The following is a 57671-nucleotide window of genomic DNA, read 5'->3' as shown; positions in this document are numbered from 1 at the left end:
CGCATAACTTGGGTACTAATGTCTGCCTGAATACCTGCTGCATCAGACACTTTCTGCATATATTCAGCATCACTAGGACTTAACTCTGCTAGCAGCTGAACTTCAACGGCTATCTTACCTTGTAAGATTTTTCTTTGATTTGAATATCGAGTCACGATATCTGATAGCGTACTTTGAGCTTCTTCAGATAAACTTAATTTACGCGTTAAAAAATAGACAACATGGTCATTTGGCATATCAATTGTTGTTCGCGCTACAACCGCTTTGGGGAAGATCACCTGAGGCATATCAGATGGTTTTCTATATCTTGGGTTATGAACGATATGTGGGGGAGGTTGAGATTGGCGAAGCTTTTTAAGGTCTTCTAGAATTTCACGCTTTAAACTTTCTGATTTCCACTCCAAAAAAACATAAGGTGACACAAAAAGCGCCAACAAAATGAGCGCTATCAAAAAGCACCATGTTTTAGTTAGTGAGATCACCATTCAACAAACTCCTTTTCAGGCAAATAATAGCCATACTTTAATTATGACTATTAACCCGTCAAGATGTGTCAATCTGAAGTAATCTTGCGGTAAAATTATTTAAAATAAAGCATAAAAAACCCTCTATTTAACAAATTTTGCATTGTAAAAGTGATCACTTATCATGAAACACATTTTTCACAAGAACTTGCTAATATAGAGGGCTCTAGATTAATTCAAAAAGTGCTTTTATAGAAGCCTAGTTGATCTCTTCTTGTAACAAATACACCTCACTTCCCAAATCTTTAAACTGAGCTGACATATCATCCATTCCTTTACGCACCTCATCTGCTTGGACATTATGCACTTCTATCTTAGAGCTTCGCTCAAGATCCGCAGCATAATCCCTTACTTCTTGGGTAATTTTCATGGAGCAGAATTTTGGTCCACACATAGAGCAGAAATGAGCAACTTTGCCTGATGCTTGTGGCAGAGTTTCATCATGGTAAGCTCTCGCTGTTTCAGGGTCTAATGCCAAGTTAAATTGATCCTGCCAACGAAATTCAAAACGCGCTTTAGATAATGCATTATCACGAATTTGCGCCCCGGGATGCCCTTTAGCAAGGTCTGCCGCATGAGCTGCAATTTTATAGGTAATTAAGCCCTGCTTTACATCCTCTTTATTTGGTAAGCCTAAATGCTCTTTAGGCGTTACATAACAGAGCATTGCGCAGCCATACCAGCCTATTTGAGCGGCTCCTATACCGGATGTAAAATGATCATAGCCAGGTGCAATATCTTGAGTTAGCGGCCCTAATGTATAAAAAGGTGCTTCATGACAATGCTCAAGTTGCTCTGTCATATTATGCTTAATCATTTGCATAGGCACGTGTCCTGGGCCCTCAATCATAACTTGGACATCATACTCCCAGGCCACCTTAGTTAATTCACCTAGGGTTTTAAGCTCAGACATTTGAGCTTCATCATTAGCATCCATGATAGAACCAGGTCGCAAGCCGTCACCAAGAGATAGAGAGACATCATAAGCCTGACAGATTTCACAAATCTCACGAAAACGTTGGTACAAGAAACTTTCTTCATGATGTGCTAAACACCATTTCGCCATAATTGAACCACCACGAGAAACTATTCCTGTCAGTCGTTTGGCTGTCATAGGAACATAACGCAATAGAACCCCTGCATGAATTGTGAAGTAATCTACCCCTTGCTCCGCTTGCTCAATCAATGTGTCTCTGAAGACGTCCCAGTTTAGATCTTCGGCAATGCCTTTCACTTTTTCCAGTGCTTGATAAATCGGTACTGTACCAATTGGAATCGGTGAGTTTCTCAAAATCCACTCACGGGTTTCATGAATATTTTTACCTGTCGACAGATCCATCAAGGTATCTGCCCCCCAACGCGTTGACCAAACAAGCTTCTCAACTTCTTCTTCGATAGATGAGGTTAAAGCCGAATTACCAATATTTGCATTAACCTTCACTAAAAAGTTACGACCTATTATCATTGGTTCGGATTCAGGGTGGTTAATATTAGCGGGTATGATAGCTCTACCTGCTGCAACTTCTTGACGCACAAACTCAGGAGTAATTTGAGTTTGGATATTAGCGCCAAAACTATGTCCTGGATGCTGCTTCAACAAAAGCTCACTTTGTACTGCCTGCATATTTTGATTCTCACGAATCGCAATGAATTCCATTTCAGGCGTAATAATACCTTTGCGTGCGTAATGTAGTTGAGTTACCACCGCGCCCTGCTTAGCTTTTACTACTTTTGGTAAGTTTTCAAACCTAAGGTTATCTAACTTTTCATCACTGAGCCTTTGCTGAGCAAATTCTGAAGATACCCCCTCAAGCTCTTCAATGTCATTACGTGCTGCTATCCATTTGCCTCGGGTGGACGCTATACCTTTATAAACATCAATGTGCCTACTTGGTTCAGAATAAGGTCCTGAACATTCATAGACATAAACAGATTCATTTTTCTCATAGGTAAAATTAGCAGGATCTTTGCCTATAGGCGTATCCGAAACATTAATTTTACGCATAGGTACTTGTATAGAAGGGTCTCTTCCTTGAATGAAAACACGTTCTGAGGCTGGAAAAGGGTTCGCCTGCAAAGAGTCAATAAAGGCTTTAGCCTTTAACCTAGCTTCTTCGCGTTTACTCAGTGTTTCAGGTACAGCTGAGTTTGATTTAGTATTTTTTAACTCATTAGAAGACATAAGCAATCCTTTTAAAATGAAAGAAGTGCTTGTCAGTCGTGCGTTTGCTTCTACAAAAATCATATCTCTGATTTTTGCTAACACCACTCTACTATGACAATTAGCCATAATTTAAGAATGGAAAAGCATTCGATGCAGATAAGAAAGAATGAAGATTTTCTTGTTCCCTACGCAGGTATTTAGCCCTGTTCAGGTTCTGCGGATCCCGTGCATAAACACGATCTCAGCCAAATGGCACTCCGACAAGTGGGAGCAACTATAAGGAGATTAAAGAAAAAGTAAAGCCTTGTTGAATCATTAGCTGATTGTTTCATCAGTAAGCAGGTCGCTACTAAAATAGTTTTTTTGTAATATTTCTTGTTTCAATTCAACCAGAGATAAAGGCTTATAAAGAAGAAAACCTTGGGCATATTCGCATTTTAAAACTTTAAAAAAATCATACTGAAAATGACTTTCTATCCCCTCAACGACGACAACAAGGTTTAACATTTCTGCCATTTTCACCGATGCTTTGAGAATGACATCCTGACTATTACCAGGGATTAAATTCTTAACAAACGACCTATCAATTTTAAGTCCATCGAAAGGATACTGAGTTAGTCTTTCAAGAGAGCTATATCCTGTTCCGAAGTCATCGATATAAATACCAACACCATAACTACGAATACGTCTGAGCTGTCGCAGTACACTTTCTTCTTGGTCATAAATCGCTGTTTCAGTAATTTCTACTTTAATATTTTTAGGTGTTAACTGATTCACCTCCATCGACATAAGCAAGTTGTCACATACCTGGTCAGAGAGCAGTTGCTTAGGCGAAATATTAATACTAACAAAGAGGTTAGGCTTTCCACTGGCACTAATTAAATCTTTTAAATCATGACATACATGGTGAATTAACCAGTTTGAAAAGGGATTTATTAAATTCACTTGCTCAGCAATAGCAATAAACTCGGCTGGTGAGACCTCTCCTAAGGTGTCATTTCGCCAGCGCATTAAAGCTTCCATTCCCTTAATTTCACCTGTTTCAAAACATACTATCGGCTGATAATTAATATAAATTTCATTATGCTTTAACGCGTTAAAAAGACTCTTTTCTAATAAACTTCGGCGTCTTTCAAACTCATTCAGCCCTTGATTAAAGACAATAAAGTCGGCACGTCCATTGCGCTTTACTTCATACATGGCCATATCAGCTTGCTTTAACCCTTCACTGGCACTTTTTACACTTGCGTCCAACATACTGATGCCAATGCTGGCAGATATTTTAAAGTTGAACCCATTGCTAAACGCAAAAGGCTTACGCATACCAGCTACCACTTTATCAGCCAACTCATGTAACTGAGGCAACCCCTCAACACTCTTTAAAAAGACAGCAAACTCATCACCACCTAATCGAGTTATCATTTCATCAATACTAAAACAAGCCTTTAAACGACGGGAGAACTCAACTAATAACTCGTCTCCAACATGATGACCATATTGATCGTTAACTGCTTTGAACTTATCTAGATCAATAAAGAAAATTGCACTTTGATCAGCTCCATGCTGATCAATAAAAGATGACATCTGAGCCACAAATGTTGCTCGATTTAACAAGCCAGTTAAGGAGTCCATTTGCGCTTGCTGTTTTAAAGCTTCTTCCGCTTTTTTCTTTTCGGTCACATTTGAAATGAAGCCTTCATAGTAGACTTCACCGTTTTCATGTTGAGTTAAATAAGCATTCTCAAGCAACCAAATAGGCCTACCCGCTTGGTCCTGACTTTGCCATTCGAAACCTATCACCCTTTGCTCTTTCTTAAGCAGATTAATAAAATGCAAATACTGCTTGGGGTTTAGATACAATTGTTGACCAATATTTTTTACCTTAATACAAAGTTCATCTTCATTGTCATAACCAAAAGCCATAGCATAGGCAGGATTTGCTTTAAGTAGGTTACCATTCAAATTTGCTCGATAAATACCGTCCACTGACAACATAAATAAATTCGAATATTCAGTACGGACCTCTTTTAAACTTTGCCCTCTATCTTTTAAAAGACTTTCAATCTTGTATTCATAACGTCTTGACCTGTATATATAAAATACAATCAAACTTGCCATTAACACTAACATGGAAAGTAAGAGCTTAATTAAAGATCTAGGTTCATTTTGAATTGGACTGAAAGAAGGAAAAACACTTAACTTAAATTTATGATTTAACCATGAAAAAAGATAAGTTTCAGAAATTGGACTTTTACTAAACCCCTGACATGGTAGGGCTTTAGCAGTATACACAAGGCTCACAGTGTCAGAAGAAGTCAATAATGACAAATTTAAGCAGGGCGGGTTATTAGTGATATCAACATCAGATTTAGGGGTCAATAGCTCAGCTATATTCATACTCACAAATAATAACCCAGCATCTTTTATCCTAATACTTGAACCAAGCATGCCAGCATATTTTTCAGATTGGCTTATATATAATAAGTTGGAAATATTCGTACTTTCGTTTGCAAACTGACGCATTTCGTATTGATTTAAGAGTGTGTCTAAACCTGTTGAATCACGAGCATCAAACCAAACATAATTAAACCGACTCTCATCACCTTTAACATGATTCAATACACCTTCAACTTCACTTTGAGAATAAGTATTTAATCGGTTAAGTTGATCACTCAGGCTTTCAACTTCATTAATGTGAGATAAAATCTGACGATCAAATAAAGAAGATTGAGCTTTAATTGATTCATGATAAGAGACAGGATAGGACCAGCCGTTAACGGATAATGAAGTATACGTAAGCCAAGCGCAAATAATTACAATGAGCGCTATGGCAATTATCATAGGGGCAGGCGATTTCAGCCATTTTGACAAAAAATGCATAAGTTTTTTTTAATAGTCTAGCGATAATAGGCAAGTTGCTCTTATCTTGACAATGTCTAAAGCGAATAAATCCTTAATAACACCCCTATATTCATTATTTCAAATAACTATATTGGCAGAACCCAATATCAATAATAGCTATATCAAAAGTAATTTATGACTTCATCTCTAAGGCTATTTGATACAGAAAATTTTTCTTTAGACCTGTAATCTTAGCTGCAAGTTGTGACGCCTGTTTAACAGGTAATTCAGTCAATAATATCTCAAGAATTCGCTTGGCCTCTTGATCATTGTCATCCTCATCTTCTTGAGGTCTATAATCAACCATTACTACAAACTCTCCCCGCATTTGATTTGAGTCTTCTTCAAAGCATTGCAAGATATAAGAAGGCTTACCTTTAAGAAAAGTCTCGAACGTTTTAGTCAGCTCACGGGCTAGAACCAGCTCAACATCATCATCAAACACTGACATGAGATCTGTAATAGAATCATTAATCCTATGAGTTGACTCATAAAATATCGTTGTACCTGTTTGCTGCTTCCATGTTTGCATTACGTCTTTACGAGACTTACTTTTAGCGGGTAAAAAGCCTTGGAAGAAAAACTTATCTGTTGGTAAACCAGATGCACATAAAGCCGTTATGATGGCTGAAGGTCCTGGCACAGGTGATACTTTGTAGCCTAAATCTCTTAGATGGCTAACAACGTGATACCCAGGGTCTGAAATCAAAGGAGTGCCAGCATCAGAAACCAAAGCAATATCTTCACCTTCGTCCAGTAACTTAGCGATATATTGGGCGCGGTCTTTTTCATTATGATCATGGAGTGAAAATAAACGGGCTTCAATATTAAAGAAATTTAGTAGTTTTTTGGTATGGCGAGTATCTTCAGCAGCAATATAACTTGCCTTTTCTAAGGTTTCTTTTGCCCTTTTACTAAGGTCATCTAAATTTCCAATTGGTGTCGCGACAATATACAGGGTGCCACTAACATCCGTAGAACTATGTGGTAACATACGACCTCTTTCTCTTTGATTTTTAAGCATATGAGTCTTTTTAACGGGCGTATAATAGCATTATCTTTGTGTTCTGCACTCTTGGTTGCATGTGGTTCTGAAAAAACAACACAAAGTATTCAAGTTCAAGTAGTACAAGAACCTGTTATTGCTGAAACAATAGTTGCAGAACCAGTAGAAGAAATACCTACAGATGAATTTGAAAAGCTAATTTGGCAAGCAGAAAGAAGCCTAGAGCCAAGTATCTCCTCTGTTTATTATTTTAATGCTGCAACTTTAAAATATAAAGCAGGTCAGTTAGCAACTTCGCTTTCTATACTAGATAGCCAAGTCATACCTTTTACCGGCCCAAAACAGTTTGATGCCTACCTTTTAACCGCTCAAATCTATACTGAGTTAAAGCAACCTTTATATGCCTTAAGCGCATTATTTAAAGCTAAAAGGTTAGATAATGCGGATCTAAATACTAGCCAATATAAACTCGGTTTAAAAAGAGCGGCTGCACTCGAAGTACTTCAGAACTGGCCTTCTGTCGTCAAAGAGAGAATTAAACTTGATTCGCTTTTACCTCTTGATCGACTAGCGGACAATCAATCACAATTATGGCAAGCAATTCAAAACTTAACAGATCCTGAAGTTAGCTTTTTACAAAAAAATCCTGACCCTGTTTTAAAAGGTTGGCTCAGCATCTCATCAATTCTCAGGTCAAAATCAGCAACAATCAGTATGCAGCTTAACGCCTTTAAACAATGGCAAGCAAAACACCCTCTACACCCAGCTGCAGGCACACCTCCCGAAGACTTTGTAGTAATTGAAGAACTCGATCAAACTAAGCTTAATAAGATTGCAATTATTTTGCCTATGACGGGCAAATTAAGCCTTGCATCAAGAGCGATAATTGATGGATTTTTAGCCGCTTATTATCAGATTAAAGATGCAAATAAAGCTCAGCTGATCTTTATCAATAGTGACGACTTTCAGGATATAGGTGCCGCATTAAACGAAGCTTATGCTCAAGATGTAGATGTGGTTGTTGGTCCTCTCTCTAAAAGCTCCGTGGCTCAACTGAGTCGCTTTAACTTAGAAAAACCAGTTATCGCATTAAATCAATTAGAAACGTCTGCAAAGCACCCAAATCTACACTATTTTTCTTTAACCAGTGCCGACGATATTTTAGAACTAATTTCTTTCGCCAAACAAGAAGGTGCCACTAACGCTGGTATTTTATCACTAACCGATCCTTGGGCTCTTCGCCAAGCAGATGAATTCAAACAAATTGGCAAGCAAGAAAATATTAATATTGTCAGCAATATTGAGTTCAATAACAAACCAAAGGAAAGAGAAACTGCGATTAAAGAGCTGCTACTTATAAATGAGAGCCAGCAAAGAAAAAAATTAATTGAGCGCACCCTCAATCAAAAAGTAAGCAGCATTGATAGACCAAGACAAGATTTAGATTATCTATACTTTGTTGGGCACTTGACTGACGCCAAACAAATTAGACCCTCACTTGATTATTACTATGCGAATGACAATAACATTCCCATTCTGGCAAGCCATTCCATCAACAATCAAACACCAGATAAAAATACAAAAAAAGAAGATATTGAACGCATACTTTTTACAGAAGTACCCGCGCTAACAAGAGCAAATAGTCTATTGGACCCTGTATCTTCAAAGGTTTCTAAAAATATTTTAAAGCGATTACAAGCCATGGGAGCAGACGCTTACTTGTTAGCGAATCGTTATTGGGTTTTTCACAAACTCCCACAAGCCAGAATTTCCGCTAATACAGGACTTATTACTTTAGATGAATTAGGTGTTTTTAGAAAAAGGCCTGAGCTCGTTATGTTCAAATCAGGAAGATTGATCAATGCGAAAAATAAGGACATTTTTACAATCACTCGCCCTAAAGAAGAAGGCTACCAATAAAGGGGAGCTAGCAGAACTAGCTGCCCGGCGGTTTTTACAGAAACAAAAGCTCACCATCTTAGAACAGAACTTCTTTTGTAAGTTGGGTGAAATAGATCTAATTTGCCTTGAAAATGGTGTAATTGTTTTTGTTGAAGTAAGATACCGGAAAGATAACAGCCACGGGAATGCTGCCCAAAGCATTCATCATGGAAAACAAAGAAAAGTGATTAAAAGTGCCCAATATTGGCTTTTAATCAACCATAAACACGATGTAGACATACGCTTTGATGCCATACTCTTTGATCAAAGCATAGATGAGAAACATCTTACTTGGCTTAAAAGCGCATTTTAACTATATGGATTTTCAAGAAGCAATATACACCCAATTCGCCCAAAGCTTTGAAGCACAGCAAAGTGCTTTTGAGTCCTTACCACCTTATATTGAGCATGCAGCAAAAGTTATGTTTGCAAGTATTGCAGAAGGTAATAAGGTAATTTGTTGTGGCAATGGTACAGGCTCACATTTAGCCCATTACTTTAACACCTTAATGTTAGATAAAATGGAAAGAGAGAGACCTGGACTTCCCTCAATTACATTAAGTGGTGAAGGTGCATCCTTGTTATCTATATCGCACAACGACAGTTACCATGATGTGTTTTCAAAACAATTAACTGCAATTGGAAACCCTGGTGATGTTCTATTTATAGTAGCCAATAAAGGCAACACCTCTCCCATCATTCAAGCTATTCAAGCCGCGCATCAGAGAAAGATGTCTATTGTCGCCTTAACTAGCCCAGAGGCAAAAAACATTTCAGCTCTAACCTCTACAGATGATACAGAAATTAAAATAAACCTATTGGGGACTGCTAGAGTGCATGAGTGCCAAGTTCTTGTCATACATACACTAATAGATTTAATTGAACGCCAACTTTTTGGCTATGAAGATTAAAAAAGGCGCTTTAAGCGCCTTTTTTATTAACTCGATAAACAATAACCTAGATTCAGGGCAAAGCTACTTCACAACCCGTAAAGTAAAACCTTTTTTATCCGCTTTTGGCTCAGGCTCTTTGGTTGGTGTCAGATCTGTAGGCTCATCTGGAAACTCTTCATCTGGAAAGAATAATCCATCGCCATTCTCTTTACCGTACACAGCTAAGGTTGCCTTAATAGGCACATATACCTGCATTGGTTTACCGCTAAAGCGAGCTTCGAAAGACACGGCCTCTTGATCCATAATAAGGTGCCTTACCGCTGTCATACTAATATTCAAAACAATCTGACCGTCTTGAATAAATTCCGTTGGCACAACAACATCTGGCAATTCAGCATTTACCAAAAGATACGGTGTCATATCATTATCAACAACCCACTCATAGGCTGCCTTCAGCAAATAGGATCTTTTTGGGATCATCACCCTTCTCTCATTCTAGTTTCTCTACTAAACAAATAAAGGGGCATAAGGCCCCTTTATTCAACAACTAACTTAACGTTAGTCTAAACGCATTTCTTGTTCAGCCTCTGAAAGGCTTTCTTTAAATGATTCACGATCAAAAATAAGATCCATGTATTCAAATAAAGGCTGCGCTTGCTCTTTCGTTATTTCAACACCCAAAATAGGAAGTCTCCATAAAATCGGAGCTAAGCAACAATCAACAATCGTGAACTCATCACTCATGAAATAAGGCTTTTCTTGAAAGATTGGCGCTACATTAATTAGGCTTTCTCTCAGCTCTTTTTGAGCTTTTTCAATTGCAGCTTGATCTTTACTTGTCAAAATAAAATCAGCTAATGCTGCCCAGTCTCTTTGAATACGATACATATACAAACGACTTTCAGCACGTGCAACAGGGTATACAGGAAGCAGAGGAGGATGAGGGAAACGTTCATCCAAATATTCCATCATGACATTCGGCTCATACAAGACAAGGTCACGGTCTACTAGTGCAGGTAATTCATTGTATGGGTTCACATCCGCCAATTCACTCGGCTTATTGAATGGATCCACATCAATGATATCAACCGTTACGGCTTTTTCTGCTAAAACAATTCTGACTCTGTGACTGTAATGGTCTTCACCATCAGAGAAAAAAGTCATTGAAGAGCGTTTTGCAACAACACCCATGGATAAACCCCTATTCCAAAAACAAAGAAAACCCCTAAGCGGGGCTACATAAACACATTCAAACAATAGCCGCATTTGCGGCTATTGTTTGCAGTATTTTAATGGTCAATTTCGCGCCAGTACTCTTTATTCAAGAGGAATGCGAAAACACCAAACAATACGATAAATAGTAATACTTTCAAACCTAAAGCTTCAGACTGAAGACGGATAGGGTCTGCCATGTAAACCAAGAAGTTAGTTACATCGTAAACCACTTGTTCAAACTCTTCTTCAGAAAGAGAACCTTTAGTTTTCTGAGCTACAATACCACATTTTTCAACTGTAAGAGCTTCGCCCGTTAAAGTATCAAATAATGGGTTGTGATCTTCATCATACGCAGGTGCTTGCGCACAAGTTACATGACGAACACCTTGTAGGCCTTCTAAAACATTCGGCATACCGACATTTGGGAATACAGTGTTGTTTACACCCCAAGGACGAGTCTCATCTTCATAGAAAGCTTTTAGATAACTGTAAACCCAGTCACTACCACGAACACGAGCCTGAAGCGTTAAATCTGGTGGCGGAGCACCAAACCAAGCTTTAGCATCTTTAGAGTCCATAGAGTTAGCCATCAAATCACCAATTTTATTACCCGCTGGCAATAAGTTTTCAGTGAAAAGATCTGCAGGAATACCAAGGTCAGTTGCTGCACGCTCAAAACGAGCATAACCAGCATCATGACAACCTAAACAATAGTTTGCGAAAGTATTTAAACCACGCTGTAGAGACGCTTTGTCATGAAGATCAGGCGTCATGTCTTCTAGCTCTACAGAACTACCTGCAGCAAAACCCAGTGCTGGTAGCAATGCCAGAGTAATAGTAGCAATAATTTTTTTCATAATTACACCCTCTCTGGCACAGGCTTAGTGCTTTCCCAACGTGTATACCAAGGCATTAGAATGAAATACGCAAAGTATATTACAGAAGCGATTTGAGCTGCTGTTGTTCTACCATCAGTTGAAGGAAGAACACCTAACACACCCAATACAACAAAACTGATACAGAAAATAAAGAGTGCAAGCTTACTCATCCAACCCTTGTAAAGCATTGATTTAACTGGACTTCTATCCAACCAAGGCAATACAAACAAAATCGCGATAGCACCACCCATAGCCACAACACCCCAGAACTTAGCATCTAAGCCAAATAGCGGGAAGGTAACAGCACGCAAGATTGCATAGAAAGGCGTAAAGTACCACACTGGTGCGATATGCTCAGGTGTTTTAAGCGGGTTAGCTGCTTCAAAGTTTGGTTTCTCAAGGAAGTATCCTCCCATTTCAGGGAAGAAGAAAACCACTGAACAGAAAACAAATAAGAAGACTGCAATACCTACCAAGTCATGAGTTGTATAGAAAGGATGGAATGGAATACCGTCTAATGGCACACCGTTTTCATCTTTATACTTCTTGATATCAACACCTTTAGGGTTGTTAGAACCCACATGGTGCAATGCCAACAAGTGCAATACTACAAGTGCAACGATAACGAGAGGCAGAGCAATAACATGCAAAGAGAAGAAACGGTTCAGTGTAATACCTGAAATCAAGTAGTCACCACGGATCCATTCTGCTAAATCTGGTCCAATTAAAGGAATCGCACTAAACAAAGAGATAATTACCTGCGCACCCCAGTAAGACATTTGTCCCCAAGGCAGTAAGTAACCCATGAAAGCTTCAGCCATCAAAGCAAGATAAATAGCCATACCAAACAACCAAACTAATTCACGTGGTTTTTGATAAGAACCATATAACAAGCCTCTAAACATATGCATATAAACAACAACAAAAAATGCCGAAGCACCTGTTGAATGCAAATAGCGAATTAGCCAGCCATACTCAACATCTCGCATGATGTATTCAACCGAAGCAAAAGCTGCTTCCGCTGAAGGGGTATAACTCATTGTCAACCACACACCAGTTAGTATTTGGTTAACAAGTACAACAAGAGAAAGAACACCAAAGATATAAAACACATTGAAGTTTTTCGGAGCATAATATTTGCTCATGTGTTTTTCAAAGGCTTCAGTTACAGGAAGACGAGCGTCAATCCAACCCATCAAGCCTTTCGATTCTTTAAAATCGGCCATTACGCGTTACCTCCGTCATCACCAATTAAGATCACATTATCAGAAAGGTATTGATAAGGCGGCACTAATAAGTTGATTGGCGCAGGAACACTCTTGTATACACGTCCAGCTAAGTCAAAGCGAGAACCATGACAAGGACAGAAATAACCACCAACCCATTCAGGACCTAAGTCCTCTGGAGCTAATTCTGGACGGTATGTTGGAGAACAGCCAAGGTGTGTACAAATACCTAGTAGCACTACAATTTCAGGTTTAATAGAGCGGTACGCATTTTGTGCATACTCAGGTTGCTGATCTTTTTCAGAAGATGGATCACTAAGTTGATCAGAAATTTTTGTTAGATTATCAAGTGTCTCTTTAGATCGTTTCACGACCCAAACAGGCTGCCCACGCCACTCGACTATCATTTGTTGACCAGTTTCTAACTTACTGACATCAACTTTAACTGGCGCACCAGCAGCTTTCGCTTTTGCGCTCGGCTTCCAAGAAGCAACAAAGGGGGTAGCGATACCGACCGCACCAACCGCGCCAATAGCACTTGTTGTTCCGACCAGGAATCGACGTCGACCTTTATTAACGTCGCTTTGACTCATTATGGTTCTCTCCCACCAAATTACAAATCCCAAATTAGAGTATGACGAACCCCAATATGAATGCAGTGCAAATAGTAAAAAAAACAAAGGGTTCTGGCAAGAAAAGTCTCATCACCAGAAGAGCGACATTGACATATCGCATAAAAAAAACGCCTGGATAACCAGGCGTTTGGAAGTATCCCAAGATTAACGCTTGGAGAACTGAGGACGACGACGCGCTTTGCGTAGACCAACCTTTTTACGTTCTACTTCACGAGAGTCACGAGTAACGTAACCAGCAGTACGTAGAGAACGACGTAGTGTCTCATCATACTGTAACAATGCACGTGTAATACCGTGACGAATAGCACCAGCTTGACCAGAGATACCACCACCTTTAACAGTGATGTAAACGTCAAATTTTTCTGTTGCTTCAACAAGCTCTAGTGGTTGACGAACAACCATTTGCGCAGTTTCACGGCCGAAATATTGCTCTAGAGAACGGTCGTTGATAACTAGGTTACCAGTACCGGCCTTAAGGAATACACGAGCGGTAGATGATTTGCGACGACCTGTACCGTAGTATTGAGTAGCTGACATAATGATCTTCCGTATTAAATATTAAGTTCTAGCGGCTGTTGAGCTGCATGTGGATGTTGAGTACCAGCATACACTTTCATTTTCTTGTGCATAGCGCGGCCCAAAGGACCTTTTGGCAACATACCCTTAACTGCGAGTTCAAGAACGCGCTCTGGAGCATGATCGATCAGCGTTTCAAAGTTCATCGAACGCAAGCCACCTGGATAACCAGTGTGACGGTAGTATTGTTTAGCTTTAGCCTTGTTACCTGTAACATGAACTTTATCAGCATTGATAACAACGATGTAATCACCAGTGTCAACATGAGGAGTATATTCAGCTTTATGCTTACCGCGTAAACGACGAGCAATCTCGGTAGCCAAACGGCCTAAAGTTTTGCCTTCAGCATCAACTACGAACCAGTCGCGTCTTACTTCAGCAGGTTTTGCAGTAAAAGTTTTCATCAAAAACCCTTTCATTTAGCATGTATTGACATGCTCAATACCTATTATTATTGGTTATGTCTTCGTATCGAAAACATAACGTGCATATACCTTTTAAAAAAGGCGAGCGGATTATACACATTCCACCCTACTTTATAAAGAGCACATCCTAGATAAACATTAAGATATTATCGCTATCACTTACCTTTATGGCCTATGTTCTAGCGACAAGTACTCTTCAGATTGCATTTCAAGTAAACGACTGACGGTTCTGTCATACTCAAAAGCCAATTGTGTTCCTTTATATATTTCAGGAATTTCTACTTCTGCGGACACAATAAGTTTTACATGCCTGTCATAAAACTCATCCACTAAATTAATAAATCGCCTAGCCATATCATCACGAGTCGTATCAAACTGAGGAACATTAGACACGATAACCGTAGTATAAAGTTTTGCGATTTCAATATAATCAACCTGACTTCTCGGCCCATCACATAATGCGTATACGTCAAACCAAGCGATATCTTCACAACTATTCTGTAAATGTATCTTTCGGTTTTCAATTTCTACCACACCACCTTCTTTTGCTTGCGCTAAATCAGGCGCTAAACGAGCAAAACAAGCCGCTAAAGCAGCCTCTGACTCTTGTCCTAGTGGCGTATAGTAAAGACTTGCCTGTTTGAGCGCACGTAAACGATAGTCAACACCACCATCAATATTCATGACACGGGTGTGTTTATTAACCAGATCGATAGCAGGTAAAAAGCGAGCTCGCTGCAAACCATTTTCATACAAGCCATCAGGCTCAATATTTGATGTCGCCACCAGGCTGGTGCCATTTTCAAACAACACTTTTAGAAGCCCTGCCAAAATCATTGCATCGGTAATATCTTTCACAAAAAATTCATCGAAGCATAAGACCTCAGCTTTAGCCGATATTTGCTTTCCAACGACCTCCAATGGATTTTTAACATCTTTAACTTCACGCAACTCTTTATGGACCATTTGCATAAAACGGTGAAAGTGCAAACGAAGCTTTCTTTCAGTTGGCAAACAATCATAAAACGTATCCATTAAATACGTTTTACCTCGACCTACTCCCCCCCAAAAATATAAACCCCTCTCCACTTCAGGCTTATTGCTTTTCTTAAAAAAGCTTAGGAATCCACCTGTTGCTTCAGGCTTTTTATTTACAATTCGATCAAACAGATCTTGTAAGGCCTCAACAGCCTCTTCTTGTGCAGGATCGTAGGCAAAATCAGAACGAGTTAAATCTTTGCGGTAACGTGATAAAGGGGTCATAGGGCTCTTAAACTTTGAAAGATAAACAAACCAATTAAATTGAAGCTAATTCTAGCAAAATTCTCACCAAAGCTCATCTCAATAAGGCTTCTTTCGAGACAAGATTCAGCTATACTTAACTTGTTATATTTTTGGAGTAAGTCATGAACTTAGAAGTAATTGATGCGGTAATTTTTATCGCTGGCGCAGCTGTAGGCCTATTTTTGGGCATGAGCTTGAAAAAAGAAAATAAATCGGCGACAAACAACACTACAATTTTATCTCCCGATGCTGTGAAACACGAGCTTGATAAACAGCAGGTTGCTATAGATAGCTTTTTTGAAGAAACTGAGAATGCTCTTGAGCAAGCAGAGACAACTGTTGCTAAACTAAGAAATCAAATTGCAAATGGCGCCCTTGAACTAAGCAACGTCAACATACAAAACAACTCCGACATAAATACAACAGCAAAAATTGAAGACACCCCTAAGATAGAAGCAGAGCCGCCTAGAGACTACGCCTTAAAAACAGATGTACAGTCTCCTGGAACCCTATCTGAAGACTTCGGCTTTAATAAAGAGCAAGAAAAAAGCAACACTCCTTAATTATTAAAAGCCAAAGCACTAGATAATATAGATAGCCCTAGGCAGGGTTATCTATATCTACAAAGCATGCCTCAATTCCAAGCTCATCTTGTATATAGCGAGCCATAGCTTTTGCACCATAACGCTCTGTTGCATGATGACCAGCCGCAATAAAGTTAATACCGTATTCACGCGCTAAGTGTATCGTTTGCTCAGATACCTCACCAGTCAAATATAAGTCAGCTCCTCTTTCAACCGCCTGCTCTATATACCCCTGCGCGCCACCTGAACATAAGGCAACCGCTTTGATTTCAGATTTTCCTGCAAACTCCAACAAGACCTTACGACCCAATTCTTTTTCAACGATCGATTTCACCTCATTAACCCCAACCGCCAACTTAAACTCGGCAACAACGCCTATTGATTCCTCTAAAGGCAAATAGGCTTGCAATGGCTGAGGGTTTTCTAATCCAAATTTTTTCACCAATTGAGCGTTATTACCTAACTCTGGATGCGCATCTAACGGCAAGTGATAAGCAAATAGATTAATATCATTTTTAATCAAACTAGAAATGCGTTTATATTTTACCCCTGTCATCACCTGTGACTCACCTTTCCAAAAATAGCCATGATGAACCAAGATAGTATCAGCTTGTAACTTAACCGCCTCATTAATAAGCGCTTGAGAGGCCGTCACTCCTGTGACTACTTTTGAAATTTTTTCCGATCCTTCAACCTGCAAACCGTTTGGGGCATAGTCTTTAAACTTGTTTGGCTTTAGAATAGCGGTTAGCGCTTTTTCAAATTCGTGACGATTCACCATCATCTCCATAGGCAGTATTAATAAAAATTATGATAAGTAAAAAACTTAATCTCAATACAATTTTAGCCAGCTTAGTAGGTCTATGTCTTGGTTTATCTTATCTACTTTACTTCCAAATCAAAGAGTCTCACTCAGAAGTGCACACTCAAAGTTATGCAAACTCAGTCAATCAAGCCGCCCCAGCGGTTGTAAATATCTACACACAAAAGAAAGTTACGAGCAGCAAAGCAAGCAACTCTTTATCTCAAAAAACATCAAACAAATCAGTTGGCCTAGGGTCTGGAGTAATCACATCAGATAATGGTTACATACTTACCAACCATCATGTTATCAAAGGTGCAGACGGCATTATTGTTGCGCTGAGAGACGGTCGTCAAACAAGGGCTAAACTTATAGGCACAGACCCTGCGACTGACTTAGCTCTATTGAAAATAAAACTTCTTGAGTTACCTAGTATCAAAATGCCAGAACAAAATATGACTTCGGTTGGAGATTTAGTTTTCGCCATAGGCAACCCATTTGGGATAGGTCAAACGGTTACAATGGGTATCATAAGTGCTATGGGAAGAAACCAACTAGGGCTTAATGCTTATGAAAACTTCATTCAAACTGATGCGGCAATAAACCCTGGCAATTCAGGTGGCGCACTTATCAACAGCCAAGGCGAAATCATTGGAATCAGCACAGCAATTTATTCAAACAGCGGCGGCTCACAAGGTATAGGCTTTGCAATCCCAATCGCTGACGCTGTTGACATTATGGAAGACCTCATCTTGTTTGGTAAAGTAGAGCGCGGCTATTTGGGTATAGAAGCGAGACAAATAACACCTGCTACGGTAAAAATCCTAAACCTAAATATTAAAGAAGGCTTGCTGGTTTCAGATGTCAACAATAAGAGCCCTGCTCAGCACGCCGGCATTTTAAGTGGAGACATTTTATTGAGTATAGATGGCATAGCGACAACTAATGCCAATAATACTCGAAATCAAATTGCAAAATACAAACCGGGAAAAGTCGTTTCTATTGTTGGCGTAAGAGGTACTCAATCCTATCAAACAAGCATTAAACTTGGTGAGCAACCTATGATGGGAGCAGAGAAACCATAAATAAAAAATGCCGCTGAATAGCGGCACTTTTAAAACTAAATTTGAGTTTATTTTTCTAGACGAACTTTTAACTGAGACAAACTCTTTTCGAAGTTTGCTCCAGCAATATCATTAGCAAATAAAGCAAGATAAGGGCTCAACAACCCCGATTCTAGCTCGCCATTAATAGACCAGGAAACTCGGGTTACATTACCAGACTCTAACGCCTCAAGGCTAAGTTCATTCGCAACTACTCTTTGCCCCTCTTTGGGAATAACATCAAATTTATATTTAGCAGATCTAAGCTCGCCAATTCTAATTGAGCCTTTATCACCAGACTCATAGTTAATAGCCAAGATTAAATCCTGCGTAAGCGCAACATCAAGCAACTCAACTTGTCCTTTCTGCACATAAAGCCATCCAGACAAATTGGACGCTTTCGCTAAAAAGTCTGCAACCTCAATTTGTGTCGCATCAATATTGATAGAGCGCTCAATATGATATTTCTTTGGCAAGAAGTAGCCGACAACCAAAAGAAATATCACAACCAAAGCAAAAATTCGCGTTACCACTCTTAATTGATAGAGTGCTTTTCGCTGATGATCAGGTGCTTCACGTTTTAACAAAACCTAATCCTTGATTTGTCTATACTCTGCTGACATTGCATGCGCCTGTAGAGACTCACCTCTAGCCAAAGGACCAGCAATTTTAGCCAATTCACTAGCCCCCTGAACAGAGCAATTAATCAAGGAACTACGTTTTTGAAAATCATAAACACCCAAAGGAGATGAGAATCTAGCAGTACCTGATGTTGGCAAAACATGGTTAGGCCCTGCACAATAATCACCTAGAGCCTCAGCCGTGTGTCGCCCCATAAAAATAGCACCAGCATGACGAATTTTAGGCGCCCACAATTCAGGCTGATCAACAGATAACTCTAAGTGTTCGGCTGCCACATGATTAGCAATTTCAATCGCCTCATCCATACTTGCAACATGAACTAAAGCTCCACGCCCTTCCAATGAAGCTAGAATAATATCTTTACGACTTTGACCTTCAAGCAACTTATTCATCGACTCTAGAACTTTGTCTAGATAAGCTGCGTCTGGTGAGATCAAAATAGATTGAGCATCTTCATCATGCTCCGCTTGTGAGAACAGATCCATCGCAATCCAATCCGGGTCGGTCTTACCATCACAAACAACAAGAATTTCAGATGGCCCTGCAATCATATCGATCCCAACCGCACCAAAAACCATTCGTTTAGCTGTCGCCACAAAGATATTACCCGGGCCCACAATTTTATCTACTTTAGGAATAGTTTCTGTACCATAAGCAAGCGCAGCAACAGCTTGAGCACCACCAACAGTAAAAATACGATCAACACCCGCAATGCTAGCAGCAGCAAGCACAATATCGTTAACCACACCATCAGGCGTTGGAACGACCATAATAATTTCTTTCACACCAGCAACTTTTGCAGGCATAACATTCATCAAAACAGAAGATGGATAAGCCGCTTTACCGCCAGGCACATAAACACCAACTCTATCAAGAGGCATCACCTGCTGACCCAAAACTGTGCCATCAGCCTCTTCATACTGCCAAGAGTCTTGCTTTTGATGAAGGTGATATGACTTCACTCTCTCAGCTGCCGACTTTAACGCTTGTAAAATACTTGCATCAACACGAGCTATTGCCGCTTGAATATCAGCAACAGGCACTTCTAATTGTTCTGCTGTTTTAAACTCGCAGCGATCAAACTTATTTGTGTACTCAAGCAAGGCATCATTTCCTCGCTTGCGTACATCAAAGACAATATTCGCAACCGTTTGCTGGACATCTAAGTCTGAAACTGAGTCCCACGCCAGAAGAGCATCCAACTCATTTTTAAAACCCTCTTCCTGAGTAGAAAGTCTTTTTATATTAATGCTCATTAGCTTTTTCTTTCACCTTCAACTGCAGACTGCAGCATTTCCATAATAGGCTGAATCTGATCATACTTAGTTTTATAAGCCGCTTTGTTGACTACCAAACGAGTACTGATATCAGCAATAAGATCACGCGCCTCAAGCCCATTCGCTTTAAGGGTGTTTCCTGTATCAACAATATCCACAATTAAATCAGCTAATCCCATAATTGGCGCCAATTCCATTGCACCATAAAGCTTAATTACATCCGCTTGTATGCCCTGCTGTGCAAAATACTCTTTTGCTGTTGTCGTAAACTTAGATGCCACTTTCAAGCGACCTGTTGTTTCTGGCACACCTACAACGCCAGCTGTCATTAAACGACATTTTGCAATTTCCAAATCAAGCAACTCATAGATATTACTTGTATCTGACTCCATCAATACATCTTTACCCGCTACACCAAAGTCAGCAACACCATGCCCTACGTATGTCGGCACATCTGTTGCCCTTAGAATAACAAGCTTAATATTTTCATGGTTGGTATCAAAAATCAGTTTACGACTTTTCGAAATATCTTCTGCGGGAATAATGTTGGCTTTTTCCAATAAAGGTAAAGTCTCTTTAAGAATTCGACCTTTTGATAAAGCTATTGTTAACGTCTTACTCATTTTAATTTAATACCCTTGATATTTTCGCGCCGAGAGAACCAAACTTCTCTTCAATACATTCATAACCACGATCAATATGATAAATACGATCTATCTTAGTATCCCCTTCTGCTACTAATGCAGAAAGAACTAAACTCGCAGAAGCCCTTAAATCCGTCGCCATCACTGGGGCACCTTTAAGCGCACTACCACCTTTAACAATGGCAGTATTACCGTTCACTTCAATATCAGCCCCCATACGCAACATCTCATCAACATGCATAAAACGGTTTTCAAAGATATTTTCTGTAACTCGCCCCACACCATCTGCAATAGCATTTAATGCTACAAATTGAGCCTGCATATCTGTTGGGAAAGCAGGGTAAGGTGCTGTACTGATATTAACAGCCTTAGGACGACGCCCTTGCATATCAAGTTCAATCCAATCCTCACCCACCTCAACACTGGCACCCGCCTCTTCAAGTTTGGCAAGTACTGCTTCCATTGAATGAACATCAGTATCGACAACTTTTACCTTACCTGCGGTAATTGCAGCGGCAACAAGGAAGGTACCTGTTTCAATTCGATCAGGCATTACAGAATATTCAGTACCAAAAAGCTCTTCCACGCCATCAATGGTAATAGTATCTGTACCATGACCCGTGATTTTCGCTCCCATAGCAATCAAGCATTCAGCCAAATCAACAACTTCTGGTTCACGAGCAGCATTTTCAAGAATAGAGCGACCATCAGCTAAAACAGCAGCCATCAAAAGATTCTCTGTTCCTGTTACCGTTACCTTATCAAAGAAAATTCTCGCCCCTTTTAGGCGACCATCAACTTTAGCAACAATGTTACCGCCTTCTACTTGAATATCTGCACCCATCGCTTCAAGACCACGTAAGTGAAGATCTACAGGACGGCTACCTATTGCACAGCCACCAGGCAAAGAAACTATGGCTTCGCCAAAATGACTAACTAAAGGCCCCAGCACCAAAATTGAAGCTCGCATTGTCTTAACCAATTCATAAGGCGCTTCAGTGCGGTTGACAGTAGAGACATCTAACTGAACATTCATTTTTTCATCAACAACAACACCACACCCCATAGAGCCTAACAACTCCAACATGGTCGTAATATCGTGCAAATGAGGTAGATTTTTAATCGTAATAGGTTGCTTTGTAAGAAGTGTTGCAGCCAAAATAGGCAAAGCTGCATTTTTTGCACCAGATGCTCTAACCACACCATTAAGTGACTGACCGCCAGTAATTAGCAGCTTATCCATACTGTTTCCTTAACGCGTAATTAGTTTAATTGACTATATTGTGCTGGTGTATAGGTTTTCATAGTAACGGCATGAATTGCGCCACTGGCAATCGAATCTTGAAGATGCGCGTAAACCAGCTGTTGTCTTTTCACCATAGATAAACCGTCAAAAACAGGAGAAATCAGGGTCAATTGAAAGTTACACCCTTCTCCTTCGGCAATCACTTCACAGCTTTCAATTTCATTTTCTAATAATGCTTTTACTTCGTTTGCGTTCACAACAACTCCAAATCTTAAATAACGCCTATAACTTATTCTGTATATTGGCTCTAATTACCAAAAAACTTTAAATCAACTAGTCAAAACACGCCATTACACGACTATTTATCATCAACTAGTGTAAAAAAATCATTCAACTGGGACAATTCTATCAGACCTTTCACTCCGGCACTGGCATTTATTAAATTTACTTGCCAATGTTTTTTATTTGCAAACCTCTGATAAAACAAAAGTAATGCAATTAGCCCGCTATCACTTCCTTTCAAAGAGGTTAAGTTTAAGTCTTTAGCTGTATCGAGAGAGTTTAAACATTTGCTTAGGTTAGCTTCAAGCATCATAAGCTCTGCTGCTTGGTATTCTCCTAAAATGCTAATTTCCTTATCACTTTCCACCAATTCAAGCATGCTCACTCAACTCTCTTTTCCAATGACTTAGCCCAGCTTGCAATCGCCAAGTCTATGTTGTTTTTGTTTTTTTGAACCATGGATGCAAATTGCTTTCTAAAAGTTAGGCCGAAATTAATACCACTAATAATCACATTATCGAGCAACCATTCGTTTTGCTTACTCAGCTTCATCAAAAATACGATATCAACCAAGCTGCCAGCATCAGTCACAAACTCCATGTTCACTCTAGCTTTATTTTTTTTCTTTGAAGGGGCTAAAGGTAAAATTTTCACCTTCTCTTCATCAAACTCTAATAAAGCGGTCGCATAACTATTCAAAAGTGTTTGTTTTGTCACTGTTGAAAACTCTAATCTTTGCTCTTTTGAGGCCCTACGATAATATTTCCCCATTACATTCTTCGCAAAGTTATCGAAATTAATCAAAGGTGAAAGAATTTCGTCTGCTTTCTGCCTTAAAGCCGCTTTATCCTTTGATAAAACGTCACGATTGGCAACAATCTCAGTCTTCAATAATTCAACAACATTAACAACCTGCTCTCTTGGCCCAAGCTGAGCATAAGCCGATTGAGTAACTAGGGATAAAAGTAAAACACAAACGGATAATAATATTTTCATAATCAATCCCCTTGAGTCGATTCAAATAAGAACTGACTAATAAGGTTTTCTAACACTAAGGCAGATTGTGTATCATATATTTCTCCACCTTGAGTTAAGTACTCTTCTTCTGCACCAATCGACACCCCCACATATTTTTCACCCAATAAACCATTGGTCAAAATAGCAAATGAACTATCTGTAGGAATATTTTCAACATCCGCATAAATATTAAATGTTACAAGTGCCATATAAAGCTCTTTATCAAGAACAATACTATCTACTTCACCAACAGTGACACCAGCAATAGAGACTTTTGCTCTTTCAGTAAGGCCACCAATATCATCAAATCTTGCCTGTATTTGATATACATCTTTTGAACTGGAACCAGAAAGCCCACTTACTTGAATAGCTAAATACGCTAAAGCAGCAAACCCTAAAATAACAAACATACCAACCATAAGCTCTAGCTGCTTATTTTTCATGCTAAAAATCCCCTATCATAGCGGCGGTTAAAATAAAATCTAATACGAGAATAGACAAAGACCCTAACACTACAGTACGTGTTGTAGCCTTACCTATGCCTTCTGACGTTGGCTCGCATTCATATCCTTGAAACACAGCAATCCAAGTTGTCGCTATGGCAAAACAAAATGCTTTAATAATGCCATTAACAACATCCGTTGAAAAATAGACTGACTGCTGCATCAATGACCAAAAACTTCCTCCATGAATTTGTAACCAACTCACAGCAACAAATTCACCACCTAGCACGCCCACTGCTGAAAAAATGACACATAAAATCGGCAGACAAATTAAACCAGCTATAAATCGTGGCGCTATAATGCGTCGATAAGGATCAACCCCCATCATTTCAAGGCTAGAAAGCTGCTCTGTCGCTTTCATCAAACCTATCTCTGCAGTAAGCGCAGAACAAGCTCGACCGGCAAATAGCAAAGCAGTAACGACTGGACCGAGCTCACGTAACAATGTCAATGCAAGTAACTGCCCTACTGCCTGCTCAGAGCCAAACTTTGCTAAAATTGTATAACCTTGAAGCCCTAGTACCATTCCGATAAACAGCCCAGACACAACAATAATAACTAGGGACAGCACACCCACTGAATAAATTTGCTTTATCAACAAATTCATCGCCCCAGAAAAGGATTTGGGCTTATGTAACATCACATGGATCAGAAATAACCCGGCTCTACCAAAAGCAGCAATCGAGTTAATCGCAGTCAATCCTGCCGACTGTATTGATTTCATCTAGCATTCCCACCCATTTTCATATCCTCTTGATAATCCATCGCATCAAAATGAAACGGAACAGGACCGTCAGGCAAACCACCTAAGAATTGCTTAACCCTTTCATCTGAAGATGCTCGAATCTCATCAGGCGTACCCTGTGCAACAACAGCACCACCCGAGAGAATATAGGCATAATCAGCAATTGAAAGAGACTCTTCAACATCATGGGAAACTAATACTGAAGTCATTCCCACTGATTGGTTTAATCGTTTTATCAACTCAACAACTACCCCCATTGAGATAGGGTCTTGACCAGCAAAAGGCTCATCAAACATAACCAATTGGGGATCAAGTGCAATTGCACGCGCCAAAGCCGCTCGTCGAGCCATTCCCCCTGAAAGTTCAGCAGGCATTAAGTTCGCTGCCCCGCGTAGGCCAACACTCTGTAATTTCATTAAAACCACATCACGAATAACATCTTCACTGAAGTTCGTATGCTCTCTTAATGGGAAAGCAACATTATCAAAGACACTAATATCAGTAAAAAGTGCGCCACTTTGAAACAACATGCCAATTTTCTTTCTAGCTTCGTATAATTGCTTTCTAGACAAATCTGGTACATTTTGCTGATCTAATAAAACCTTGCCCTCATCAGGCATTAACTGACCACCAATCAAACGTAACAAGGTAGTTTTACCTGTTCCACTCGGACCCATAACCGCGGTAATTTTACCCTTTGGAATTTGTAGCGATATGTCTTTATAAATTGCTCTATCACCACGATAGAAACTCATATTTTGAATATCAACAAAGTTATTGCTCATCAGTTTTCCCTGGTTCTTTATCACCAAACGTGAATATTACACTGGATTTTAATAAATTGAACACTAAAACAAGGAGATTAAGTGGTTTATGGCATTTAAGGTCTTGAATTTATGGAGCAAACTTCATTAAATTAGGCATCATTTTTCACACGAGTTAGTTTTACCTCATGCTGCTATTCTCTGCTGCCCTATTTTTTGGTCTCATTCTCCTAGTTTTTAGTTCCGATAAGTTCATTGAGCACTCTGCATTGGTAGCAGAAAAACTAAATGTAAGCCCAATTGTTATTGGTTTCACCTTAGTTGCCTTAGGCACTTCAGCCCCCGAAATGGTTGTATCAGCGATTGCTGCACTAGATGGTGCACCTGAAATTGCTGTAGGGAACGTCTTGGGGTCTAACATTGCAAATGTAGCGCTTGTATTTGGCGCCACGTTATTAATCAGCGCCATCCCAATAAAAGAAGGTCTTGCTACCAAAGAAGTGCCTATTCTGCTAGGTATCACCATACTTGCTGGCTTACTTATGATGGATAACAGCTTAGAGTTTTTAGATGGCATTATCCTTATTATTGCTTTTTTTGTCGCACTATTCTTACTGTTACGAAACAGCAAAGGTCTAGAAGAGGAGCTTACACAGGAGCTACCAGAAGACGATGGGTCGAGCGTTACTAAATCACTGACAATAGCCGTAATAGGTCTAGCCGTTTTAATTTTGAGTTCAAAAATTCTAGTTTGGGGTGCGACAGGTATAGCGGTTGCTTTTGGTGTCAGTGAGTTACTTATCGGATTAACCATCATAGCAATTGGAACGAGTTTACCAGAGCTTGCAGCGTCAATAACAAGCGCCCTTAAAGGTCACCACGACATTGCCATAGGTAACATTTTAGGCTCAAACCTGTTTAATTTAGCAACTGTACTTCCTTTACCAGCTATTATTGCCCCTGGACTTATAGACCCTAACATCATGGGCAGAGATTATTGGTGGATGTTCTGCACCTCGCTATTTTTAGCACTTTGCATCCTGATTTTCCGTAGAACTAAATCAACCAGCATCCCAAAATGGATCGGTATTATACTGCTTATCAGTTATGCTACTTATTTAATCAGTCTATTTTTACAAGCTAGGTAAAGATTTATCATGAAACAGAAATGGACACTGGTCTCAATTGCTCTAGGTGCAATGCTAGTTTTTAGTTTCACATTTTGGTTTGGCCTTACACCTAAACAAAGTTTGGTACAAAAAAGTGAATTAGAATCTGCACCAGACTTTTTTTTAGAAGGTGTTGAAACAAAAACATTTAATATAGATGGCCAGTTGACAGAAAAGTTGTTAGCGAAAGAAATTAAACACTACCCAATGCAAGGAGAGTCTCATCTTATTGAGCCTATAGTAAGCAAAACTCAAAACGGAAGTATTTGGGTAGCTTCTAGCGAAACAGGCTTAATTAAAGATTCAAGTAACGACATATTGCTAAATGGTTCTGCTAAGATGACAAACCAATCAAATGAATCTGTACCAACTGTCATTACATCCAACAGCATTATTTATACAGATAAAGATCAAAGTATTACTAGCCTTGGCAAAGCCAACATCACATCAGCACAAGGCAATATTAAAGCAGACACTATCACTGCATTTACCAGCACAAATAAAGTAACCATGCAGGGATCTGTACGAGGAAGTTATGAACAAAATCGTTAAATGCTTATTTTTATTAAGCTGCACCATTAGCGCCACTTCTGGGTATGCGTTACCTGAAGATTTTCAAGAAACCATTGAAATCGAAGCAGATTCAGCCTTCATAGATAATGAAAAAGGCAATGCTATCTACATAGGCAATGTAAAAGTTAGCCAAGGCAGCATACTGATTAGTGCCAATAAACTAACCATTACTAGCTCAAAGTCCACTAACAAATACGACAAAATCTTTGCTAAAGGGACAGATGGTCAAGCTGCAAACTTTAGCCAACAAGTAGATATCGCTGGCAATATGGTTATTAGCCGTGGCACCAAAATTTTCTATGATAGCAGCACCTCTATTTTAGAAGTAGAAGGTGAAGGCTTTATTAAGCGAGGTGAAGATGAAATTGCAGCAGGCTTTATCCGCTACGACATGAAAACAGGCACATTCGAAGCAAAGAAAAACAAAGGTGGTCGTGTTTCCATGACATTACAACCCCAATCTAACACACCCCCTAAGGCTAATTAATGGCGATTCTAGAAGCTAAAAATTTGGCTAAGAGCTACAAAAAACGTAAAGTTGTTATTGATGTATCCATAGCTGTAGAGTCCGGCCAAGCGGTTGGCTTATTAGGGCCAAATGGCGCAGGCAAGACCACTTGCTTCTACATGATAGTTGGCATGGTTGCGAATGATGAAGGTGGCATTTTTATTGATGGCGAGCCAGTAACACATTTAGCCATGCATGCAAGAGCACAAAAAGGCATAGGCTACCTTCCTCAAGAAGCGTCCATATTTCGAAAAATGTCTGTTGAAAATAATATTGCCGCCATCTTGGAAACTAGAAAAAGTCTCTCCAAACAAGAAAGAGAGGAGAAGCTTGAAGAGCTTCTTAACGAATTCCACATTACACATATACGAAAGAATTTAGGCATGGCACTTTCTGGTGGTGAAAGGCGTCGTGTTGAAATAGCAAGAGCACTAGCTATGAACCCAAAATTTGTCTTGCTAGATGAACCTTTTGCTGGCGTTGACCCTATCTCTGTTGGGGATATCAAACAAATCATCAAACACCTTCAACAAAGCGGTATTGGCGTCTTAATTACTGACCATAATGTTAGAGAAACATTGGATATTTGCGACAAAGCTTACATAGTGGGCAATGGACACATTATCGCCTCAGGCAATGCGGAAGAAGTCATTTCGAATGAACAGGTAAAAAAAGTTTACCTAGGCGACAACTTCCGACTCTAGATCTTTCTCTTTTACTGAAAAAGGGAGTAATATGCATAACTCGTTCCAAATCATTCTTACAGAAAGTGTTTCACTATGAAGCAATCTTTACAGTTAAAAATTGGTCAACAACTGACCATGACACCTCAATTGCAGCAAGCCATACGTTTACTGCAATTATCTACATTGGACCTGCAACAAGAAATCCATGAATTTTTAGAATCTAATCCCCTTTTAGAAATGGATGATGATGACTTTAATGATACTAGTGTAGAAGAAAATACCGACAAAAAAGATAATGAAGCTAATTCAAATAGCCAAAATAATGATGAAGCAAGAGTAGAGTCTGAGTGGACAGAAAGCATCCCAGAAGAACTATCCATCGACAGCTCTTGGGATGATACTTATCAAAACTCCGCAGCAGCATCAGAAAGCCAAAGCTACGACAATGACTTTGATTTTGAGAGCAGAAATGCACCTTCAGAAAGCATCCAAGACCACCTGATCTGGCAACTTAATTTAACGCCTTTTTCTGAACGTGATATTGAAATTGCCTACTCTATTATTGAGTGCGTCCAACCTGATGGCTACCTAAGCATTTCTATCAATGAGATCTGGCAAGGCTTAATGCCACAACTTGAAGAATTAGAAGAGGACGAGGTATTAGCTGTACAACATAGGCTACAATGCTTTGACCCTGTAGGCGTTTGTTCAGCTGATTTAAGAGAATGCTTGCTAGTTCAATTACAAGCTTACAAAGAACACCCTCTTTACAAGAGCACTCACAACCTAATAAATCAGCACCTCGCTCTATTAGGAAGCAGAGACTTCACCCAGCTATCTCGCAAAACAAAACTAAAAGAAGAAGCCCTAAAGGAAGTTATTGCTCTAATACAGCAACTTAACCCAAGACCTGGTTCTCTTATCGATCAAGATGATACTGATTACGTTATTCCAGATGTTAATGTCAGAAAACGTAATGATATCTGGCAAGTTGAGCTTAACAACGATGCCCTTCCTCCCGTTAGAATCAACAAAACCTATTCATCACTTGCTAATAGCTCTAAAAAAACAGAGGAAGTGAACTACATTAAAAACTCTTTGCAAGAAGCCAAATGGTTTTTAAAAAGCATCCAAAGTCGGAATGAAACCCTACTCAAAGTAGCTAGCTGTATTGTTGAAAAACAAATAGATTTTTTTGAGCTAGGTGAAGAAGCTATGAAACCTATGGTGCTGCATGATGTTGCAGAAGAAGTTGGTATGCATGAATCCACGATCTCTCGTGTTACCACTCAAAAGTATATGCACACACCTAGAGGCATCTTTGAATTGAAATACTTCTTCTCCAGTCACGTAAGTACTGACTCTGGTGGAGAGTGCTCATCAACAGCAATACGAGCCATGATCAAAAAACTCATTACCGATGAACCCGCCAAAAAGCCTTTAAGCGACAACAAGCTTGCAACGGCATTGGCAGATCAAGGCATACAAGTGGCAAGGAGAACCGTTGCTAAATACCGTGAAGCAATGAACATCCCCCCTTCAAATGAACGAAAAAGACTAATATAAAGCGGAATAGAAAGTGTCATTAACTAACATTTTAAAACCAGAACTAGTAATCGCGAATCTTGCTACGACCAGCAAAAAAAGAACACTTGAAAGCATTGCTAATTTGGTAGGAGATAGACTTCATTGCGACAAAGAAGCCGTTTTTGATGCTTTACTGGCTCGCGAAAAACTTGGAAGTACTGGCGTAGGCCAAGGTATTGCTGTACCTCATTGCCGCTTGGAAGAAGCAAACCATACAGCAATGGTTGTTATCTCTTTAGAAAAGGCAATTGACTTTGACGCGATAGACCGCAAAAAAGTCGATCTAATATTTGCTTTAATTGTGCCGCCACAAGAATGTGATCACCACCTAAAAACACTAGGTCAGATTGCAGAATTTGCTCAGTCTCCAGAAAAGTTAGAGTCCTTAAGACAAGCAAATTCAAACCAGGCACTTTACGACACATTTAAATCATTGTTATAGGGACCAACATGTTAGAGCAAGAGATCACTATTATTAACAAACTAGGTTTACATGCCAGAGCAGCTGGTAAACTAGTCGAAACGACATCACGATTTTCATGTGATATTACAATAGATAAAGAAGGTCGCAATGTGGACGGTAAAAGCATCATGGCAATGATGATGCTAGCTGCCTCAAAAGGCACCAATATTACAATCAAAACCAATGGTGAAGATGAAGCTGCAGCACTTGAAGCCATAACAGCACTTATCAATAATCGCTTTGACGAAGAAGAATAATACCTAAACCAAATGGTTGAACAGGATACGCAACAACATCTGCAAACTGTCACAGACTCTCTTGAGTCCGGTGGCACTATGCAAATTAAATACTTACTTAATGGCGCCTTACCTGCGCAAGATGTCGCTCGCCTTCTAGAATCCTCACCGCCAAAAGAAAGACGCCTTCTTTGGGACCTCATAGAACAAAAGAATGAAGGTGAGATACTTCAATACTTAAGTGAAGACATTAGTGTTCAGTTCCTTAAGGAAATGGATACAGAGCAACTTGTTGCCGTAACAGAGCAACTTGAAAGTGATGACCTAGCAGACATACTACAAAACCTGCCTGAGACAGTCGTAGCTGAAGTACTCGCGTCAATGACGGCTCAAGACAGATCTAGAGTCGAATCACTCCTAAGCTACCCAGAAGACTCTGCTGGCGGCTTAATGAATACAGACACCATCACAGTTCGACCCAATATCACTATCGATATTGCATTTCGCTTCTTAAGGCGCCATGCAAGTCTACCTGACATGACAGACAGTTTATTAGTTGTCAGCCGCTCTGATAGATTTTTAGGCACTCTCCCTCTAACCAAACTTCTCGTTGCTGACCCCGAAGCTAGCGTACGAGATATAATGGAAACAGAGACAACGGTAATTGAAGCTAACGCTCCTGCTAGTGAAGTAGCCCAATTATTTGAAAAAATGGACTTAGTATCTGCCCCAGTAATTGACGAAGCTTCCGGCAAACTTTTAGGGCGTATTACCATTGATGATGTCGTCGATGTAATTCGAGATGAAGCAGAACACTCAATGCTCAGTATGGCCGGCCTTGATGATGACGAAGACACTTTTGCCCCCATCATGCAAACCTCTAAGCGTCGCGCAGTTTGGTTAGGCATTAACCTGATTACAGCTTTTATTGCCTCTTATGTAATTGGCCTTTTTCAAAACACAATTGATCAGGTCGTTGCTCTCGCCATTCTTATGCCCATTGTTGCCAGCATGGGCGGAATAGCAGGCTCACAAGTACTAACATTGGTTATTCGAGGTATAGCATTAGGCCATATAGGTGCAGCTAATACACGATGGCTTTTAAACAGAGAGATTGTCGTCGGCTTTTTAAACGGCATACTTTGGGCCATTGTTGTGGGCGCTTTAACTGCATATTGGTTTGACAACATTGAGATTGCCTATATCATAGCGGGCGCATTAATCATTAATTTACTGTTTGCCGCCCTTGTCGGCACACTCCTCCCTATTACATTAAAGCGCTTGGGCATAGACCCAGCTCTTGCGGGTAACGTAATACTCACTACAGTGACAGATGTAGTCGGTTTTTTATCCTTTTTAGGGCTAGCAACTATTTTTCTTATTTAGGCTCACATGACAGACTTTGATCAATTAGAAGACGACGAAAACTTTATTAGTAAAACTCAAATCAAGCGTGAAATGGAAGCGCTGCAAGCTTTGGGTAAGAAGCTACTTAATTTAAGTAAGGCACAGCAAAAAAAAGTTGAGATGTCTGACACCCTACGAGATGCATTAGCTGAAGCTGATCGTATAAAGAAGCATGAAGCCATGCGTCGCCATATGCAATATATCGGACGCATTATGCGCACAGAAGATCACGAAAAAATTGCAGCTCGCATTGAGTTATTTGATACAACTTCTGCCGCTCATAACAAAATGTTTCATCAACTTGAAAACCTACGTGACGCATTAATTGGCGAAAACAGTCAAAGTGTTTTACAAGAGTACCTAAGCGAAAACCCTGATGTTGATATTCAGCACTTTAGACAACTCATTAGACAAGCTCAAAAAGAAGTCAGTCAAAATAGCAAAACAACAAACCGTAAAAAGCTATTTAGGCTATTAAGAGAAGTTCAAGACAAAAAACTTGGACTTGCCTAACCCCTATTTAGGACGAGCCAACACTAGTTAATAAAAAAGCGCTTTATGAAGCGCTTTTTTATATTCTAAAATTCAATAAAAGCGCCTATGACTATGAACAGGCATAGTTTCACGACACTCATTTATTTTAGCTAAATCTATTTCTACCAGTAGAATATCAGGCTCATGATCTAGCCGACCTAAACAGTCTCCCCAAGGAGAATAGCATACAGAATTCCCAAATGTTTGGCGTGTACTTGAGTGATGGCCACATTGATTCACACCTAAAACATAGAATTGATTTTCTATTGCTCGACACTTCAATAAAGTATGCCAATGAGCTTCACCTGTACGATAAGTAAATGCAGCAGGCACAATAACTAAATCAGCACCACAGTCAGCAAGCTTTCGATACATCTCAGGAAACCTAACATCGTAACAAATTGACAAACCAAGCTTCAGCCCCTCAATTTCAACAACCATAGGCTCAAGTTGACCAGGCTCAATGACCTTAGACTCCATATACTGACCATTTTGATCAGAAACCATGACATCAAATAAGTGAATTTTATCGTATCTAGCCTTAAGCTCACCATCCGGACCAAGTACCAAGCAAGACTGTCTCACTCTCCCTGAATCCACCACATCACCATCAGGACGTTTTAAACTTGGATGCGAACCAATAACTAGATGAATTTCATGATGTTTTGCTAATTGGGAAAGCTCCCTTAATACCAACTCTTGATCAGGTGATTCAGCTAAAGGACGCATCTTATTACCCGCAAACATAAGAGCATTCTCAGGTAATACAACTAAATTAGCCCCTTCACTTACAGCCTTATCAGTCATAGCTTGAATATTTGCTAAATTAGCCTGCCAGTCATCTTTACTTGTCAATTGAATTGCTGCGATCTTCATTTCACTTATCTCTATTTTTGGGGCGCTCTTTTGGCGTATGTATTACAGGCGTAATAATAGGATCATTAAATGGACCCTTGATTAAATATTCAACACCGGTCACTTTCGATAATTTATCCCCAAATATCTTATCTGTTATATATAGAATACCTGCTACCTGAGGCATCCCAAGTAAGAAACCAGCAATGGGTAATGCATTACCTAAAGGGAAATAGGCGATCATCCTTTCATCAAGTGTCTCAGTAACCAAATCAGCGCGGCCTTGCAACTCAATCTCAACCGTTGGAGAGACGATACTAAGAGGCTTATTCGTATTTAACTGACCACCTTGAATAACCAGAGTTGTAGACATTTTATCATAGGTCAAGCCATCCGAACTGACATCAGAAAAATCTAACGTTAATCTACGCGCTAGCGCATGTAAGTTAAAGATCCCTAAAGCTTTTAGGAAGCCAGGTAGCTCATTAACTTTTTCCAACACACCATTTTGGGATAAAAACGCTATTCGTCCAGTTAGAGTATCTCTTTGAATATCAAACGGTGTACCCAACCAACTTAGACTGACATTTATTTTATAACTTTTGGAGGTCAACAAGGTTTCGTTGGAAAATTTTCGGGTTAATTCATCAATATTCCCGCCATCTATATCCAATACCAACTCTACATTTGAGTTAGCGTCATCCTGCCAAAACAAACTTCCAACAAAGTCGCCCTCTGTTAACTCGGTTGAAAAGGGATCAATTCGAATTTTTTTGCCTAAATTAGTAATCATCAAACGCCAATCACCATAAGGCTGATTGTTAACAACTAGCTCATCTATATTCAATGACATGCTTGGTATTTGCTGAGCTTTAATCCCAGCAGAATCAGATGTACTTTTAACACTGTCTTGCGAAACACCTTCTTGAGCTGGACTATTCCAGCTAAGATAAGAAAAATTAACAACAGGTCCCTGTAAATCTTTAGTTAACTGTAAACTCATTTCTTCAGAACTAAGATAAATATCACCTAATCGCTCACTACTATCGTATTCAACCTTAACATTGTGTAAAAGATTGTCTTTATTCAACCTAACTTGATCTGCAATTAGGTGCACAAATGAAAGCCACTCAGGCACAAATAGGCGTAAGCTTTGAGGCTCAGGCTCATTACCAGATTCATTTAAAAACTTGCGCCATGCAGCCAATTCAATATGGGGTAATTGCCCCCTTAAAGATAACCCCTCTCGAACTTCTCGGGGCATATCACTTACTTCATTAATTAAAGCCTGACCACCATAAAAGCCTGATTCAGAAAAACGCAATTTAGAACGGTAATTTTCATCATACAGAATAGAAACATCAGCATAATCAGATAACACATCAATAGTAAGCGCTAAGTTCTTGTGGGTGTTTGCTGTTTTAGCAAAGGGAACGGGAAGAGACACGCTGGCGCCATGTAAATCTGTTTTAGCATTTATAGCAACTAAATCAGCCGTCTCAGGATTAATCACAAAATCTGCAACAAAGCCAACCTGCCCTTGTACTGTTCGGGTCAGCATTTCAGGTAATTTCTGCCAGGCCATCACCTCTTCAAGACTTAAGTCACCTTTGATGTCAGCCCTAATCAATAAGTCTTTCGAAGGTAATACATCACCGTATAAATTAAGCTTAGCATTACCAGAAAAAGCCTCTATATCAAAAACTGAATCATAGATCCCTTTCTCTGTATCATAATTCAAAGACCCAGTTAGAATTTTGCCCGTCAGTTCAAGATCAGTTATTTCGAGTGGACTATTTTTAAGTTGTAAAGCGAGATTAAAATATGGACTGACATTTTGATCATCTTCTAGAGGAAGGATAAGTTTAAATTCTCCTTTTGCATCCCCCTCAGTTCGCCAGGTTTGAAAAGGCTTAAGCACCCCTGTAGCTAAATCAGTCTGAGCAAGCAACGTCATCACATCACCTAAATCATCAGCCAACTTACCGTCTAAATTTAGAGCCCCTAGCCCACCTTCAGTAAAAGGAATAGAGAGGGATAAATCCCTACTTTCAACATCTGCTAAGGCGGCATAATTTAACTCAAGCCTAACGCCTGAATTATCAATTTGTACATCTGCATCAACATCTTTAGCTGCAGGCCAATCAGGCGCAAACTTTACTTCAGCCCCTGCGACATCAAGGTCCACTAAAAACTGAGGATTGGAACCTTCTGATAACTCAGTTTGCAATACAAAGTCAGCTTGCCTTGCATGCCCAACTAATAATGAATCTCGCAACCACTTATGGGCAGACTCAGGCAAGGCAATATTAGGGATGTACGCCAAACCATCGGCCATGGCAAGATTCTCACCATGAATATCTAGCGCCAGCGTATCGCTCGCATTACTTACCACCTCTAACCTAAAATCACCAGTAAGGTCAGCTCCATTTCGATTCAGGTATAAACCGTTTGCCGACACGAGGAAACTATCCTGTTGCTGCCCCCACTCAACTTGGCCAACAACACCATCTAGTAGCCAAACATCCTGATACATAAGAGGGAAAGCCAAACTTGCATCATTAGATACAAAACTAATTGAGCCCTGATCATTATTAATTGTAAGTATCGATTCTAATCTCTCAACACTTGGAATATTTTGATAACCTTGAGCCGAATCTATCATCAAGTTTCCCTGATAAGTCACGGATAGTTTTGGTTTTTCTATTATTTTAAGATGACCGTTCTTTGCTACACCTTGAGCCTCCATCGCTGTGAGCATTTTTGTCACAAACCAAGAGTCATTTAAAAATGGGATAGCAAGACCCAATCCTAAAGCGAGGTCAAGCTGATCAAAAGACAAGCCTGTAGTCTTCTGCTCAAAATTTCTAGTTAACTTAATGTTTGCAGCAGGATAAACCTCCCCCTCCTTGCTAAAAACTAAATCTGCCAATTGAAGATTTAATTCCTTAGTCCTGAGTGAGTATTGAGAACTAAGCTTAGAAGCTAAAGAGAGCTTTTCCCCCGAAAACAATTGCGGCTGTAAATTAAGACTCCCAACCAAAGATAAGTCAGAACCAGACGAATAAGATAACCAAAGCTTTGCCCCAAAATCCAACTGAGAAACCTTAAATTGCTCAAGCTCCACTAGCTCTGATTGACTAATACTCATTTCAGGCAAATCAAGCTCTGCAACAAGCTTTAAACTATCAGGTCGAATTAAATCACCATGAATTTCAGCATTAAGTTTAAATTCATCATCATAGTTTTGATGCTTTACCTTTGCACTAACACCTATCCCTGATGCGGTTCTTTGTAAATACATGGCATCAGATGATAAATTAATTAAACCAACTCGCTCACTGTGAACCGACAACTGAGTATCTATTAAAGATATCTGTCTTTGATCTAAAAAATAATTAAAGATACGAGCAAAACCGCCCGTATTTTGGGATGCAACCACAGGTAAACCAGTCAAAGACCAGCGCCCTGAAGCCTCAGTAAAACTCACTTGAGTCTGATATAAACGTATGTAGCTAAAGTTTGGCTCAAGCTTAATTAATGATTGCCATAAGTTTAAACGAATCATCAATCGTTCAAACCTTAGAGGCTGGGACTCACCCTCTGCCTTTAAACTTAACCCATCAATAGAAAAACTAGGATCAAGACCCTCCAGTTTTGCTGATATATTCTCAATCTCTATCTGATATCCAGAAACTTGACTTAGATTTCTTTCTATCTGATAACGGTACTCATCAGCATAAGGCAAAGAAAACTTCACCAAAACCATAAAGGAGGCAAAGATTAGAACAACAGAAACCAAAAGCCACCAAGCTATATCGGCAGCCCGCTTCACACTCAAACTCATTTGGCCGGACACTTATCAATCACAAACAATTATCGTATAACCACATCATATTGGTCTTGGGTATACATGGTTTCAACCTGGAAATGAATACTCTTACCAATGAAGGCTTCTAACTCTGCGACACTGGCACTCTCCTCCTCATGCATACGATCAATTACTGCACGAGAAGCTAACACAGCATAAGTCGGAGAATCGTAGGCTCGGTCCGCTCTGAGTATCTCCCTAAAAACCTCATAACAAACTGTTTCAGGCGTTTTAACCAAGCCACTACCGCGACATGAACGACAAGGCTCACACAAGGTTTGCCCCAAGCTCTCACGAGTACGCTTACGCGTCATTTCAACTAAGCCTAACTCAGACACACCTGTAATTTTTGTCTTAGCATGATCTACGTCCAATACCTTCTCAAGCATGCGCAAGACTTGACGTTTATGCTCTTCATCTTCCATATCGATAAAATCAATAATGATAATACCACCTAGATTACGCAACCTAAGTTGACGACCAATCGCTGTGGCAGCTTCTAAATTAGTCTTGTATATGGTTTCTTCCAAATTTCGACTACCAACGAAAGCTCCCGTGTTGACATCAATAGTCGTCATAGATTCAGTTTGCTCAACTAAAAGATAACCGCCGGACTTTAGTTGCACCTTACGATCTAACGCTTTTTGAATCTCATCTTCAACACTATAAATATCAAAGATAGGTCGCTCACCAGGATAGTATTCAACCCTTTGCCCCACCTCAGGTATAAACTCTTCCGCAAAAGACTTTAATTTAGCGTAATTCTCTCTAGAATCTATCCGTATTTTTTCAGTTTTAAGACTGACTAAGTCACGCATGGTGCGCAAATGTAATGGTAAATCATCATAGATTACTGAAGGCGCTTTTGCAGAGCTAATACGCTTTTTAACCGACTGCCATAAACGCGTTAAGAATTTAATATCCGCTAAGATTTCTTCTTCGCCAGCACCCTCTGCAGCTGTTCTTAAAATATAGCCACTTGTCTCATCAGCCTCCGTCAGTGCAGCTGAAACAAGCTGTTTTAATCTTTCTCTTTCAGCTTCATCTTCAATTCTTTGACTGACACCCACATGAGACTGATCTGGCATGTAAACCAAATAACGAGATGGGATAGATAGATGCGTTGTTAACCTAGCACCCTTTGAGCTAATTGGGTCCTTAGTCACCTGAACAACCAAAGACTGACCTTCTCTCAAGTAATCACCGATTTGATCACTTGGGTTTACAGCATCACGTTCAGCCACCTCAGAAACATGTATAAAAGCGGCCCTTTCTAACCCTATATCTACAAATGCTGCCTGCATGCCAGGCAAAACACGGACAACCTTGCCCTGATAAATATTACCGACAATACCTTTACGAGTAGACCTTTCAATATAAACTTCTTGTAAAACACCATTTTCAACAAGAGCAACTCGAATTTCCATCGGGGTTACATTAATTAAAACATCTTCACTCATTGGACATCTCCTGTAATGGCTCTATTCCTACTTGCTGCAATAACTGCGCCGTTTCGAACATAGGCAAACCAACTACAGCAGAAAAAGAACCATTTATTTGCTCAACAAAAACAGAACCTAAACCTTGAATACCGTAACTTCCCGCTTTATCTTGCGGCTCACCACTATCCCAATAACGGCTAATTTCAAGGTCAGATATCCTACGAAATGTGACTTGGGTAATAACATTTTTAACAGCTAAATGATCAAAGCGAGCATCAAATAGACAAACAGCCGTCATTACTTGATGTGTCTTACCAGACAATGAACGCAACATGGATTGTGCACTCTCAAAACTATCAGGTTTGCCTAAAATCTCACCATCAAGTACGACACTGGTATCAGAGCCTATAATAATAGACCTATCTGGAGGAGAAAGTTCAGATTGAAGCGACAAGCTTGCGCTTGCTTTAGCCTTTTCAACAGCCATACGCTGAACATATTCAGCAGCATCTTCATTTACAAATGGGGTTTCATCTATATCAGCAGGCAAGATATCGAACTCCCTCACCAACTGCCCTAACAAGCTTTTTCTGCGTGGTGATGCTGAAGCTAACAATATCATTTATTTTCCTTAACGGATGGCGTACATGCGTCGAATACTACGTAATACAACAAAAGACCAAGGCCACAAAGCCCCAGTTATAATAGCTGGCACAAAAATCATTAGAGTAGGTTCGGCGTCGCCCAAATACCTATCAATACAAAAGTCTACCAACTGACTAATACTGACAAGCAAGCCAACAAATACACCTTGCTGCCAAGAGTGATACATTCGAAGCCTTTGATAAAAAACAGCACAGGTAAACGCAATAATGACATAAGTTAAAGAGTGCTGACCTAATACACCGCCTTGCAACAAGTCGACCATAATGCCCAACATCCAAGCAACACCAACCCCAACCCGGTAAGGTAGCGCAATAACCCAGTACAAGATAACCAACAACGCCCACTCTGGCCTAAACCAAACAAAAGCATCTGGAAAAGGTAATGCTTCAAGCATAAGCGCAATAAGAAGAGTGATTAAAAATACCAAACTGGCTTTCATTAGCGCTGAGACTCCGGCACATCAATTAACATTACATGTCGACTTCGCTCTAGTTGAGCTAACGGGACTACCTCGACATCAGCGTAGGGCTTACCAGAGATACGGACAACAGACTTAACAACACCGACGGGATAATCACTTGGAAACCTATCATCTAATCCCGATGTCGTCAGTACATCACCTTTTTTAATATCTGCAGAATGAGGAACATTCATCAAAGCAAGACGCTTAAGGTCACCTGTGCCTCGTAAAATACTTCTCAAACCTGTTCGAGATAATTGTACTGGCACAAAATGGCTCGCATCAGCGATTAATAGCACACGACTGTTATAAGCACCCGCCTCAACAATTTGCCCCATCACCCCTGTCGCATCTAGCACAGATTGACCAACATAAGCACCAGAAGAGAAGCCTTTATCAATCATGATTTTATGGCTATAAGCATTTTGATCAAAACCAATGACTTCGGCCATAATGATTTTAGCTTCAACCTGCTGCGATGCATCCAGCAATTCACGTAAGCGCACATTCTCAGCACGCAAAGAGTCTAACTTTTGCAAGCGGCTTTTTAAAACCAAAACATCTTGATTTAATCTTTGATTTTCAGAGACAAGATACTCACGACTAGCAAGGTGCTCTACTCCCCAAGAAATAGCTTGTTGAGGTGCGTTAACAACAACTTGGATAGGCGTAACAAGGAAGCTCAAATAAGGACGAAGTGGATTAAAAAATCCACTTCGGGCATCTGCAACAATCATGATGGAAGATAAGATCACCAGCAAAAAAAAGCGTAAGCCTGAGACCTTACCTTCAAAAAAGAGAGTACTAATAGCTCACCTCTAACCTTTTACTCATTATCAGCAGTAAAGAGCTCAGAAGCATGTTTATCTATCATCTCTAACGCCATACCACCACCACGGGCAACACAGGTCAGTGGATCATCAGCGATAATTACTGGCAATCCAGTTTCTTCACTAATAAGACGATCAATTTCACGTAACAAAGCACCACCACCGGTTAACACCAAACCTGTTTCACCGATATCAGCAGCAAGCTCTGGTGGAGACTGCTCAAGCACACCTTTTACCGCTTGAACAATTTGCGCTAGTGGCTCTTGTAAAGCATCAAGTATCTCAGTGCTACTTAGTGTAAAGCTACGAGGGATACCTTCAGCCAAGTTACGACCACGAACATCAATTTGCAACTCTTCACCAGTATGATAAGCCATACCGATTTCAGTTTTGATTTTCTCAGCTGTGGCATCACCAATTAAGCTACCGTAGGCACGACGTACATAAGTCGTGATAGCTTCATCAAAACGGTCACCGCCTACTCGAATAGATTCAGAGGTTACAACACCGTTTAATGAGATGATTGCAATTTCAGTAGTACCACCACCGATATCAATAACCATAGAGCCGGACGCTTCAGCAACAGGTAGACCTGCACCTATCGCCGCAGCCATTGGCTCTTCAATGATATAAACTTCGCGTGCACCAGCACCCAAAGCAGACTCTTTGATAGCACGACGCTCAACTTGAGTGGATTTACAAGGTACACAAACTAATACACGAGGACTTGGTTTCATCAAGCTATTCTCGTGTACTTTAGAAATAAAATACTGCAGCATTTTTTCAGTAACATGAAAGTCTGCAATAACGCCGTCTTTTAATGGACGAATAGCGGTAATATTGCCAGGTGTTCTACCTAACATACGCTTCGCATCAGTACCAACGGACGCAACGGTTTTTTGATTGCCATTATGACGAATTGCCACAACGGAGGGTTCATCAAGCACGATTCCACGGTCGCGAACATAGATAAGGGTATTCGCCGTCCCTAGGTCAATCGACAAATCGCTTGAAAACATTCCCCTGATTTTCTTAAACATGAATTTCAACACCCTGATAGATACGATACGAACAGCGTAAAAATGTACCAATCCAAGGCCCATTCGGCAAGCTGAATACACGCTTTTCTACAAAATAGAGGGTGCTATTTCATTGTTTATTAAAATTTTTTTAATTTAGCGGCTTATTAATCAGTTTTTGAGGCAATCCTCTATCACCCAACCTTGGTTCTCGATACAATAGCCAACATTTTTTACAACACACTATTTATGGGTGAAATATGTCTCTAGATAAACAAGACGTGCAAAAAATTGCTCATTTAGCGCGCCTAGCACTCACTGAAGAAGATGCTTCTCAATATCAATCATCTCTTTCCAGCGTTTTAGAACTAGTTGAGCAAATGCAGTCAGTCGATACAGATGGTGTAGAGCCGCTTTCCAATCCATTGGAAATGACACAAAGATTACGTGCAGATGAAGTAACAGAAGAAAACCGTCGCGAAGCTTTCCTAGCGAATGCTCCAAGCACAGAAGCAGGCCTTTTCTTAGTGCCCAAAGTGATTGATTAATTGGATACCATCATGCTTGAACAAAACATCTCTAGCCTTGTACAAAAGCTACGCAACAAAGAAATTACAAGTGTCGAATTAACACAAAGCTACCTTGATAAAATCAAGGAACTAAACCCTAGCCTAAATAGCTATATCACTGTGTGCTCTGAATCAGCACTTGCTGCAGCCCAAAAAGCTGATGAAGCGATTCAAGCCGGCACAGCAGGTCCATTAGCCGGCATACCAATTGCGCATAAAGACTTATTCTGCACTAACGGCATTAAAACAACCTGCGCCTCAAAAATGCTAAATAACTTCATCCCACCTTATGAGTCAACCGTAACAGCTCGCCTAGAACAAGCTGGCGCCATTATGTTAGGTAAGACAAATATGGATGAGTTTGCCATGGGCTCCTCAAACGAAAACAGTCATTATGGCCTGGTTAAAAACCCTTGGAACACCGACCTTGTTCCTGGCGGTTCATCTGGCGGATCTGCCGTCGCAGTTGCAGCAGGCATGGCAGTTGCCACAACAGGCACAGATACTGGCGGTTCGATTCGTCAACCAGCCTCTTTTTGCGGCATTACCGGCTTAAAGCCAACTTATGGCCGTGTCTCCCGTTTTGGTATGATTGCTTATGCATCTAGCTTAGACCAAGCAGGTCCTATGGCTCGAAGTGCCGAAGACTGCGCTCACTTGATGAATGCTATTGCGGGATTCGACCCTCAAGATTCAACTTCTGCAGAAGTAGACACTCAAGATTATTTAGCGGATCTAAACAAACCCTTAACAGGTTTAAAAATTGGCTTGCCTAAAGAATACTTTGGCGAAGGCCTAGAACAAGGCGTCGCTGATGCAATCAGAGAAGCGGTAAAAGAGTTTGAGAAATTAGGTGCTAGTGTTATTGATGTATCACTACCTAACTTAAAATTAAGTATTCCAGCTTATTATGTCATTGCACCGTCCGAAGCCTCTTCTAATCTATCAAGGTTTGACGGCGTTCGTTATGGCCACCGCTGCGATGAACCAAAAGACCTGCTAGATATGTATATGAGATCTCGCGCAGAAGGCTTTAGCAAGGAAGTACAAAAGCGCATCATGGTCGGTACATATGCACTATCAGAAGGTTATTACGATGCTTACTACCTAAAAGCACAGCGTATCCGTCGACTAATAAAACAAGACTTTGTTAACGCTCTTAACGAAGTAGATGTCATCATGGGCCCTGTTGCACCTAGCACAGCGTTTGCCATTGGCAGTAAGACAGATGACCCTGTTGCCATGTATCTAGAAGACATTTACACACTATCTGTAAACTTGGCAGGCATCCCAGCCATGTCAGTACCAGCCGGCTTTAGTAACAAGATGCCTGTTGGCCTTCAAATTATGGGCAACTATTTCGCTGAATCTAAATTACTTAACATTGCACACCAGTTCCAGCAAGCAACTGATTGGCACCTACAAACCCCAAGCATGGAAAAAGGAGCATAAGAATGAACTGGGAAATCGTTATTGGCCTTGAGATTCACGCCCAACTATCCACGCAATCTAAATTATTCTCTGGCGCCCCAGTAAGCTTTGGCGCAGAAGCAAACACCCAAACAACCTTGGTTGACCTAGGTATGCCTGGTGCGCTTCCTGTATTTAACAAGGAAGCCCTAAGAATGGCCGTTATGTTTGGCCATGCAGTGAATGCTGACATTGGTATGACATCAGTTTTTGCACGCAAAAACTATTTCTACCCAGACTTACCTAAAGGTTATCAAACCAGCCAAATGGACGACCCTATTGTTGGTATTGGTCACCTTGACGTCACACTAGAAGATGGCACCACCAAACGTGTTGGTATCACTCGCGCCCACCTAGAAGAAGATGCGGGTAAATCTTTACATGAAGATTTCCATGGCATGTCTGGTATTGACTTAAACCGTTCAAGCACACCTTTGCTTGAAATTGTTTCTGAACCCGATATTCGCTCAGCAAAAGAAGCCGTTGCATACGTCAAGATGATTCACTCTATCGTGACTTACCTTGGCATTTGTGATGGCAATATGGCCGAAGGCTCAATGCGTTGCGACGTAAACATCTCCCTTCGCCCTAAAGGACAAGAAGAGTTTGGCACTCGTACCGAAATCAAAAACGTTAACTCTTTCCGCTTTATCGAAAAAGCCATTCATACAGAAGTTGAGCGCCAAGCTGACATTCTTGAAGATGGCGGCAAGATCACGCAGGAAACTCGCCTGTATGATCCAGATAAAGATGAAACTCGTAGCATGCGCTCAAAAGAAGACGCTAACGACTATCGCTACTTCCCTTGCCCAGACCTACTCCCTGTCGTATTGACTCAAGAGTATGTTGATGAAATTAAAGCAAGCCTACCTGAGCTGCCAACTCAAAAAGCTGCCCGCTTTATTTCTGAATACAAACTAAGCGAGTACGATGCAGGCGTACTATCTTCTAGTCGCCCTATGGCAGATTACTTTGAAAAGGTTAATAAATCTGCTGGCGACACCAAGTTATCAGCAAACTGGGTAATGGGGGAGTTAAGCAAACTTCTCAACCAAAACCAGTTAGATATTAACGACAGTCCTGTCGATGCAAACAACCTAGGTTTACTACTAGCCCGCATTAAAGACAATACAATTAACGGCAAAACTGCTAAAGACATTCTGGCTGATATGTGGAATGGCGAAGGCAGTGCTGACGAGATAATTGAAAAGAAAGGTCTAAAACAAGTTACCGATACAGGTGCTATAGAAGCCATGATTCAAGAAATCATAGTAGCGAACCCTGCTCAGGTGGAACAGTTTAGGGCAGCTGAAGCAGATAAACAGAAAAAAATGATGGGATTCTTTATGGGGCAAATAATGAAAGCATCCCAAGGCAAAGCCAATCCAGGCATAGTCACTCCTATCTTGATGAAGCTACTAAAAGGCTAATAACATTAAAAGCAAAAAAACCGCGTCTAGTACGCGGTTTTTTTTACGTCTAAAAATCATCGACTCAAGACTAGCATATTCTTAAGCTAGCCAACTTCACTTAAACTGCATACTTGATTTCGGCCATTATTTTTCGCCAAATAAAGACGTGAGTCAGCCACTTTAACCGCACCTTCTAAATTCTCAAACACTTCGCTCACAACACCACCACTGTAAGTCACCTTCACCTCTTCACTGGTGAAAGACTTATCATCCAAACATTCATGTAATGCTTTTAAGCGCTGAGCAACACCTTCTACAGTACAAGTATCATTAAGAACGCAAAATTCCTCTCCGCCAAAACGAGCCACCAAAGAATCAGAGAAAAATTCGGTCAGAAGCTCAGAGAATGCCTCCAAAAGCCTGTCACCAATTAAATGCCCATAATTATCATTAATCTGCTTAAAGTGATCTATATCTATCATCACCACATGAATAGGCCTGTGCGCAGCGACTGCACCTTGATAGAAACTTTCACCCTCCACCATCAAATAACGCCTATTATAAAGGCCAGTAAGCGCATCAAGGTTAGCCAAATCTCTTATCGTATTTAACATCTCTTGAGCTTCTAAGTTATGTATTACCCGACAGTGAAACTCTTCATGATAAAAAGGCTTTTTAAGAAAGTCGTTAGCACCAGATTTAATGAATTTAGCGGTTAAGGATGAATCCCCTTCAGAAGACAAACCAATAATAACCAGATCTTGAAAACGTACATTTCGGCGCAACATTCTCACCAAATCATAACCATTTATCACAGGCATATTATGATCAGTAATTAACATACTAATGGTGTCATCTGACTCTAAAATCGTCAGCGCCTCTTGCCCATCTTTGGCCTCAATAACTTGAAAGCGATACTGTTGCAGTAGCGTTTTAATAAAGTTTCGGCTGGTTGTTGAGTCTTCTGCAACCAAAACTTTAATCGCAACATTTTTTCGCAACCTCTCAACGACCTTCATAACATGCTGATATGAATAGCGACTATCCTTGGTGACATAATCCACAACCCCTTTATTCAAAAGAGAGAGCCGAAGATTATCGTCATAGGTCCCAGTTAACACAACACATGGAATGCCTCTTTCAAGCATGGCATCAACGATCTCTCCGTTTTCAGCATCAGGCAAATGCAAATCAACCACAGCAACAAATAAGTCATTACCATGAATGTCGATTTGCTCTATTGCTGCGCTATAGCTATTGGCTAAAACAGGCTCAAAGTTTGAATTTTGACCTACCAAATGTTTAAGTACCTTGAGCACAACAGAGCTATCTTCAACCAAAAGGATTTTTTCTTTCATATTCATTTCATATAAGGTAACTGGACACATAAACAATACACGGGCAGACGAAAAAGCGACAGTTTAAAACACCAAATATTACATTAGTTAACATGGTTACAGAGCAAAATCCCTATAAAAAACAATCCACTTAACACAAGATAAAAAATACATTTTTTTAACTTGCTTTACGTCATTTTAGGTTAAAATTATCTTTTGCCAATTAAGAGATAAGAATGCAATGTAGACCCTCTTGTGGAGCCTGCTGTATCGCGCCATCGATAAGCTCCGCCATCCCAGGAATGCCTAATGGCAAAGCGGCAGGAGAAAGGTGCATACATCTTCTCAACGACTTTAGATGCAATATTTTTACAGATAATGCTAGACCCAAAGTCTGTAGTGACTTTAAAGCAGACAAAGATATTTGCGGAGACACAAGAGAAATAGCATTGATAACAATCACTGAACTAGAAACCATGACCAATTAATATGAGTCAATCACCAAGGAGATATGAATGAATTGGACTGCCTTAAAAGGACTGGCTTGCGCCTCATTAGCTTTACTACTTAGCGCTTGCTCAGCTCCAACACCCAAAAGCAGCCCGAGTAGTTTTGTTGTAACACCACCAAGTGTTGAACAAATTGCGACAAGCGTTACCAGCCAAGTCAGCATGATGGTGAATGCCTTTTCTCCTGTCGCAGGACAAGCACTACCGAACGAAGCAGTTCAAGCCGCTTATCGCTTTAGGGAATTCAAACCTTTTTGGATTGAAAACAATATACTAAACCCTTCGTTATATAAATTAGTTGATATCTTAGAAGAAGCTGGCAGCCATGGACTCAACCCCATTTATTATCACACCAGCACAATTAAAGAATATCTCGCGATTCAGCAACCAAGTACGCAACAATTGGCAGAACTGGATGTAATCGCGACGATTGCACTATCTAGCTATGCCCATGATTTAAGCATTGGCCGCTACGAACCCCTACTTATAGACCCAAACTGGCAGTTAGATGCTCCAACTAGCCAGTGGTCTGAACTACTCTACTTAAACTCCACTAGCGATATGGTTAACTACCTACCTCAGTTAGCACCTCGCCACCCTAACTACCAGGTATTACAAAAGTGGTTGGTTTATTATCAAGACATTGCTAGCAAACAAAAAGATATCCGCGTATCTGCTGGCGTTCCACTGTCACTTGGCGATCAAGGCCCAAGAATTGCGCAGCTAAGAGCACGCCTAGTTCAGCTTGGAGATATTCGCTTCTCAACTCGAACAATTCAAGAAGACAAGTTTGATAAAAAAGTTAAGCAAGCTCTTATCAACTTTCAACGACGACATGACCTAAAAGCCGATGGTCATGCCGGTTCCCAGACAATCGAAATGCTTAACGTTCCGATCGAGCTAAGAGCAAAACAAATTGCTTACAATTTAGAACGTTGGCGCTGGCTACCTTCAGAGTTAGAAGCTGAACGAATTTGGGTGGATCTAACCGACTATAAAGTGCACACAATTCTGAATGACCAACACTCCACCATGAAGGCAGTGATAGGCAAAAAAGAACGCAAAACGCCAGTATTTAAAGGGAAAATGACCTATATGGTTGCTAACCCCACCTGGCGCGTTCCTCACAGAATTGCACAAGAGAGCTTACTACCTAAGCTACATACCAACCCTAACTACTTACTAGAACAGGGCTATAAAGTTTATTCCAGCTGGACTGTTGGCGCCAAAGAACTCGATTCAAGCCAAATCGATTGGAAGAAGATCACACCTCAAAAACTTAAATATCGCTTTGAGCAAACCCCTGATGAAGGCAATGCTCTGGGCTTGTATAAGTTTATGTTTCCCAATCGAAACGAAATCTACTTACATGACACACCAGCCAAACATCTCTTTAAGGAATCTAATCGTGCCTTCAGCTCTGGTTGCATTCGCCTAGAAGAGCCTGACTTATTTGCCAATAACCTGATCGCGGGCAGCAAACAAGTTGAAGTGTTGCAAAACGCAATTCAATCCAAGCAAACCAAGGTCGTAAGCCTACCCAAGCAACTACCTGTTTATATTGTCTATTTCACAGTCGTACCTGATAGAAATGGCATGCCAGGATTTCGTAAAGACATCTACGAAAGAGATAAGTTAATGGAAGAAGCTATGGGATATTTTCCATCTCCGGAAAACTCAGCTATTTAAAGCCCAAAAGGCCAATCGGATGATTGGCCTTTTTATTGACATGAAATTACCTTTAATGGCAGATAACGCACACTGTAATTTCTTCTCTATCATGATATAGATGCTTCGCCTGTATTTCGTATTGACGACCAGCTTTATCCAGCGAATCTTTCAACAAAGCCAAACAAGTCGAGACTTCTTGGAAACGCTTTTTCATAGGTAGCTTAAGATTAAAAATACTGCGCCTAGTCCAACCTTGACTCAACCACTTGGCCATTAACTCTGTCACCATTTGTGGCTTTTCGACCATGTCACAGACCAACCAATCAACCTGTCTTGGCGGTTGAAACTTAAAGCCATCAGCCTTTTGATGATCAACCAACCCCGTCGCCATTAGCAACTCACCCATAGGCCCATTATCTATAGCGGTAACTCGCATACCACGCTCAACCAACTGATAAGTCCAGCCACCAGGCGCAGCACCTAAATCAACAGCTGTCATGCCCTCTCGAAGCAATACTGGCCATTTCTTTGCAGGCACAAATTCATGCATCGCTTCTTCAAGCTTTAAGGTAGAACGACTTGGCGCATTCGAAGGAAACTTTAGCCTTCTAATCCCCAAAGGAAATTCACTTCGACATCTAGCGTTAGAAACACCTAAAAACGCAAGCTCACCACTCACGAGAAATAAATGATGTCTTACCCCAACCGCCTTAGTTCTCAATAAGCTCGCTTTCTTCCAGCCCTGTCGTAACGGCTTGTCTAGTTTTTTAATTAAACCAGCCAGCCCTTTACCTTCATTTGTATCTGCTGTTTCTATCCAGAGATCTTGAGCCAGAGGCAATTTTTTAGCAGCATCAAGTAGGGCCTCAACACGCCCCCCACTTCCCATACTTATCTCATCATTCACTGCAATTATCTGACGAGCAAAAATCAAATCAGAAAAAGAAAGTGTATCAATCAGCAATTCACCCTCATCAGACCTTTCCATAACAAAAAGAACAAAGCCTTGCTTTGGCTGCATGCGCACATAACCATAGAAGCCATGCATTGCTGCCAATTCAGTAATTTCGCCAGCACAGTCTTTTTCAAAGCCTGGGCGACAGTACAATAAAACATTTTTCATTAAGTTTACCTCTGGCGGGCATTCTACAAGGATTTAATGTAAGAGTCTCAGGCTATAAGGGTTTAATTTATATGCCACAATAAAGTGAGCCTTAATCGGACTATTTAGGCCAAACAAGCTCATTTGGAGTAGAAAAACCTGCTTCTTGCATAACAGGCTCAATCATATTAAATACCTCTCCAAAATCAGGTATGAACTGATAAATTTTTGCCTCACCCAGCCATTCAAAACTTAACTGAAATGCATGCAAATACCCCCTATCACATTCCTCTCCTCCATAACGCACATCGCCAAGAATGGGCGCACCCAAACTTTTCAAAGCGACTCTAAGTTGATGCGTTTTACCCGTTTTTGGCTTCAATAAAAACAAGCGTAATCCAGGCTTTATTGGTGTCGAGAAAAACTGAGTGTGAGCAAGGTTTTCACTTGTCTGATTTAACATCCAACTTCCTCTTCTGCCTTGCTGCATCCCCCCTTTGATACTACCCTGCTTTTTCTTCGGTTTTTTTGCACTTATCGCTAAATAAAATTTAGTCACTAAGTGTTGCTCGAACATAAGCCCAAACTTTTGTGCTGCCTGTTTGTTTTTTGCTAGCAGAATCAAACCTGAGGTAATTTTATCCAACCTATGTACCGGATAAAAAGTTTGATCAGGATATTGCTCATGCATCCATTGCATAAACCCAATTTCTTGACCTTCAGCATGAAAACTCATGCCCGCAGGTTTATTAACCACCCAATAATCGGCTTCTCGATAAAGTACGTTAGGTAAAATAGACATAGAAATTTGATCTAGAAAGAAAAGAAAAATACAAGGATGTATTTATAAAGTATAAAAGTAAGGCTTAATTAGAAGCTAGTATAGGCAGAAACGCGATTACGACCCTCACGTTTAGCACTATACAAAGCACTATCTGCTTCAGCTAGAATCTCTTCATATCGGTTTGTCTCAAGGGAAATAGCAGATAAACCAACACTCAATGTAACAGGAACAACAACACCCATATCGGTTTCTATGAGCATATCACTCACTTCTTGGCGTAAGCGATCCATCTCTTGTAATCCCTGTGCTATATCCGTATCAGGCATGATAACGACAAACTCTTCACCACCATAACGCCCTAACTTATCCGCAGGCCTGATTGTTTCATCCATTTTAGCGGCAACACTTTTAAGCACCACGTCACCAGCTTCATGACCATAGGTATCATTAATTTTTTTGAAATGATCAAGATCGACGATAGCGTAAACACAAGACTCCATATTAATAACGGCATCTGCATAAATATTTACAGCATCCGCAAGCACCTTACGACGGTTAGCAATCCCTGTTAATTCATCTAACTCAGCCAATTTTCGTAAATCAGAGTTAGCTCGCCTTAAACGACCCACTACAAGTGCAGTTGCACCACTGATCGCTGCAAGCGTAATAATAAAGGTTAAATTTCTTACAACCACCTGCTGCTCAGGTGCCATTAGAATTTGAGATGAATTTGGATAGGCATAACACAAAATAAAAATAGCAACACTGACAATTAAAAAGGGGACTCGCCAATGCCTAATTTCACGACTAAATGCAGTATAAACATACACACCTATTACCGCTAAAAACCAATGAAGATGACTTTCGACACCGTAAAACACCATGGTTTTTACTGAGGTATTACATATCACTATGACAGGGAACAGAATCGCAGCGTAATTTTGACGCTGATTAATATTTAGGTATAAGCCAAATAATAAAAAACCAAGGGATAGGATTTCGAAAACAAGCAGGAAAACATTACTAAGCTGAAGACTAGGAAGAAAAAGAATCAAAAAAGCCGCAAAGGTTAGCAAATAAGATAAATTTACAACCTGAACATGGTAGGAACTACTATCAGCATCAACACCAACGCCGAGGCCTAAAAATTGATCTATACAAGCTCGGATACGACTCAAAACTCACCCAACTCCACGCTGCTGCTTTTTTTCTATCAAACACTTAACAAAAAAACACGTTAAAAAACATTAATACAATTCAACAGTATCATTTAAGCAATGATTAAAAACCGAACGACTATCTTACAGAAGCGCCATTAAAAAGCCTACCCTATATGCCAAATTGCTTTTAAAAAACACACCTTTATTGTGATAAAGCATGTTAATTCAATAACAGGTTAAACGTGATTTCCAACTTTCCTTTATTTTCATTAACTTAGCAAAACAGCAAAAAATACATGCACAAAAAAAGGTCATTAGAAAGAACGCTCCCCCAATGACCTTTTAATGAAACTTTCGATTACAAAATATGAGTATTTATCTATATACGACCCATATCTGTTACAGCTACTTTTCCGCTAATCTAAAGCCTGCAATTTTATGAACCTCATTTACTGCACGAGCAAATTCAACCTCAACACTATTATCAATTCTCGCATCAAAACCATCAAAAATTTGTGTTTTGGTTGCGCCTTTCACAGCCATAATAAAAGGAAACTCAAACTTAGCTTTATAGCTGTCATTGATATGCTGGAAGCGCTGAAACTCCTCTTCATTCAGTTCATCAAGACCAACACCTGCTTGCTCTGAGGTTGAATCATCCGTCAGTTCACCTGCGAGGGCAGCTTTACCCGCTAAATCTGGGTGAGCACGTAATAATGCTAATTTAAGGTCATAACTGGCTGTATCTACAATATTTTTCATTTGGGAAGCAATGGCATCTACAGTATCGAAACATTGCTTTTCTACACTCACTTCAAGTTGTTGCCACAACAATTCGGCAACCCAATCAGAATGCTCGTAAACACCTGCGAACTGAGCCATAAAAGCGTCTTTACTTAATTCACTTGGCTTATTGATTAAAATTGTCATCATCTATTCTCTTGTTTAGAAGCACTACACATTAGTACTTCAAATTAATCGGTATTACTTTTGATAAGGGAAATTCTCACGCCAGTGATGAGCAATATCGATACGGCGACAGCACCAAACATCATCAAACTGCTTCACATATTCTAAGAATCGACGTAAACCTGCGATACGAGCAGGACGTCCAATTAGGCGACAATGCAGGCCAATAGACAGCATTTTTGGGGACTCAGCACCTTCTGCATATAAAGTATCGAAAGCATCTTTTAGGTATTGAAAAAAGTGCTCACCCGTATTAAATCCTTGAAGCGCGGCAAAACGCATATCGTTAGTGTCTAGCGTGTATGGAATCATTAGCTGAGGGATACCAGCTTCTTCTTTCCAAAATGGAAGATCATCACTGTAATCATCTGCGTTATATAAAAAACCACCTTCTTCAGCCACGATACGGTTAGTATTTGGGCCAGTACGCCCTGTATACCAACCTAGTGGGCGATTACCCGTTAGGCGCTCTATAATTTCAATCGCCTTATGCATATGCTCACGTTCTGTTTCTTCATCTACATACTGATAATCAATCCAGCGATAACCATGACTACAAATTTCATGGCCAGCATCAACAAAGGCTTTTGCCACCTCAGGGTGACGTTCTAACGCCATTGCGACAGCAAAAATAGTGAGAGGAATGTCCATTTCTTTAAATAAGTTGAGTAAACGCCATACCCCTGCTCGACTTCCATATTCATAAATGGATTCCATACTCATATGACGAACGCCTTCACGAGCATCCGTACCAACCATTTCTGACAAGAAGGCTTCTGAGGCTTTATCGCCATGAAGAATGCAGTTTTCACCACCTTCTTCGTAGTTAAGTACAAATTGTAAAGCAACACGTGCTTTATTAGGCCATTTAGGATGTGGCGGATTGGCACCATAGCCAGTTAAGTTTCTTGGGTAATCAGACATAAAGTGGCACTCCGTGAAAATTTCTTTTTAAATTTATAGTTGTTAAAACTAAATAGATACGTTAAAAAAATATGAGCATGTTTACGATTGATTAATATCTTCAATCTCATGTTAGATAATTCTTTATGCCCCAACTTTAAAATAAATGAAACAATTATTGAATACCTGAAACAAAAATTTCACCGTTTAGATGTTTTTTTCTCAATTTTTAAGTTTCATCTAGACTAAAGTTAGCATCAAGGCGGCAATATCTGGTTCGGCATCCTTTTTGCTTAGCCACACACTAAATAATTAAGTTTGTTTTTGTTCAGCACTCAGATGTTATAAGCCCCCTTCTCCAATAACTGAGCTAGGGTTATATCAACTTAAGCCTTGAGCATTATTACTATGTCTCAAGTAAGTAGAGATGTGATTGTGATAGAGACTCCTAATTTAACTCGCAAAGAAAGCACTCCTCCTCGCCTCACTCTTAAGAATATCACTAAGGAATATCCAGGCTGTCTTGCCAATGACAATATCAGCATGTCATTAGAAAATGGCGAAATTCATGCCTTGTTAGGTGAAAATGGTGCGGGCAAGAGTACTCTGGTTAAAGCGATCTATGGTGTTGTAGCCCCCAATGCAGGAGAGCTTATCTGGGAAGGCTCATCGGTAAAAATTAGCAATCCAGCAAATGCCAGAGACTTAGGCATAGGCATGGTTTTTCAGCACTTTTCGCTATTTGAAACCCTAAGTGTTAGCCAAAATATAGAGCTATGTCTGAGTAAAGAACAGCTGGCTTCTATTCCAGACTTGTCTCAACGTATCAGCCAACTGTCAGAACAATATGGTTTAAACGTTGACCCTGATAAATATGTTCACTCACTTTCCATAGGCGAAAGACAAAGAGTTGAGATCATGCGTTGTCTAGTTCAATCAGTAAAGTTACTCATTCTAGATGAACCAACCTCAGTATTAACCCCTCAGGAAGTTGCAGGTTTATTTGTTGTATTAAAGCAGCTCTCCAAAGAAGGATGCAGCATACTTTTCATCAGTCACAAATTGCACGAAGTAACTGAGATTTGCCAAAGTGCCACTATTTTAAGAGCAGGGAAAGTAGTCGACACCTGTAATCCTAAAGAAGAAACACCAGCAAGTCTCGCCAAGATGATGGTTGGCGATCTAGCCGAACAAGATGCTGGTTACACTAAAAAAACAGGAGACAAGGTTTATTTAGAAGTAATAAATTTAAGTTTATCCAGCGCCCAACCTTTTGGCACCCAACTTAAAAACATTCAATTTGACCTTGTTGCTGGTGAAATTTTAGGTATTGCAGGTGTTGCAGGTAATGGCCAAGAAGAGCTGATGTCTGCCATAAGCGGTGAGGATAGCAGAGCAGCACCAGATATGATTAAGCTTAATCAAGTCCCTATTGGAGACTTAGGTGCAGGAAAGCGTAGGCAGCTTGGCATGGCCTATGTACCAGAAGAAAGGCTAGGTCGTGGTGCCGTGCCAGATATGAGCTTGAGTGAGAACACCCTACTCACTCACTCAAAAGGCTTTATTCATAAAGGCATTGTTGACTGGAAAGGTCTTAAATCTTACACCAGTCAACTCATAGATAGCTTTAAAGTAAAATGCCACGGTGAATTCTCAGAGGCGCAAAGCTTAAGTGGTGGGAATTTGCAAAAATTCATAATGGGCCGAGAAATTGGACAGAGCCCTAAAGTCCTTATTTGTGCACACCCTACTTGGGGCGTAGATGTTGGCGCGGCGTTAGCCATACATCAAGCCTTATTAAAGTTAAGAGATGAAGGTGCAGCTATCTTACTCGTCTCTGAAGATATCGATGAACTTTTCTTATTAGCCGATCGTATGGCAGCAGTATGTGATGGCTTCCTTTCTCCTGTTATACGATGTGAAGACACTAATATAGATCAAATAGGACAGTGGATGGCAGGCACTTTTATCAGTGAAACAGATACACCAAGTAAGGAGGCTTCAGCATGATTCAAGTTACTGCTCGTATCGAGCCCAGTAAGTTAATGACATTCGCGTCACCTTTACTGGCAATTTTCCTCACTCTTATCTTTGGCTCTATTTTATTTAGTTTACTTGATAAAGACCCACTACAAGCCATGCATCTGCTTTTAATAGCGCCTTTATCCGACGCTTACAACTTCAGCGAAATGCTCGTAAAAATGGGGCCCTTACTCCTTTGTGCAGTCGGCCTATCTCTTTGTTATCGTGCTAATTTATGGAACATTGGTGCAGAGGGGCAGCTCCTCATTGGTGCATTGGGCGGCAGTGCTATGGCGCTTCAATTTGTTGATTCTGAAGCTTGGTTTGCTCTTCCTCTTACTTTAATCGCTGGCATCCTTAGCGGTATGCTTTGGGCCGCAATACCGACGTTTTTAAAACTTAAATTCAACTCTAATCTCATACTCACCACCATAATGTTTAACTATATCGCCCTCTATCTACTTTTATGGGGTGTGCATGGTCCATTAAGAGATCCTGATGGATTCGGCTTTCCTGAATCGGCTATTTTCTCAGATGCCACTATATTGCCCCTATTAAATGAAGATGGTCGTGCACATATAGGCATCATCTTTGCTATTTTGCTCGCAATTTTCGCCGCCTTTGTCTTGGCTAAAAGCCATTTAGGTTTTCAGATTAAAGTTTTTGGGGCAGACGAACCTGCAGCAAGATACGCAGGCTTTAACCAAACAAAGTTAACTTGGGCTGTTATGTTGTTTGCAGGCGCCCTAGCTGGGCTTGCAGGCGTTTCTGAAGTCGCGGGCCCAATAGGCCAACTAGTCCCTGGTATCTCTCCGGGTTATGGTTACTCTGCCATCATTGTCGCCTATCTTGGCCGTTTACATCCTCTTGGCGCCTTACTGTCAGCCACTTTTATGGCTGTTTTATATATGGGTGGTGATCTTGCTCAAATTGAAATGGGGATTCCTATTGCCGTTGTCGGCATGTTTCAAGGGGTTCTACTTTTCTTCTTGCTTGCCTGCGATTTCTTTATTCACTATCGCTTAACCTTTCCTTCAAATTCCCAATATCAAAACTAGGCTGGAGATAATTATGGACATTGATTTTATCACTCAAATTTTATTTGCAGCCATAAAGACAGGAACGCCCTTACTTTTTATTGCTTTAGGTGAAGTAATCTGTGAAAAGTCAGGGGTATTAAATCTTGGCCAAGAAGGCATGATGCTGATGGGTGCGGTTGTAGGCTTCCTCGCCGCTTATACAACAGGCTCCGCTGGCTTAGGCATTTTTGGTGCTATTTTTATGGGCATGATCATGAGCTTAATCTTTGCCTTTTTAGTGTTACACCTTGGAGCAAACCAAGTTGCAACCGGGCTAGCTCTGACTATTTTTGGCACGGGACTTAGCGCCTTTGTTGGAGCTGATGTCGTCGGACAAACAGTCCAAGGTTTCCAGCCTATTATTATCCCTCTGCTATCTGATATTCCACTATTGGGCAAAATACTTTTCACCCATGATCTGCTTGTGTATGTGTCCTTTGCTATGGCTGGGGCAGTTGCTTACGTGGCGAATAGAACTCGTACTGGATTAGTGCTAAAAGCGGTAGGAGAAAACCCTCATGCAGCCAATGCAATTGGTATAAAAGTATTAAGAGTAAGATATTGCGCTATTATGTTCGGCGGCGCTATGGCGGGCCTTTCGGGTGCTTATATGTCGCTAGTCTATACACCCATGTGGATTGAAAATATGTCTTCAGGCCGTGGCTGGATAGCCTTAGCATTAGTTGTTTTTGCCTCTTGGCGTATTGGCAACATAATGTTGGGCGCTTATTTATTTGGCTTAGCCAGCATTATGCATCTAGTTTTACAAGGCATGGGATGGTCTATTTCACCAAACCTACTTGCTATGCTGCCTTATGTTGCCACAGTGCTAGTCATGGTCATCATTAGTGCAGATAAATTTAAAGAAAAGCTTTTGGCACCAAGATCTCTTGGTAAACCTTTTGACCCAAGGCAAATGGCCTAAAATTTGCTCAACTTAACCAATTAAGGAATGTGTAAGCTTTGTAGTATCCCAATGAATGTTTCAAACTTAGTATGCCTGAGGGCGAAGGAGTGAAAATGAAATTTAAATCTTTATTAGTGGGTTTAGGCTTAGTTGCTGGCATTAGCATAGCGCAAGCAGAAGAACCCTTTAAAGTT

The 57671-nt window shown here is 40.3% G+C and carries 59 protein-coding genes and 1 riboswitch (2 of these 60 cut by a window edge); of the genes, 23 read left to right on the top strand and 36 right to left on the bottom strand.

From position 1 onward, the window contains the following. From TW85_RS09355 to rsmI, 4 genes are all read right to left on the bottom strand, one after another. A protein-coding gene (locus tag TW85_RS09355) for a hypothetical protein (protein WP_046016855.1) crosses the window boundary here: on the bottom strand, window positions 1-485 show its 5' portion. 187 nt of this gene lie to the left of the window's left edge; only the first 485 of its 672 coding nucleotides appear in the window; the start codon lies at window positions 483-485; its stop codon lies off the left edge, out of view. Between the two features lie 238 nt (window positions 486-723). After that, the gene (thiC, locus tag TW85_RS09350) at window positions 724-2706 is read right to left on the bottom strand and encodes a phosphomethylpyrimidine synthase ThiC (protein WP_046016854.1); all 1983 of its coding nucleotides are present in this window, start codon (window positions 2704-2706) and stop codon (window positions 724-726) included. Between the two features lie 147 nt (window positions 2707-2853). Beyond that, window positions 2854-2958: riboswitch (TPP riboswitch) on the bottom strand. A gap of 45 nt (window positions 2959-3003) precedes the next feature. Beyond that, complete coding sequence (locus TW85_RS09345) at window positions 3004-5568, bottom strand: EAL domain-containing protein (protein ID WP_052702051.1); 2565 nt, start codon at window positions 5566-5568, stop codon at window positions 3004-3006. A 154-nt stretch (window positions 5569-5722) separates the two neighbouring features. Next, on the bottom strand, window positions 5723-6583 hold the full coding sequence (gene rsmI, locus TW85_RS09340) for a 16S rRNA (cytidine(1402)-2'-O)-methyltransferase (protein ID WP_046016874.1): 861 nt from the start codon (window positions 6581-6583) through the stop codon (window positions 5723-5725). 30 nt (window positions 6584-6613) lie between these two features. On the opposite strand from rsmI, the gene TW85_RS09335 reads away from it, so the two are divergent. The 3 genes from TW85_RS09335 to TW85_RS09325 are packed head-to-tail and all read left to right on the top strand — an operon-like array spanning window position 6614 to window position 9447. Then, on the top strand, window positions 6614-8515 hold the full coding sequence (locus tag TW85_RS09335) for a penicillin-binding protein activator (RefSeq protein ID WP_046016853.1): 1902 nt from the start codon (window positions 6614-6616) through the stop codon (window positions 8513-8515). Then, complete coding sequence (locus TW85_RS09330; RefSeq protein ID WP_046016852.1) at window positions 8457-8849, top strand: YraN family protein; 393 nt, start codon at window positions 8457-8459, stop codon at window positions 8847-8849. Before TW85_RS09335 ends, TW85_RS09330 begins: the two co-directional genes overlap by 59 nt. Before the next feature lie 4 nt (window positions 8850-8853). Further along, window positions 8854-9447 carry an SIS domain-containing protein gene (locus tag TW85_RS09325; protein WP_046016873.1) on the top strand — a complete coding sequence of 198 codons (594 nt, stop codon included), beginning with the start codon at window positions 8854-8856 and terminating at the stop codon, window positions 9445-9447. Between the two features lie 63 nt (window positions 9448-9510). On the opposite strand, the gene TW85_RS09320 is transcribed toward TW85_RS09325, so the two are convergent. From TW85_RS09320 to zapE, 8 genes are all read right to left on the bottom strand, one after another. Continuing rightward, window positions 9511-9909: a ClpXP protease specificity-enhancing factor gene (locus TW85_RS09320; RefSeq protein WP_046016851.1), complete on the bottom strand. Its 399-nt coding sequence runs from the start codon at window positions 9907-9909 to the stop codon at window positions 9511-9513. 78 nt (window positions 9910-9987) lie between these two features. Continuing rightward, complete coding sequence (locus TW85_RS09315; protein WP_046016850.1) at window positions 9988-10620, bottom strand: glutathione S-transferase N-terminal domain-containing protein; 633 nt, start codon at window positions 10618-10620, stop codon at window positions 9988-9990. Window positions 10621-10718: 98 nt separating this feature from the next. Continuing rightward, window positions 10719-11501, bottom strand: a complete 783-nt coding sequence (locus tag TW85_RS09310; protein ID WP_046016849.1) for a cytochrome c1 — start codon at window positions 11499-11501, stop codon at window positions 10719-10721. A 2-nt stretch (window positions 11502-11503) separates the two neighbouring features. After that, window positions 11504-12748 (bottom strand): cytochrome bc complex cytochrome b subunit, encoded by a 1245-nt coding sequence (locus tag TW85_RS09305; protein WP_046016848.1) that lies wholly within the window; start codon window positions 12746-12748, stop codon window positions 11504-11506. Further along, complete coding sequence (gene petA, locus TW85_RS09300; RefSeq protein ID WP_046016847.1) at window positions 12748-13341, bottom strand: ubiquinol-cytochrome c reductase iron-sulfur subunit; 594 nt, start codon at window positions 13339-13341, stop codon at window positions 12748-12750. The genes TW85_RS09305 and petA overlap by 1 nt, the downstream gene beginning before the upstream one ends. 186 nt (window positions 13342-13527) lie before the next feature. After that, complete coding sequence (gene rpsI / locus TW85_RS09290) at window positions 13528-13920, bottom strand: 30S ribosomal protein S9 (protein ID WP_046016845.1); 393 nt, start codon at window positions 13918-13920, stop codon at window positions 13528-13530. A 14-nt stretch (window positions 13921-13934) separates the two neighbouring features. Next, on the bottom strand, window positions 13935-14363 hold the full coding sequence (rplM, locus tag TW85_RS09285) for a 50S ribosomal protein L13 (RefSeq protein ID WP_046016844.1): 429 nt from the start codon (window positions 14361-14363) through the stop codon (window positions 13935-13937). A 186-nt stretch (window positions 14364-14549) separates the two neighbouring features. Next, complete coding sequence (gene zapE, locus TW85_RS09280; protein WP_046016843.1) at window positions 14550-15647, bottom strand: cell division protein ZapE; 1098 nt, start codon at window positions 15645-15647, stop codon at window positions 14550-14552. A gap of 143 nt (window positions 15648-15790) precedes the next feature. On the opposite strand from zapE, the gene TW85_RS09275 reads away from it, so the two are divergent. Then, entirely contained in the window at window positions 15791-16231 is a 441-nt protein-coding gene (locus TW85_RS09275; RefSeq protein WP_046016842.1) for a DUF1043 family protein, read from the top strand. A 37-nt stretch (window positions 16232-16268) separates the two neighbouring features. On the opposite strand, the gene TW85_RS09270 is transcribed toward TW85_RS09275, so the two are convergent. After that, a complete protein-coding gene (locus TW85_RS09270; RefSeq protein ID WP_046016841.1) occupies window positions 16269-17033 on the bottom strand; it encodes a Nif3-like dinuclear metal center hexameric protein in 765 nt (254 codons plus the stop codon). 29 nt (window positions 17034-17062) lie between these two features. Between TW85_RS09270 and TW85_RS09265 the strand changes: the two genes are divergently transcribed. Then, the gene (locus tag TW85_RS09265) at window positions 17063-18139 is read left to right on the top strand and encodes a trypsin-like peptidase domain-containing protein (protein WP_046016840.1); all 1077 of its coding nucleotides are present in this window, start codon (window positions 17063-17065) and stop codon (window positions 18137-18139) included. 47 nt (window positions 18140-18186) lie between these two features. On the opposite strand, the gene TW85_RS09260 is transcribed toward TW85_RS09265, so the two are convergent. From TW85_RS09260 to TW85_RS09215, 10 genes are all read right to left on the bottom strand, one after another. Beyond that, window positions 18187-18744, bottom strand: a complete 558-nt coding sequence (locus TW85_RS09260) for a hypothetical protein (RefSeq protein WP_046016839.1) — start codon at window positions 18742-18744, stop codon at window positions 18187-18189. A gap of 3 nt (window positions 18745-18747) precedes the next feature. After that, window positions 18748-20055 (bottom strand): histidinol dehydrogenase, encoded by a 1308-nt coding sequence (gene hisD / locus TW85_RS09255; RefSeq protein WP_046016838.1) that lies wholly within the window; start codon window positions 20053-20055, stop codon window positions 18748-18750. Next, window positions 20055-20699, bottom strand: a complete 645-nt coding sequence (gene hisG / locus TW85_RS09250) for an ATP phosphoribosyltransferase (RefSeq protein WP_046016837.1) — start codon at window positions 20697-20699, stop codon at window positions 20055-20057. Before hisG ends, hisD begins: the two co-directional genes overlap by 1 nt. Window position 20700: 1 nt before the next feature. Then, window positions 20701-21963, bottom strand: a complete 1263-nt coding sequence (gene murA / locus TW85_RS09245; RefSeq protein ID WP_046016836.1) for a UDP-N-acetylglucosamine 1-carboxyvinyltransferase — start codon at window positions 21961-21963, stop codon at window positions 20701-20703. 20 nt (window positions 21964-21983) lie between these two features. Beyond that, window positions 21984-22223 carry a BolA/IbaG family iron-sulfur metabolism protein gene (locus tag TW85_RS09240; protein WP_046016835.1) on the bottom strand — a complete coding sequence of 80 codons (240 nt, stop codon included), beginning with the start codon at window positions 22221-22223 and terminating at the stop codon, window positions 21984-21986. A 101-nt stretch (window positions 22224-22324) separates the two neighbouring features. Then, a complete protein-coding gene (locus TW85_RS09235) occupies window positions 22325-22633 on the bottom strand; it encodes a hypothetical protein (RefSeq protein WP_046016834.1) in 309 nt (102 codons plus the stop codon). Beyond that, window positions 22630-23244, bottom strand: a complete 615-nt coding sequence (locus tag TW85_RS09230) for an ABC transporter substrate-binding protein (RefSeq protein WP_046016833.1) — start codon at window positions 23242-23244, stop codon at window positions 22630-22632. Before TW85_RS09230 ends, TW85_RS09235 begins: the two co-directional genes overlap by 4 nt. A gap of 2 nt (window positions 23245-23246) precedes the next feature. Beyond that, on the bottom strand, window positions 23247-23708 hold the full coding sequence (mlaD, locus tag TW85_RS09225) for an outer membrane lipid asymmetry maintenance protein MlaD (protein ID WP_046016832.1): 462 nt from the start codon (window positions 23706-23708) through the stop codon (window positions 23247-23249). 1 nt (window position 23709) lies between these two features. Next, entirely contained in the window at window positions 23710-24492 is a 783-nt protein-coding gene (gene mlaE / locus TW85_RS09220; RefSeq protein WP_046016831.1) for a lipid asymmetry maintenance ABC transporter permease subunit MlaE, read from the bottom strand. Next, window positions 24489-25298: an ATP-binding cassette domain-containing protein gene (locus tag TW85_RS09215; protein WP_046016830.1), complete on the bottom strand. Its 810-nt coding sequence runs from the start codon at window positions 25296-25298 to the stop codon at window positions 24489-24491. The genes mlaE and TW85_RS09215 overlap by 4 nt, the downstream gene beginning before the upstream one ends. Before the next feature lie 167 nt (window positions 25299-25465). Here TW85_RS09215 and TW85_RS09210 point away from each other — a divergent pair, with 167 nt between their 5' ends. The 9 genes from TW85_RS09210 to yjgA all read left to right on the top strand — a co-directional run bounded on the left by TW85_RS09210 (window position 25466) and on the right by yjgA (window position 32419). Then, window positions 25466-26425 (top strand): calcium/sodium antiporter, encoded by a 960-nt coding sequence (locus TW85_RS09210; RefSeq protein WP_046016829.1) that lies wholly within the window; start codon window positions 25466-25468, stop codon window positions 26423-26425. Window positions 26426-26434: 9 nt separating this feature from the next. Continuing rightward, window positions 26435-26998 carry an LPS export ABC transporter periplasmic protein LptC gene (gene lptC, locus TW85_RS09205; protein WP_046016828.1) on the top strand — a complete coding sequence of 188 codons (564 nt, stop codon included), beginning with the start codon at window positions 26435-26437 and terminating at the stop codon, window positions 26996-26998. Next, complete coding sequence (gene lptA / locus TW85_RS09200) at window positions 26982-27506, top strand: lipopolysaccharide transport periplasmic protein LptA (protein ID WP_046016827.1); 525 nt, start codon at window positions 26982-26984, stop codon at window positions 27504-27506. Before lptC ends, lptA begins: the two co-directional genes overlap by 17 nt. Next, on the top strand, window positions 27506-28231 hold the full coding sequence (lptB, locus tag TW85_RS09195; RefSeq protein ID WP_046016826.1) for an LPS export ABC transporter ATP-binding protein: 726 nt from the start codon (window positions 27506-27508) through the stop codon (window positions 28229-28231). Before lptA ends, lptB begins: the two co-directional genes overlap by 1 nt. A 75-nt stretch (window positions 28232-28306) precedes the next feature. Next, window positions 28307-29779 (top strand): RNA polymerase factor sigma-54, encoded by a 1473-nt coding sequence (locus tag TW85_RS09190; RefSeq protein WP_046016825.1) that lies wholly within the window; start codon window positions 28307-28309, stop codon window positions 29777-29779. 13 nt (window positions 29780-29792) lie between these two features. Further along, the gene (ptsN, locus tag TW85_RS09185; protein WP_046016824.1) at window positions 29793-30242 is read left to right on the top strand and encodes a PTS IIA-like nitrogen regulatory protein PtsN; all 450 of its coding nucleotides are present in this window, start codon (window positions 29793-29795) and stop codon (window positions 30240-30242) included. Between the two features lie 8 nt (window positions 30243-30250). After that, window positions 30251-30520: an HPr family phosphocarrier protein gene (locus tag TW85_RS09180; protein ID WP_046016823.1), complete on the top strand. Its 270-nt coding sequence runs from the start codon at window positions 30251-30253 to the stop codon at window positions 30518-30520. A gap of 12 nt (window positions 30521-30532) precedes the next feature. Beyond that, window positions 30533-31885 (top strand): magnesium transporter, encoded by a 1353-nt coding sequence (gene mgtE, locus TW85_RS09175; RefSeq protein WP_046016822.1) that lies wholly within the window; start codon window positions 30533-30535, stop codon window positions 31883-31885. Between the two features lie 6 nt (window positions 31886-31891). Further along, entirely contained in the window at window positions 31892-32419 is a 528-nt protein-coding gene (gene yjgA, locus TW85_RS09170; protein ID WP_046016821.1) for a ribosome biogenesis factor YjgA, read from the top strand. A 72-nt stretch (window positions 32420-32491) separates the two neighbouring features. On the opposite strand, the gene TW85_RS09165 is transcribed toward yjgA, so the two are convergent. From TW85_RS09165 to TW85_RS09135, 7 genes are read right to left on the bottom strand one after another with little or no spacing between them, the layout of a single operon-like run. Then, window positions 32492-33316, bottom strand: a complete 825-nt coding sequence (locus TW85_RS09165) for a carbon-nitrogen hydrolase family protein (protein ID WP_046016820.1) — start codon at window positions 33314-33316, stop codon at window positions 32492-32494. Window position 33317: 1 nt separating this feature from the next. Further along, window positions 33318-37142 (bottom strand): AsmA-like C-terminal region-containing protein, encoded by a 3825-nt coding sequence (locus TW85_RS09160; RefSeq protein ID WP_046016819.1) that lies wholly within the window; start codon window positions 37140-37142, stop codon window positions 33318-33320. 29 nt (window positions 37143-37171) lie between these two features. After that, window positions 37172-38626, bottom strand: a complete 1455-nt coding sequence (rng, locus tag TW85_RS09155; protein ID WP_046016818.1) for a ribonuclease G — start codon at window positions 38624-38626, stop codon at window positions 37172-37174. Then, window positions 38619-39230 (bottom strand): Maf family protein, encoded by a 612-nt coding sequence (locus TW85_RS09150; RefSeq protein WP_046016817.1) that lies wholly within the window; start codon window positions 39228-39230, stop codon window positions 38619-38621. The genes rng and TW85_RS09150 overlap by 8 nt, the downstream gene beginning before the upstream one ends. A gap of 9 nt (window positions 39231-39239) precedes the next feature. Further along, window positions 39240-39713 (bottom strand): rod shape-determining protein MreD, encoded by a 474-nt coding sequence (gene mreD / locus TW85_RS09145; protein WP_046016816.1) that lies wholly within the window; start codon window positions 39711-39713, stop codon window positions 39240-39242. Further along, on the bottom strand, window positions 39713-40543 hold the full coding sequence (gene mreC / locus TW85_RS09140; protein WP_082827927.1) for a rod shape-determining protein MreC: 831 nt from the start codon (window positions 40541-40543) through the stop codon (window positions 39713-39715). The genes mreD and mreC overlap by 1 nt, the downstream gene beginning before the upstream one ends. Window positions 40544-40560: 17 nt before the next feature. Beyond that, entirely contained in the window at window positions 40561-41604 is a 1044-nt protein-coding gene (locus TW85_RS09135) for a rod shape-determining protein (protein WP_046016814.1), read from the bottom strand. A 239-nt stretch (window positions 41605-41843) separates the two neighbouring features. Between TW85_RS09135 and gatC the strand changes: the two genes are divergently transcribed. The 3 genes from gatC to gatB are packed head-to-tail and all read left to right on the top strand — an operon-like array spanning window position 41844 to window position 45052. Next, window positions 41844-42131, top strand: coding sequence for an Asp-tRNA(Asn)/Glu-tRNA(Gln) amidotransferase subunit GatC (gene gatC, locus TW85_RS09130; protein WP_046016813.1), 288 nt, complete (start codon window positions 41844-41846; stop codon window positions 42129-42131). A gap of 12 nt (window positions 42132-42143) precedes the next feature. Further along, window positions 42144-43604 (top strand): Asp-tRNA(Asn)/Glu-tRNA(Gln) amidotransferase subunit GatA, encoded by a 1461-nt coding sequence (gene gatA, locus TW85_RS09125; RefSeq protein WP_046016812.1) that lies wholly within the window; start codon window positions 42144-42146, stop codon window positions 43602-43604. A gap of 2 nt (window positions 43605-43606) precedes the next feature. After that, the gene (gene gatB, locus TW85_RS09120; protein WP_046016811.1) at window positions 43607-45052 is read left to right on the top strand and encodes an Asp-tRNA(Asn)/Glu-tRNA(Gln) amidotransferase subunit GatB; all 1446 of its coding nucleotides are present in this window, start codon (window positions 43607-43609) and stop codon (window positions 45050-45052) included. Between the two features lie 86 nt (window positions 45053-45138). Here gatB and TW85_RS09115 read toward each other — a convergent pair whose 3' ends face one another. Then, on the bottom strand, window positions 45139-46392 hold the full coding sequence (locus TW85_RS09115; protein WP_046016810.1) for a diguanylate cyclase: 1254 nt from the start codon (window positions 46390-46392) through the stop codon (window positions 45139-45141). A gap of 272 nt (window positions 46393-46664) precedes the next feature. Between TW85_RS09115 and TW85_RS26455 the strand changes: the two genes are divergently transcribed. Beyond that, window positions 46665-46859, top strand: a complete 195-nt coding sequence (locus tag TW85_RS26455; RefSeq protein ID WP_231870370.1) for a Fe-S-cluster oxidoreductase — start codon at window positions 46665-46667, stop codon at window positions 46857-46859. A 27-nt stretch (window positions 46860-46886) separates the two neighbouring features. Then, window positions 46887-48569, top strand: a complete 1683-nt coding sequence (locus tag TW85_RS09110) for a L,D-transpeptidase family protein (RefSeq protein WP_046016809.1) — start codon at window positions 46887-46889, stop codon at window positions 48567-48569. Window positions 48570-48621: 52 nt separating this feature from the next. On the opposite strand, the gene rlmM is transcribed toward TW85_RS09110, so the two are convergent. From rlmM to puuE, 5 genes are all read right to left on the bottom strand, one after another. Then, a complete protein-coding gene (rlmM, locus tag TW85_RS09105; protein WP_046016808.1) occupies window positions 48622-49674 on the bottom strand; it encodes a 23S rRNA (cytidine(2498)-2'-O)-methyltransferase RlmM in 1053 nt (350 codons plus the stop codon). Window positions 49675-49774: 100 nt separating this feature from the next. Then, on the bottom strand, window positions 49775-50455 hold the full coding sequence (locus TW85_RS09100) for a TIGR01621 family pseudouridine synthase (RefSeq protein WP_046016807.1): 681 nt from the start codon (window positions 50453-50455) through the stop codon (window positions 49775-49777). 68 nt (window positions 50456-50523) lie between these two features. Continuing rightward, window positions 50524-51615: a GGDEF domain-containing protein gene (locus TW85_RS25420; protein WP_052702049.1), complete on the bottom strand. Its 1092-nt coding sequence runs from the start codon at window positions 51613-51615 to the stop codon at window positions 50524-50526. Window positions 51616-52002: 387 nt separating this feature from the next. Continuing rightward, complete coding sequence (gene uraD, locus TW85_RS09090; RefSeq protein ID WP_046016806.1) at window positions 52003-52530, bottom strand: 2-oxo-4-hydroxy-4-carboxy-5-ureidoimidazoline decarboxylase; 528 nt, start codon at window positions 52528-52530, stop codon at window positions 52003-52005. Window positions 52531-52581: 51 nt separating this feature from the next. After that, on the bottom strand, window positions 52582-53490 hold the full coding sequence (gene puuE / locus TW85_RS09085; RefSeq protein WP_046016805.1) for an allantoinase PuuE: 909 nt from the start codon (window positions 53488-53490) through the stop codon (window positions 52582-52584). 387 nt (window positions 53491-53877) lie between these two features. On the opposite strand from puuE, the gene TW85_RS09080 reads away from it, so the two are divergent. The 4 genes from TW85_RS09080 to TW85_RS09065 form a co-directional block, all read left to right on the top strand. Next, on the top strand, window positions 53878-55479 hold the full coding sequence (locus tag TW85_RS09080) for an ABC transporter ATP-binding protein (protein ID WP_084616215.1): 1602 nt from the start codon (window positions 53878-53880) through the stop codon (window positions 55477-55479). Next, the gene (locus TW85_RS09075; protein WP_046016804.1) at window positions 55476-56549 is read left to right on the top strand and encodes an ABC transporter permease; all 1074 of its coding nucleotides are present in this window, start codon (window positions 55476-55478) and stop codon (window positions 56547-56549) included. The genes TW85_RS09080 and TW85_RS09075 overlap by 4 nt, the downstream gene beginning before the upstream one ends. A gap of 13 nt (window positions 56550-56562) precedes the next feature. Then, window positions 56563-57495, top strand: a complete 933-nt coding sequence (locus TW85_RS09070; protein ID WP_046016803.1) for an ABC transporter permease — start codon at window positions 56563-56565, stop codon at window positions 57493-57495. Between the two features lie 95 nt (window positions 57496-57590). After that, window positions 57591-57671 carry the 5' portion of a BMP family ABC transporter substrate-binding protein gene (locus TW85_RS09065; RefSeq protein ID WP_046016802.1) on the top strand. Its footprint extends 987 nt past the window's final position, so 81 of the gene's 1068 nt are visible here — the first part of the coding sequence; the start codon lies at window positions 57591-57593; the stop codon falls past the right edge of the window.

The sequence above is a fragment of the Marinomonas sp. S3726 genome, from assembly GCF_000967665.1.
Classification (GTDB): domain Bacteria; phylum Pseudomonadota; class Gammaproteobacteria; order Pseudomonadales; family Marinomonadaceae; genus Marinomonas.
This window is presented reverse-complemented; position numbering and strand designations above follow the sequence as displayed.

What these genes read in the sequence shown, in the direction of transcription:
- thiC (WP_046016854.1), bottom strand. Translation starts at nt 2,706, where the DNA reads ATGTCTTCTAATGAGTTAAAAAATACTAAATCAAACTCAGCTGTACCT.
- TW85_RS09345 (WP_052702051.1), bottom strand. Translation starts at nt 5,568, where the DNA reads ATGCATTTTTTGTCAAAATGGCTGAAATCGCCTGCCCCTATGATAATT.
- rsmI (WP_046016874.1), bottom strand. Translation starts at nt 6,583, where the DNA reads ATGTTACCACATAGTTCTACGGATGTTAGTGGCACCCTGTATATTGTC.
- TW85_RS09335 (WP_046016853.1), top strand. Translation starts at nt 6,614, where the DNA reads ATGAGTCTTTTTAACGGGCGTATAATAGCATTATCTTTGTGTTCTGCA.
- TW85_RS09330 (WP_046016852.1), top strand. Translation starts at nt 8,457, where the DNA reads ATGCGAAAAATAAGGACATTTTTACAATCACTCGCCCTAAAGAAGAAG.
- TW85_RS09325 (WP_046016873.1), top strand. Translation starts at nt 8,854, where the DNA reads ATGGATTTTCAAGAAGCAATATACACCCAATTCGCCCAAAGCTTTGAA.
- TW85_RS09320 (WP_046016851.1), bottom strand. Translation starts at nt 9,909, where the DNA reads ATGATCCCAAAAAGATCCTATTTGCTGAAGGCAGCCTATGAGTGGGTT.
- TW85_RS09315 (WP_046016850.1), bottom strand. Translation starts at nt 10,620, where the DNA reads ATGGGTGTTGTTGCAAAACGCTCTTCAATGACTTTTTTCTCTGATGGT.
- TW85_RS09310 (WP_046016849.1), bottom strand. Translation starts at nt 11,501, where the DNA reads ATGAAAAAAATTATTGCTACTATTACTCTGGCATTGCTACCAGCACTG.
- TW85_RS09305 (WP_046016848.1), bottom strand. Translation starts at nt 12,748, where the DNA reads ATGGCCGATTTTAAAGAATCGAAAGGCTTGATGGGTTGGATTGACGCT.
- petA (WP_046016847.1), bottom strand. Translation starts at nt 13,341, where the DNA reads ATGAGTCAAAGCGACGTTAATAAAGGTCGACGTCGATTCCTGGTCGGA.
- rpsI (WP_046016845.1), bottom strand. Translation starts at nt 13,920, where the DNA reads ATGTCAGCTACTCAATACTACGGTACAGGTCGTCGCAAATCATCTACC.
- rplM (WP_046016844.1), bottom strand. Translation starts at nt 14,363, where the DNA reads ATGAAAACTTTTACTGCAAAACCTGCTGAAGTAAGACGCGACTGGTTC.
- zapE (WP_046016843.1), bottom strand. Translation starts at nt 15,647, where the DNA reads ATGACCCCTTTATCACGTTACCGCAAAGATTTAACTCGTTCTGATTTT.
- TW85_RS09275 (WP_046016842.1), top strand. Translation starts at nt 15,791, where the DNA reads ATGAACTTAGAAGTAATTGATGCGGTAATTTTTATCGCTGGCGCAGCT.
- TW85_RS09270 (WP_046016841.1), bottom strand. Translation starts at nt 17,033, where the DNA reads ATGGTGAATCGTCACGAATTTGAAAAAGCGCTAACCGCTATTCTAAAG.
- TW85_RS09265 (WP_046016840.1), top strand. Translation starts at nt 17,063, where the DNA reads ATGATAAGTAAAAAACTTAATCTCAATACAATTTTAGCCAGCTTAGTA.
- hisD (WP_046016838.1), bottom strand. Translation starts at nt 20,055, where the DNA reads ATGAGCATTAATATAAAAAGACTTTCTACTCAGGAAGAGGGTTTTAAA.
- hisG (WP_046016837.1), bottom strand. Translation starts at nt 20,699, where the DNA reads ATGAGTAAGACGTTAACAATAGCTTTATCAAAAGGTCGAATTCTTAAA.
- murA (WP_046016836.1), bottom strand. Translation starts at nt 21,963, where the DNA reads ATGGATAAGCTGCTAATTACTGGCGGTCAGTCACTTAATGGTGTGGTT.
- TW85_RS09230 (WP_046016833.1), bottom strand. Translation starts at nt 23,244, where the DNA reads ATGAAAATATTATTATCCGTTTGTGTTTTACTTTTATCCCTAGTTACT.
- mlaD (WP_046016832.1), bottom strand. Translation starts at nt 23,708, where the DNA reads ATGAAAAATAAGCAGCTAGAGCTTATGGTTGGTATGTTTGTTATTTTA.
- mlaE (WP_046016831.1), bottom strand. Translation starts at nt 24,492, where the DNA reads ATGAAATCAATACAGTCGGCAGGATTGACTGCGATTAACTCGATTGCT.
- TW85_RS09215 (WP_046016830.1), bottom strand. Translation starts at nt 25,298, where the DNA reads ATGAGCAATAACTTTGTTGATATTCAAAATATGAGTTTCTATCGTGGT.
- TW85_RS09210 (WP_046016829.1), top strand. Translation starts at nt 25,466, where the DNA reads ATGCTGCTATTCTCTGCTGCCCTATTTTTTGGTCTCATTCTCCTAGTT.
- lptC (WP_046016828.1), top strand. Translation starts at nt 26,435, where the DNA reads ATGAAACAGAAATGGACACTGGTCTCAATTGCTCTAGGTGCAATGCTA.
- lptA (WP_046016827.1), top strand. Translation starts at nt 26,982, where the DNA reads ATGAACAAAATCGTTAAATGCTTATTTTTATTAAGCTGCACCATTAGC.
- lptB (WP_046016826.1), top strand. Translation starts at nt 27,506, where the DNA reads ATGGCGATTCTAGAAGCTAAAAATTTGGCTAAGAGCTACAAAAAACGT.
- TW85_RS09190 (WP_046016825.1), top strand. Translation starts at nt 28,307, where the DNA reads ATGAAGCAATCTTTACAGTTAAAAATTGGTCAACAACTGACCATGACA.
- TW85_RS09180 (WP_046016823.1), top strand. Translation starts at nt 30,251, where the DNA reads ATGTTAGAGCAAGAGATCACTATTATTAACAAACTAGGTTTACATGCC.
- mgtE (WP_046016822.1), top strand. Translation starts at nt 30,533, where the DNA reads ATGGTTGAACAGGATACGCAACAACATCTGCAAACTGTCACAGACTCT.
- yjgA (WP_046016821.1), top strand. Translation starts at nt 31,892, where the DNA reads ATGACAGACTTTGATCAATTAGAAGACGACGAAAACTTTATTAGTAAA.
- TW85_RS09165 (WP_046016820.1), bottom strand. Translation starts at nt 33,316, where the DNA reads ATGAAGATCGCAGCAATTCAATTGACAAGTAAAGATGACTGGCAGGCT.
- TW85_RS09160 (WP_046016819.1), bottom strand. Translation starts at nt 37,142, where the DNA reads ATGAGTTTGAGTGTGAAGCGGGCTGCCGATATAGCTTGGTGGCTTTTG.
- rng (WP_046016818.1), bottom strand. Translation starts at nt 38,626, where the DNA reads ATGAGTGAAGATGTTTTAATTAATGTAACCCCGATGGAAATTCGAGTT.
- TW85_RS09150 (WP_046016817.1), bottom strand. Translation starts at nt 39,230, where the DNA reads ATGATATTGTTAGCTTCAGCATCACCACGCAGAAAAAGCTTGTTAGGG.
- mreD (WP_046016816.1), bottom strand. Translation starts at nt 39,713, where the DNA reads ATGAAAGCCAGTTTGGTATTTTTAATCACTCTTCTTATTGCGCTTATG.
- TW85_RS09135 (WP_046016814.1), bottom strand. Translation starts at nt 41,604, where the DNA reads ATGTTTAAGAAAATCAGGGGAATGTTTTCAAGCGATTTGTCGATTGAC.
- gatC (WP_046016813.1), top strand. Translation starts at nt 41,844, where the DNA reads ATGTCTCTAGATAAACAAGACGTGCAAAAAATTGCTCATTTAGCGCGC.
- gatA (WP_046016812.1), top strand. Translation starts at nt 42,144, where the DNA reads ATGCTTGAACAAAACATCTCTAGCCTTGTACAAAAGCTACGCAACAAA.
- gatB (WP_046016811.1), top strand. Translation starts at nt 43,607, where the DNA reads ATGAACTGGGAAATCGTTATTGGCCTTGAGATTCACGCCCAACTATCC.
- TW85_RS09115 (WP_046016810.1), bottom strand. Translation starts at nt 46,392, where the DNA reads ATGAAAGAAAAAATCCTTTTGGTTGAAGATAGCTCTGTTGTGCTCAAG.
- TW85_RS09110 (WP_046016809.1), top strand. Translation starts at nt 46,887, where the DNA reads ATGAATTGGACTGCCTTAAAAGGACTGGCTTGCGCCTCATTAGCTTTA.
- rlmM (WP_046016808.1), bottom strand. Translation starts at nt 49,674, where the DNA reads ATGAAAAATGTTTTATTGTACTGTCGCCCAGGCTTTGAAAAAGACTGT.
- TW85_RS09100 (WP_046016807.1), bottom strand. Translation starts at nt 50,455, where the DNA reads ATGTCTATTTTACCTAACGTACTTTATCGAGAAGCCGATTATTGGGTG.
- uraD (WP_046016806.1), bottom strand. Translation starts at nt 52,530, where the DNA reads ATGATGACAATTTTAATCAATAAGCCAAGTGAATTAAGTAAAGACGCT.
- puuE (WP_046016805.1), bottom strand. Translation starts at nt 53,490, where the DNA reads ATGTCTGATTACCCAAGAAACTTAACTGGCTATGGTGCCAATCCGCCA.
- TW85_RS09080 (WP_084616215.1), top strand. Translation starts at nt 53,878, where the DNA reads ATGTCTCAAGTAAGTAGAGATGTGATTGTGATAGAGACTCCTAATTTA.
- TW85_RS09075 (WP_046016804.1), top strand. Translation starts at nt 55,476, where the DNA reads ATGATTCAAGTTACTGCTCGTATCGAGCCCAGTAAGTTAATGACATTC.
- TW85_RS09070 (WP_046016803.1), top strand. Translation starts at nt 56,563, where the DNA reads ATGGACATTGATTTTATCACTCAAATTTTATTTGCAGCCATAAAGACA.